Source organism: Pyxidicoccus caerfyrddinensis, assembly GCF_010894405.1.
In the GTDB taxonomy this organism is placed as follows: domain Bacteria; phylum Myxococcota; class Myxococcia; order Myxococcales; family Myxococcaceae; genus Myxococcus; species Myxococcus caerfyrddinensis.
In genome coordinates this window covers 1-57671 of sequence record NZ_JAAIYA010000043.1, presented here as the reverse complement: position 1 = coordinate 57671, position 57671 = coordinate 1, and the positions used below count along the sequence as shown (strand labels likewise).

The 57671-nt window shown below is 71.8% G+C and carries 42 protein-coding genes and 1 tRNA gene (1 of these 43 running past the window's edge); 24 read left to right on the top strand and 19 right to left on the bottom strand.

The genetic code is table 11. The annotated features are described in order from the left end of the window. Together G4D86_RS49660 and G4D86_RS49655 are read right to left on the bottom strand one after the other, a co-directional pair. On the bottom strand, window positions 1-1594 hold the 5' portion of the coding sequence (locus G4D86_RS49660; protein ID WP_164002722.1) for a M4 family metallopeptidase. 638 nt of this gene lie to the left of the window's left edge; only the first 1594 of its 2232 coding nucleotides appear in the window; it begins with the start codon at window positions 1592-1594; the stop codon falls past the left edge of the window. Window positions 1595-2016: 422 nt separating this feature from the next. Continuing rightward, window positions 2017-2177: transfer RNA gene (locus G4D86_RS49655), tRNA-Met, on the bottom strand. A gap of 206 nt (window positions 2178-2383) precedes the next feature. Here G4D86_RS49655 and G4D86_RS49650 point away from each other — a divergent pair. From G4D86_RS49650 to G4D86_RS49640, 3 genes are all read left to right on the top strand, one after another. Beyond that, window positions 2384-3355, top strand: coding sequence for an NADPH:quinone oxidoreductase family protein (locus G4D86_RS49650; RefSeq protein ID WP_164002721.1), 972 nt, complete (start codon window positions 2384-2386; stop codon window positions 3353-3355). Window positions 3356-3472: 117 nt separating this feature from the next. After that, window positions 3473-3796, top strand: a complete 324-nt coding sequence (locus G4D86_RS49645; protein ID WP_164002720.1) for a hypothetical protein — start codon at window positions 3473-3475, stop codon at window positions 3794-3796. A gap of 57 nt (window positions 3797-3853) precedes the next feature. Further along, entirely contained in the window at window positions 3854-5032 is a 1179-nt protein-coding gene (locus tag G4D86_RS49640) for a DNA glycosylase AlkZ-like family protein (RefSeq protein ID WP_205520403.1), read from the top strand. A gap of 10 nt (window positions 5033-5042) precedes the next feature. Here the strand turns inward: G4D86_RS49640 and G4D86_RS49635 are convergent, their stop codons facing one another. Together G4D86_RS49635 and G4D86_RS49630 are read right to left on the bottom strand one after the other, a co-directional pair. After that, a complete protein-coding gene (locus G4D86_RS49635; RefSeq protein ID WP_164002719.1) occupies window positions 5043-5453 on the bottom strand; it encodes a hypothetical protein in 411 nt (136 codons plus the stop codon). Between the two features lie 58 nt (window positions 5454-5511). Beyond that, entirely contained in the window at window positions 5512-6747 is a 1236-nt protein-coding gene (locus G4D86_RS49630) for a hypothetical protein (RefSeq protein WP_164002718.1), read from the bottom strand. Between the two features lie 300 nt (window positions 6748-7047). On the opposite strand from G4D86_RS49630, the gene G4D86_RS49625 reads away from it, so the two are divergent. From G4D86_RS49625 to G4D86_RS49610, 4 genes are all read left to right on the top strand, one after another. Continuing rightward, the gene (locus G4D86_RS49625; RefSeq protein WP_164002717.1) at window positions 7048-8160 is read left to right on the top strand and encodes an XdhC family protein; all 1113 of its coding nucleotides are present in this window, start codon (window positions 7048-7050) and stop codon (window positions 8158-8160) included. Beyond that, on the top strand, window positions 8157-8744 hold the full coding sequence (locus tag G4D86_RS49620; RefSeq protein ID WP_164002716.1) for a nucleotidyltransferase family protein: 588 nt from the start codon (window positions 8157-8159) through the stop codon (window positions 8742-8744). Before G4D86_RS49625 ends, G4D86_RS49620 begins: the two co-directional genes overlap by 4 nt. A 232-nt stretch (window positions 8745-8976) precedes the next feature. Next, the gene (locus G4D86_RS49615; protein WP_164002715.1) at window positions 8977-9864 is read left to right on the top strand and encodes a BON domain-containing protein; all 888 of its coding nucleotides are present in this window, start codon (window positions 8977-8979) and stop codon (window positions 9862-9864) included. A 123-nt stretch (window positions 9865-9987) separates the two neighbouring features. Continuing rightward, the gene (locus G4D86_RS49610; protein ID WP_164002714.1) at window positions 9988-10752 is read left to right on the top strand and encodes an RNase H family protein; all 765 of its coding nucleotides are present in this window, start codon (window positions 9988-9990) and stop codon (window positions 10750-10752) included. An 11-nt stretch (window positions 10753-10763) separates the two neighbouring features. On the opposite strand, the gene G4D86_RS49605 is transcribed toward G4D86_RS49610, so the two are convergent. Both G4D86_RS49605 and G4D86_RS49600 read right to left on the bottom strand, forming a co-directional pair. Next, window positions 10764-11645: a phosphate ABC transporter substrate-binding protein gene (locus tag G4D86_RS49605; protein WP_164002713.1), complete on the bottom strand. Its 882-nt coding sequence runs from the start codon at window positions 11643-11645 to the stop codon at window positions 10764-10766. A 129-nt stretch (window positions 11646-11774) separates the two neighbouring features. Then, on the bottom strand, window positions 11775-12419 hold the full coding sequence (locus G4D86_RS49600; RefSeq protein ID WP_164002712.1) for an HAD family hydrolase: 645 nt from the start codon (window positions 12417-12419) through the stop codon (window positions 11775-11777). Window positions 12420-12559: 140 nt separating this feature from the next. Here G4D86_RS49600 and G4D86_RS49595 point away from each other — a divergent pair, with 140 nt between their 5' ends. The 5 genes from G4D86_RS49595 to G4D86_RS49575 all read left to right on the top strand — a co-directional run bounded on the left by G4D86_RS49595 (window position 12560) and on the right by G4D86_RS49575 (window position 19589). After that, a complete protein-coding gene (locus G4D86_RS49595; RefSeq protein ID WP_164002711.1) occupies window positions 12560-13468 on the top strand; it encodes an AraC family transcriptional regulator in 909 nt (302 codons plus the stop codon). Between the two features lie 31 nt (window positions 13469-13499). After that, window positions 13500-14246 (top strand): hypothetical protein, encoded by a 747-nt coding sequence (locus G4D86_RS49590; protein WP_205520402.1) that lies wholly within the window; start codon window positions 13500-13502, stop codon window positions 14244-14246. Window positions 14247-14337: 91 nt separating this feature from the next. Further along, entirely contained in the window at window positions 14338-18741 is a 4404-nt protein-coding gene (locus tag G4D86_RS49585; RefSeq protein ID WP_164002710.1) for a hypothetical protein, read from the top strand. Window positions 18742-18865: 124 nt separating this feature from the next. Continuing rightward, window positions 18866-19141, top strand: a complete 276-nt coding sequence (locus G4D86_RS49580; protein ID WP_164002709.1) for a DUF6289 family protein — start codon at window positions 18866-18868, stop codon at window positions 19139-19141. A 172-nt stretch (window positions 19142-19313) separates the two neighbouring features. Beyond that, entirely contained in the window at window positions 19314-19589 is a 276-nt protein-coding gene (locus G4D86_RS49575) for a hypothetical protein (RefSeq protein WP_164002708.1), read from the top strand. Window positions 19590-19661: 72 nt separating this feature from the next. On the opposite strand, the gene G4D86_RS49570 is transcribed toward G4D86_RS49575, so the two are convergent. Then, entirely contained in the window at window positions 19662-19898 is a 237-nt protein-coding gene (locus G4D86_RS49570; protein WP_164002707.1) for a UxaA family hydrolase, read from the bottom strand. A 177-nt stretch (window positions 19899-20075) separates the two neighbouring features. Between G4D86_RS49570 and G4D86_RS49565 the strand changes: the two genes are divergently transcribed. After that, window positions 20076-21476 (top strand): serine hydrolase domain-containing protein, encoded by a 1401-nt coding sequence (locus G4D86_RS49565; protein ID WP_164002706.1) that lies wholly within the window; start codon window positions 20076-20078, stop codon window positions 21474-21476. On the opposite strand, the gene G4D86_RS49560 is transcribed toward G4D86_RS49565, so the two are convergent. From G4D86_RS49560 to G4D86_RS49550, 3 genes are all read right to left on the bottom strand, one after another. Next, window positions 21477-22922: a DUF6896 domain-containing protein gene (locus G4D86_RS49560; RefSeq protein WP_164002705.1), complete on the bottom strand. Its 1446-nt coding sequence runs from the start codon at window positions 22920-22922 to the stop codon at window positions 21477-21479. 20 nt (window positions 22923-22942) lie between these two features. Further along, complete coding sequence (locus tag G4D86_RS49555) at window positions 22943-23926, bottom strand: MBL fold metallo-hydrolase (protein WP_164002704.1); 984 nt, start codon at window positions 23924-23926, stop codon at window positions 22943-22945. 92 nt (window positions 23927-24018) lie between these two features. Then, window positions 24019-27177 carry an ATP-binding protein gene (locus tag G4D86_RS49550; RefSeq protein ID WP_164002703.1) on the bottom strand — a complete coding sequence of 1053 codons (3159 nt, stop codon included), beginning with the start codon at window positions 27175-27177 and terminating at the stop codon, window positions 24019-24021. Between the two features lie 490 nt (window positions 27178-27667). Here G4D86_RS49550 and G4D86_RS49545 point away from each other — a divergent pair, with 490 nt between their 5' ends. After that, window positions 27668-28579 (top strand): hypothetical protein, encoded by a 912-nt coding sequence (locus G4D86_RS49545; RefSeq protein WP_240360930.1) that lies wholly within the window; start codon window positions 27668-27670, stop codon window positions 28577-28579. Between the two features lie 48 nt (window positions 28580-28627). On the opposite strand, the gene G4D86_RS49540 is transcribed toward G4D86_RS49545, so the two are convergent. Next, entirely contained in the window at window positions 28628-29644 is a 1017-nt protein-coding gene (locus tag G4D86_RS49540; protein ID WP_164002701.1) for a hypothetical protein, read from the bottom strand. A gap of 384 nt (window positions 29645-30028) precedes the next feature. Here G4D86_RS49540 and G4D86_RS49535 point away from each other — a divergent pair, with 384 nt between their 5' ends. After that, window positions 30029-31288 carry a hypothetical protein gene (locus G4D86_RS49535; RefSeq protein WP_164002700.1) on the top strand — a complete coding sequence of 420 codons (1260 nt, stop codon included), beginning with the start codon at window positions 30029-30031 and terminating at the stop codon, window positions 31286-31288. A gap of 140 nt (window positions 31289-31428) precedes the next feature. Then, a complete protein-coding gene (locus G4D86_RS49530; RefSeq protein ID WP_240360929.1) occupies window positions 31429-32973 on the top strand; it encodes a sensor histidine kinase in 1545 nt (514 codons plus the stop codon). Between the two features lie 34 nt (window positions 32974-33007). Here the strand turns inward: G4D86_RS49530 and G4D86_RS49525 are convergent, their stop codons facing one another. Then, a complete protein-coding gene (locus G4D86_RS49525) occupies window positions 33008-35662 on the bottom strand; it encodes a winged helix-turn-helix domain-containing protein (RefSeq protein ID WP_205520401.1) in 2655 nt (884 codons plus the stop codon). 249 nt (window positions 35663-35911) lie between these two features. On the opposite strand from G4D86_RS49525, the gene G4D86_RS49520 reads away from it, so the two are divergent. Next, window positions 35912-36361 carry a hypothetical protein gene (locus G4D86_RS49520; RefSeq protein WP_240360928.1) on the top strand — a complete coding sequence of 150 codons (450 nt, stop codon included), beginning with the start codon at window positions 35912-35914 and terminating at the stop codon, window positions 36359-36361. Window positions 36362-36385: 24 nt separating this feature from the next. Here G4D86_RS49520 and G4D86_RS49515 read toward each other — a convergent pair whose 3' ends face one another. Next, window positions 36386-36871, bottom strand: a complete 486-nt coding sequence (locus G4D86_RS49515; RefSeq protein ID WP_164002697.1) for an OsmC family protein — start codon at window positions 36869-36871, stop codon at window positions 36386-36388. Window positions 36872-36944: 73 nt separating this feature from the next. Beyond that, on the bottom strand, window positions 36945-37793 hold the full coding sequence (locus tag G4D86_RS49510) for a DUF1206 domain-containing protein (RefSeq protein WP_164002696.1): 849 nt from the start codon (window positions 37791-37793) through the stop codon (window positions 36945-36947). Between the two features lie 242 nt (window positions 37794-38035). Here G4D86_RS49510 and G4D86_RS49505 point away from each other — a divergent pair, with 242 nt between their 5' ends. Beyond that, the gene (locus tag G4D86_RS49505) at window positions 38036-40894 is read left to right on the top strand and encodes a polysaccharide deacetylase family protein (protein ID WP_164002695.1); all 2859 of its coding nucleotides are present in this window, start codon (window positions 38036-38038) and stop codon (window positions 40892-40894) included. Window positions 40895-40901: 7 nt separating this feature from the next. Here the strand turns inward: G4D86_RS49505 and G4D86_RS49500 are convergent, their stop codons facing one another. Together G4D86_RS49500 and G4D86_RS49495 are read right to left on the bottom strand one after the other, a co-directional pair. Next, the gene (locus tag G4D86_RS49500; protein WP_164002694.1) at window positions 40902-41723 is read right to left on the bottom strand and encodes a TIGR02452 family protein; all 822 of its coding nucleotides are present in this window, start codon (window positions 41721-41723) and stop codon (window positions 40902-40904) included. A gap of 88 nt (window positions 41724-41811) precedes the next feature. Then, on the bottom strand, window positions 41812-42690 hold the full coding sequence (locus tag G4D86_RS49495; protein ID WP_205520400.1) for a hypothetical protein: 879 nt from the start codon (window positions 42688-42690) through the stop codon (window positions 41812-41814). Window positions 42691-43126: 436 nt separating this feature from the next. Here G4D86_RS49495 and G4D86_RS49490 point away from each other — a divergent pair, with 436 nt between their 5' ends. The 5 genes from G4D86_RS49490 (at window position 43127) to G4D86_RS49470 (ending at window position 51140) form a co-directional block, all read left to right on the top strand. Further along, window positions 43127-44656, top strand: a complete 1530-nt coding sequence (locus G4D86_RS49490; RefSeq protein ID WP_164002692.1) for an ADYC domain-containing protein — start codon at window positions 43127-43129, stop codon at window positions 44654-44656. Between the two features lie 65 nt (window positions 44657-44721). After that, on the top strand, window positions 44722-48618 hold the full coding sequence (locus G4D86_RS49485) for a bifunctional serine/threonine-protein kinase/formylglycine-generating enzyme family protein (RefSeq protein WP_164002691.1): 3897 nt from the start codon (window positions 44722-44724) through the stop codon (window positions 48616-48618). 89 nt (window positions 48619-48707) lie between these two features. After that, window positions 48708-50084, top strand: a complete 1377-nt coding sequence (locus G4D86_RS49480) for a sigma 54-interacting transcriptional regulator (protein WP_164002690.1) — start codon at window positions 48708-48710, stop codon at window positions 50082-50084. Between the two features lie 88 nt (window positions 50085-50172). Further along, window positions 50173-50784: a glutathione transferase GstA gene (gstA, locus tag G4D86_RS49475; protein ID WP_164002689.1), complete on the top strand. Its 612-nt coding sequence runs from the start codon at window positions 50173-50175 to the stop codon at window positions 50782-50784. Continuing rightward, window positions 50781-51140, top strand: coding sequence for a VOC family protein (locus G4D86_RS49470; RefSeq protein ID WP_164002688.1), 360 nt, complete (start codon window positions 50781-50783; stop codon window positions 51138-51140). Before gstA ends, G4D86_RS49470 begins: the two co-directional genes overlap by 4 nt. On the opposite strand, the gene G4D86_RS49465 is transcribed toward G4D86_RS49470, so the two are convergent. From G4D86_RS49465 to G4D86_RS49455, 3 genes are read right to left on the bottom strand one after another with little or no spacing between them, the layout of a single operon-like run. Beyond that, on the bottom strand, window positions 51124-51783 hold the full coding sequence (locus G4D86_RS49465; RefSeq protein WP_164002687.1) for a TetR/AcrR family transcriptional regulator: 660 nt from the start codon (window positions 51781-51783) through the stop codon (window positions 51124-51126). The genes G4D86_RS49470 and G4D86_RS49465 overlap by 17 nt on opposite strands. A 37-nt stretch (window positions 51784-51820) precedes the next feature. Continuing rightward, window positions 51821-54943, bottom strand: coding sequence for an efflux RND transporter permease subunit (locus G4D86_RS49460; RefSeq protein ID WP_164002686.1), 3123 nt, complete (start codon window positions 54941-54943; stop codon window positions 51821-51823). 34 nt (window positions 54944-54977) lie between these two features. After that, window positions 54978-56114, bottom strand: coding sequence for an efflux RND transporter periplasmic adaptor subunit (locus G4D86_RS49455; protein WP_164002685.1), 1137 nt, complete (start codon window positions 56112-56114; stop codon window positions 54978-54980). Between the two features lie 288 nt (window positions 56115-56402). On the opposite strand from G4D86_RS49455, the gene G4D86_RS49450 reads away from it, so the two are divergent. Next, the gene (locus tag G4D86_RS49450) at window positions 56403-57494 is read left to right on the top strand and encodes a UvrB/UvrC motif-containing protein (protein ID WP_164002684.1); all 1092 of its coding nucleotides are present in this window, start codon (window positions 56403-56405) and stop codon (window positions 57492-57494) included. Window positions 57495-57671 lie beyond the last annotated feature (177 nt).

The window sequence follows — 57671 nt, the reverse complement described above, 5'->3', positions numbered from 1 at the left end:
GCGGGTCCGTCGGCGGAGGAGGAATCGGCACGCCGACGCCGACGGCCTTCCACGCGTTGCTCACCGAGGCGATGGTCGCCGCGTCGTAGCCCAGCTGCGCCGCCGCCTGCTCCGTGGCCGTCTTCGCGGCCTCGAAGTTGGACGAGGGCAGGAGCAGGTCCCTGTTGGCCCTGTAGAAGATCTGGCCGGCCTTCTCGATGCCGATGCCCGCGACGACCTGGGTGGTCTTGCCGCGCGGGTGCGTGCCACCCTGCGACAGCAGGTAGAACGCCAGGTTGGAGATACCGGAGCTGTAGTGCACGTCCACGCCCGAGCCGTAGTTCGGGTAGTAGTCCAGCGAGTCCCCGTCCAGCACGGGGTCGTTCATGTAGCGGAGCGCGTCGTTCGGGATGCTCGGCGTCCAGACGTCGTCGCCCACCAGCCAGTGGCGGGGAGACACAGGACCGGAGCCGTCGCCGTACCACTCGCAGACCGCGCCGAAGATGTCCGACATGGACTCGTTCAGACCACCGGACTCACCCGAGTAGATGAGGTCCGACTCGTTCTCCGTCACGGCGTGCGTCAGCTCGTGCGCCGTCACGTCCAGCGAGTTGGCCAGGTTCGAGGCGTTCACGCCGTCGCCATCGCCGTACACCATCTGGGTACCGTCCCAGAAGGCGTTCACGTAGTTGTTGCTGTAGTGCACCGAGCTGATGAGCATGCCACCCGCGTTGTTGAGCGAGTCGCGGCCGAACAGCGTCTGGTAGCAGTTGTAGACGGTGCCCAGGTGGTCGTAGTTGGTGTTGACCACCGCGTCGGCCACGGGAGCCCCACCCTCGACGCGGGCCACGGGGCCCGGCAGCGAGGTGCCGTGGTTGAGGTTGTGCAGGCGGCGGTTGAGCGCCTCCTTGATCTGCGGGATGCGCAGCTGCACGTCGCCGCTCTTCGCGTCGACCAGCAGGATGTCGCGCACAGGCGTGCCGTCCGCCTTCTCGCCCGTCTGCACGAGCTTGTACATCAGGCGCAGCTCGTCGCCGTCACGGAAGTACACCAGCTCCGTCTCGGGGCTGGTGACGGCGCCCGCGACCGTCTCGCGGTCCGACGCGGCCGAGGACAGCGCCGCCTCGGCGGGGATGGTGGGCTTGGCGTCCGCCTTCAGGTCGCTGCGAACGTTGGTGTTCGCCGCGATGACCTGCCCGGCACGCACGTGCAGGCGGAACTCACCGCCGAACACGGGGAGGTCGTTGTGACGCACGGCGTACCGGAAGTGGCTGTCGCCCTGCGGATCCGTGTAGCCCTTCGTGAAGACCAGGTTGGCCGGGGCCAGGTGGAACGCCGGGGCCAGGGCCTCGACCACCGGAGCCAGCGCATCGCGCTGCAGGGACGCCGCGCCCTCGGCCGGGATTTCCGGCGCCGGGGCCAGGTTGCCCGTGATGAACGTGGCGATTCCCGCCCCGTCCTTCGACACTACGTTCTGCCCATTCTCCAGCGCCGCCGTGTGGGCAGCTTCCGCGGGCTTGTTGGCCTCGGGAGCAGGGGTGGACTCGTTGCAACCGACAACGACGGAAAACGCCGCGATTCCAAGTACTCCGCGTACTCGCTTGCTCTGCACCATGTAATCCTCCTAAGCGGAAAGATTAGGAAGCATGGTCGCACGGAGGTGACGGGGATTTCAAGGTTGCGCGATTATTTCACGCTGTCACCTATTCTCAGAATTCAAGCTTTGTCATGGAAGCCTAAAAGTTCCATGGGCTTAGAAGTACCCGTCCGAGTCAGTTGAGACTACGGCAGAACGTGACAGGTCACATCCAGATCCGCGCCTTTTTCGAAGAAAGCCCGTGGCCGGGCGGACGTTGGCAGGGTCCGCGCGCGAAGCCGGCCCGGGGAAACGCGTCCAGGCCGCGTCGACGGGGTGCCGTGGGGCACCCGCATCGCGCGGCCGGGCCGGGAGCTGACGGGAAGGAAGCTGACGTCCGAGTGGAGTAGCCGTGAGTTTCAGGCTCGCGCTCTAACCGCTGAGCTATCCCCCGGAAGCAGTCGGGAGAGCCGGATTCGAACCGGCGACTTCAAGCACCCAGTGCGTGTAGGGCCACTCCGGCCGGACGTCGAAACGTGTGAGGTATTGAAGCGCCCGAGGAGTGAAGCCATCGGGTGAAGCTCGAGTATGAATCGAGTGCCTTTACCATTTGGCTATTCCGCCGTTGGTGGCGGAAGTTGGATTCGAACCAACAGTGAGTGCGTGTAGGGCCTCACCAGCCGGGCGCTTCAAAAGAGGTGGCTCGGTGTCGGGCGATGCCGCCGTCGACCTTGCCTGCGAGGAGAAAGACGCGTCGAACGCGCGAGCCCTGACGAGGGGCATTTTTTCCGCGCTACGTTAGGGCCCCACCCTGGAGGTAGACAGACAATGCGCGCACTGCAACTGCAGCGGCTGGACGGACCGGATGGACTCCAGCTCGTGGACATCCCAGAGCCCGAGTCCGATGACCTGGTACTCATCGACGTGGCGGCGGCGGGCGTGAGCTTCCCGGACCTGCTGCTCACGCGCGGGCAGTACCAGATGAAGCCGGCGCTGCCCTTCGTGCCGGGCGTGGAGGTGGCGGGCGTGGTGCGCAGCGCGCCGGCCCGCTCGGCGGTGAAGCCGGGGCAGCGGGTGATGGCGTTCAGCTTCGGGTTGGGCGGCTTCGCGGAGGTCGCGGCGATACAACCGGAGATGGTGTTCCCCATCCCCGCGCGCTGGAGCTTCGAGGCGGCGGCGGGCGTGGTGATGAACTACCACACGGCCCACTTCGCGCTGCACCGGCGCGGCCGGGTGAAGTCGGGCGACGCGGTGCTGATCCACGGCGCGGCGGGCGGCGTGGGGACGGCGGCGGTGCAGGTGGCCCGGGGCGCGGGCGCGCGCGTCTTCGCCGTCGTGAGCGACGAGCGCAAGGCCGAGGTGGCGAGGAAGGCCGGCGCGCACGAGGTGCTGCTGTCCACCGGGGACTGGGTGGCCCAGGTGCGCGAGAAGACGGGCGGCATGGGGGCCAACGTGGTGCTGGACCCCGTGGGCGGCGACATCTTCGACAAGAGCCTCAAGTGCCTGGCCCCCGAGGGACGGCTGCTGGTGGTGGGCTTCGCGGGCGGCCGCATCCCCGAGGTGCAGGTGAACCGGCTGCTGTTGCGCAACATCGACGTGGTGGGCGTGGCCTGGGGCGGCTTCCTCCTGCATGAGCCGTCGCTGACGCCCACCATCGCCAAGGATTTGGAGGCGATGGCGGACCAGGGCGTGCTGGAGCCGGTGGTGGGCAGCGTCTTCCCGCTGGAGCAGGGGGCGCAGGCGCTGCGCGAATTGGAGACCCGGAAGGCGACGGGCAAGGTCGTGCTGCGCATGCGGTGAGCCGCGCGCGGTCCGGTGCCCGGGTGTACGCCGGGCATGCGGCCAGGCGCGAGCGGCCGCTCCCCCGCTGCCATCCTCCAGGGCGGGCCGCACCTTGGGGCTGGAGGTGACAGCACCATGGCGGACAACCCCATCGACAAGCAGCACCAGCGGGAGCGGGAGCAGGAGCGGGAGCGGCTGCGCGAGGAGGAGCGGAAGGACCTGGACGTGGAGTCCCGCCGGGGCCCCCGCCCGCTGGAGGGCTATGCCGGAGGGCACACCACGTGGACGGGCTCGCAGGACGACGAGGCCGCCGCCCGCGTGCATGCCCGCGACGCGGACGAGTCCTGGGAGGCCAGCGAGCGCCAGGCCCGGCTGGAGCCGGAGCCCGAGTCCCGCAGCCCCGACGAGGACGAGGAGGCCCGCAGGCGCGGCGAGGAGCCGGTCTCCCAGCGGGAGTAGCCACGCGTCGCTCGGAAGGCGAGGCGCGGGAGCGGGGGGCTGTTAACGTCCCGCTCCGTGCCTCCGTCTTCCCTGCCTCCCGCCGCGACGCTGCACCCGGATGAAGCGCGGCGCTACCTCGTGGGCCAGCTCGGACTGGCCCGGACGGCGCTGCCCCCGGGCGCGCGCGGTGTACGCGCCCTGCTGAAGGCGCTGCGCTGCATCCAGCTGGACCCGCTCGACGTCATCGGCACCAACGCGGACCTCGTGGCGCTGGCGCGCGTGGACGGCCTCGTCCGCGGCGACGTGTACCGCCACCTGATGCCGGGCCATGCCTTCGAGCACTTCGCCAAGGAGCGCTGCCTGCTGCCCGTCAGCGCCTTCCCCTACTACCGCGAGCGCGCCGCCCAGGCGCCCTGGTGGCGATTGGAGGAGCGGCTCAAGCGCGTGCCGGAGGCGGTGCTCCACGCGGTGCTGAAGGAGGTGGAGGAATTGGGCCCGGCCTCCGCGAAGACGCTGACGGACCACGGGCCCGTGGTGCCGCTGGACTGGAGTGGCTGGAAGGGCACCGGCCGCGCCACCGCCATGGCCCTGGAGGTGCTTTGGACGCGCTGCCAGGTGGTGGTGTGCGGGCGCGCTCCGGGCGGCAAGGTGTACGACGTGCCCCGCCGCGCCCTGCCCCGCCTCGCGGACGCGCCGGTGGACGAGACCTTCGGGCGCTGGGCCCTCGTGGAGCGCGTGGAGGCCGCGGGCCTGCTCAGCCGCGTCACCGGACCGCACTGGTCCACGCTGACCGACGTGCGCACCTCGCCCCTGCCGGACACGCTGGTGAAGGAGGGCGTGCTGGAGGAGGTGGCGGTGCCGGGCTCGCCCCGGCGTTACCTGGCGCCCAGCGGCTTTCGCGCGCGCGACTTCCCGGAGCCGGATGACCGGATGCGCATCCTCGGGCCGTTGGACCCGGTGCTGTGGGACCGCGGGCTGGTGCGCCTGGCGTTCGGCTTCGACTACGTGTGGGAGGTGTACAAGCCCGCCGCGCAGCGGCAGTGGGGCTGGTACGTGTGCCCGCTGCTGCACAAGGGAGCGCTGGTGGGCCGGCTGGAGGCGCGCGTGCGCGAGGACACGCTGCACGTGGACAACCTCTGGCGCGAGAAGGGCGTGAAGCTGGACGACGCGGCGCTCGATGCCGCGCTCGCGCGCCATGCGGTGGCGTGCGGCGTGGAGCGCGTCCGCCGTCCCCGGGCCCGCGTCGCCGCGTGAGGGGCGCGGCTCAGCCCTGCTCGGGCAATGCGGGCAGCTCGCGCTCCAGCGTCTGGGCGGCATGCGCGTCCCGCGCCACGCCGAAGCGCTGGCGCGAGCAGGTCAGCAACTGCCCCGCGTAGACGGTGTCCTCCAGCGCCTGCTGGAACTGGCCCCGCTCCGCGAAGGCCCGCGCCCGCTCGTCCACCAGTCGGGCGAGGATGCGCGCCTGCTCCGCGTGCGCGAACAGGCGGACCACGGAGCGCGCGTCGAAGCACACCAGCGTGTCGAACTCCATGCCGAGCGACAGCGTGCACGCCTCGCGGATGCCCTGGAGACACTCTTCCCAGGAAGCCTCCGCTCTCGCACGAGCGATGTCCGGAGCCAGGCGGCCGAGCTCACGCACGGCATTCAGCGTGAAGACGTAGCGCAAAACGGGCATGCGGATGGGAACTACACCTCAGGTCTGGAGATTCATCCAGCCCCAGGCGCTCCGCGCGTCACGCTTCCGGAGGCGCAACCCACCAGCCGGGCGGGTCGATTCGCCACAGCTTCTGGTCGGGCCCCAGGGAGAAGCGATTCGCGGGCGCCTGGAGCACCCGCACCGGGTCGACCGTCGCCGGGTGCCAGGAGGTGGCTTCCTCACGGGTGAAGGCGGCCTCGTAGACGAACTCGGACGCGAGAGCGCCACTGCCCCCCTGGCGCCGCTGCGTGAAGCCCGCCACCGCGACGTAGCGCATGGTGGGCGCGGCCATGAAGGTGGTCCGGGCCAGCAGCAGTCCCAGCCCGGCGACCAGCCGGAGGTAGTCCTCGTGGCGCTCCACCTTCGTCCTGCGCCCGGTCTCCTCGACCGTCCCGTCCCACCGCATGCGCTGCTTCACCTCGGGGACGACGTCGTCGATTTCGGGAAGGTCCACCGCGAGGAAGGCGCACGCTGCGCCGTCGAGGTGGACCTCGCACCGGGACGCGAAGGGCAGCTCCAGGGCCTCCAGCTCGCGCTGCACGGACTCCAGGACGGCCTCGTGCTCGCCGGCCAGGACCCTCCGGGTCCACGCCACCCGCTCGCGCTCCCGCTCCGGCCACGTCGCGTGCGCCGTGTGGGCGGCGAGGGCCTCGCGCCAGTAATCCGGCCACTGCTCCGCGAACCGCCGCGCCGCGAGGCGGCGGGTCTCCCGGCTCCAGGGCACCGTACACAGCGCGGTGAAGCCGGCATACGCGAGCAGCGCGCCTGGCACCGACCCATCCCCGAGAGGGCCCTGGAGTGACGTTCCGACGCCGCCGAACACACAGGGGAACATCAGGAAGGCGAAGAGGATGCGCTTCCACAGCCCCCAGCGCCGCTCCCGCCCGAGCTGCGCGTCCACGGCCTTCCGGAAGGCCACCTCGTCATCGACCTCGTGCGTCGCCCGGGGAGCGGGCCCCTCGAAGGCCCACTCGACGGCCAGCACGGAGGCGTCCTCCGGGAGGTCCGGCATCTGGCGCCAGCACGTGAGGACATTCCTGCCCGTCCCCCGCGCCTCCCGCGCTTCGGCCTCGGCCTGCCGCAGGCGCTGCTCGCGCAGGACCTCCGCATGCTCGGGGCGCCACTCCTCCGGCCCGGGCACCGGCAGCTGGGTGGAGCGCACGCGGTTGAACGCGGCCCACTGCTGCCGGATGCGAGGTGGGTGATGCGACGGCCCTTCGTGCTGCTTCGCGCCGGACGTCAGCTCGACGGTTCGGCGGGACTCGACTCCCATCCTCGGCCCTCCGAGGCCCCCTGGTGATGGGACCTGTCGCACGAAGCATCCTCTCGGACCTTCGCGGAGGAAAGCAGATTGCGGCACACTCGCACGCGAGGAGGCGCTCCACGTCGCACGCCCACAATCCAGGTGCGGGTTCGCGCAGGGCCTGGGACGCAGGCCCGCCGGCTGACGCGCACACCCGCCGGGACGCATCGTCGGCATGACGACAACTCGTCGTGCGGGCGGCGTCTCCAGGAGGTGCGGTGATAATCTCGGGGCCCGTAACCGCTCCATGCGCACCGACGCCTTCCCGACATGAAAGACCTCGACGCCATCCTCCGGGCCCGGCAGCGCGCCCAAGGTCCGCTGGTGCTGGCCACCGTCGTCGCCGTGTCCGGCTCGTCGTACCGCAAGCCCGGTGCTCGCATGCTGATGGGCGAGGACGGGTGGCTGGCCGGGGGCGTGAGCGGCGGCTGCCTGGAGGCCGACATCGTCCGCAAGGCCTTCTTCTGGACGAGCACCGGCCCGCGCCTGCTGCGCTACGACTCCACCGGCGACAACGCCGAGGAGGAGGGCAGCCTGTCCTTCGCGCTCGGGTGCAACGGCGTGGTGGACGTGCTGCTGGAGCGCTTCGAGCCCGGCCCCGGGGAGGCGCTCACCTTCGCCGCCGAGGCCCGGCTGGCGGAACGCCGCGCGGTGGTGGCCACCGTGTACCGGGGCCCCGCCAGCGCCGTGGGCTCGCGACTGCTGGTGCGCGCGGACGGCACGGAGGCGGGAGACCTGTCCGGAGCGCTGCGCGAGGCCGTGCGCGAGGCGGCTCGCGAGGCCCTCGAGGCGGGACGGACCTGGAGCGGCCCGTGCGGTGGCGCGGACGTGCTCGTGGAGGTGGTGGACCCGCCGCATCCGCTGGTGCTCTTCGGCAGCGGCTTCGACGTGGCGCCCGTGGTGACGCAGGCCGCGAGCCTGGGCTGGCAGGTCACCGTCGTCGCGGACCGGCCCTCGGAGACGCTGCGGCGCCGCTTCCCCCTGGCGCACGCGGTGGTGTCCGCGAAGGCTCGTGACGCGGTCGACGCGCTGACGCTGCCGCCGCGCACGCTCGCGGTGCTGATGACGCACAGCCTGCCGCAGGACCGCGAGCTGCTGCCGCGATTGCTGTCCCGGGAGCTGCGCTACCTGGGTGTGCTGGGGCCTCGCTCGCGCACGGAGCGGTTGCTCGCGGAACTGTCCTCCCCGCCCACGCCCGCGCAGTTGGAGAAGCTGCACGCGCCCGTGGGACTGGACCTGGGCGCGGAGGGCGCTGAGGAGATTGCCCTGTCCATCGTCTCGGAGCTGCAGGCGGTGGTGGCGGACCGCGACGGCGGCAAGCTGCGCGAGCGACAGGCGCCCATCCATTCAGCGGCGACGCCTCCGGCTCGGAAGCTCGCGTGACGGTGGGCGTGGTGGTGCTCGCGGCCGGTGGCTCGTCGCGGCTGGGGCGTCCGAAGCAGCTCGTGCTTCACGAGGGAAAGACGCTGGTGCGCCGGGCCGCGGAAGCAGCCCTCGCGGCGGAGTGTGGCCCCGTGGTGGTGGTACTCGGCGCGCACCATGAGGCCGTGGCCGTCGAGCTGCTCGGGCTGCCGGTACACGTCGTCGAGCATGCGGAGTGGGCGGCGGGTCCCGGCGGCTCGCTCGTCGCGGGAGTGCACGCGCTCACCCGCCGGCACGAGGCTTCGTCCATGGACGCCGTGCTCGTCATGCTGTGCGACCAGCTCCGTGTGGACGCCGCACACCTGAAGGCGCTGGTGGAGACGTGGCGGAGGACTGGCACGGCCGTGGTGGCGTCCACGTACGACGGCACACGAGGCGTTCCGGCATTGTTCTCCCGCGCCGTGTTCCCGGAACTGGAAGCGCTCGGCCCCGAGCAGGGCGCGCGTGGGGTGATTGCCCGCGAGCCCTCACGCGTGGCGGAGGTTCTCCTCCCCGGCGGGGACGAGGACGTGGACACCGTGGCGGACCTCGCACGGTTGAAGTGAGCCGCGCTTTATTCTCCGCCTCCACGCGCCTCGCGGGCCGGTGACTGCACAGCAGGCGGACTGCCGACGCATCTCCGGTCACCCGTTGCCGCACGGCGTTGACGTCCCAGTCTTGCCGAGGACCCGCGAGCCTCCGTGCGCCGCGGGCCCCACGTGACACCGACAAAGACACCAGACCGCACGCGTCACCGTCACGTGACACGCATCCGCACGCTCGAAGGAGATGCACGCCATGGCGTACAGGGACTACGAGAACCGTCGCTTCCTCGGAGACGACCGGGACCGCTGGGGAGCCCGGGAGCGGGACATGGACGATGGCTACCGGGGCAGCGACCCGGGGCCAAGGCAGGAGCGTGGCCCGTGGCAGGGCGGGCAGGGATACGTGGGCGGCGGCTTCGGCCGCGGCTACGAGGATTACGGCCGGGGCATGCGCGAGGACACCGGCCGCTACGCCCGCGACTACAACACCCGTGACTACAACCGGGACCCGGACCGCGACTACAGCCGGGATTACAACAGCGGTTACAACTACAACCCGGGCGTCAACTTCCAGGGGAATCAGGGCGGCTACAGCCGCACGCCTGGCCTCACCGGGAACGACTGGAACGCTCGCCCGGGCTACGGGCAGTACAGCGTGCCGGGCACCTTCGGGGGCGGATGGTCCGAGCGGGACCTCGGCTACGACCGGGGCCAGGACCGCGGCTTCGGCACCTACATGGCGCGAGACAGGACCGACGGGCTCAACCTCCGCCGGGACACCGACGAGCGCGGCCCCTTCGAGCGGCTCGGCGACAGGTTCCGCGAGGGCGTGCGCAAGCTGGGCAAGGGGCCCAAGGCGTACACGCGCTCGGATGACCGCGTCCGCGAGGACATCTACGACCGGCTCATGCACGGGTGGGTGAACGCCGAGGACGTGGAGGTGCAGGTGAAGGCCGGCGAAGTCACGCTGACGGGCTTCGTCGATGAGCGCCGCGACAAGCGCATCATCGAGGACATCGTCGAGGAGGTGCTCGGCGTGAAGGACGTCCACAACCAGCTCAAGGTCAGCCGTCCCGAGCAGCTCGGCGCCACGAGCACCGGGACGCCCGGCACCCCGCCCACCCGGGTCGCCCGCTCATAGCGCGCGAGTCCACGGCGGCTCCCCGCACCCGGCGCGCGGGAGCCGCCTTCCCGGTGCTCCGGTGACGACCTCCGGTGTTCGTCTCCCTGGCGGCCCCGGGCCACCGCCGCATAGGGTGGCGGCATGGAGAGTCGCGCCACGCTGGTGTTCACCGACGGTGCATGTTCCGGCAACCCCGGCCCTGGCGGCTGGGGCGTCATCATCGTCACGCCCGACGGCCAGGTGACGGAGCTGGGAGGCCACGAGGCGGAGACCACCAACAACCGGATGGAGCTGACCGCCGCAGGCAAGGCACTGCGCCACCTGGAGCGCACCCCGGGGCCGCTGCACATCCTCACGGACTCCACCTACGTCATCCAGGGCATCACCAAGTGGGCCTTCGGCTGGAGCAAGCGCGGGTGGAAGACCGCCGACGGCGGTGACGTGGCCAATGCCGCCTACTGGAAGCGGCTCATGGCCCTGCTCGCCGAGCGCAAGAAGACCTTCTCCGGCGAGGACGCCGCCGTGGAGTGGAAGTACGTCCGCGGCCACGTGGGCGTGCCCGGCAACGAACGCGTGGACGAGATTGCCGTCGCCTACTCCAAACGCAAGACGCCCGTGCTCTACTCGGGCCCGCTGCAGGGGTACGGCATCGCGGTGAGCGACATCCCCGACGACACGTCCGTCCCCGAGAAGAAGCCCGGCGAGCGCAATGGCTCCAGCAAGGCGTACTCCTACCTGAGCGAGGTGGGCCGCGCCGTGAAGCGCCACGCCACCTGGGCCGCGTGCGAGCGCCGCGTGAAGGGCGTGCCGGGCGCCCGCTTCAAGAAGACGCGCAGCGCGCAGGACGAGGCGCAGGTGCTGGAGGAGTGGGGCGTGCAGCCCCAGGACGTCCAGGCGGAGGACTGAGCCGGCCTTCGCTACTTCTTCAGCGGGAAGTAGCCCACCTTCGTGACGATGGCCTGCCCCTCGGGCGAGAGCGTGAAGTCGATGAAGGTCTTCGCCCGGCCCGAGGGCTCGCCGCGCGTGTAGAAGAAGAGGTCGCGGCTGAGCGGGTATCTGCCGCTCTGGATGTTCGCTTCCGTCGGCGCCACCTCGTCGTTGCCGACCTTCACCGCCAGCTCCCGGATGCCCTTGCCGTAGGCCGCGCCGCCGAAGCCAATGCCGTACTTCTCCTTGGATATCGCATTCACCACGGCGGCGGTGCCCGGCAGCGTCAGCGCCTCGGAGGTGAAGTCCTGCCCCTTCAGCACCTCGTCCTTCACGAAGACATACGTGCCCGACGAGTTCTCTCGCGAGTACACGGCGATGCGCGCGTCCGGGCCGCCCACCTCCTTCCAGTTCTTCAAATCCCCCAGGTAGATGGCCTGGAGCTGGTCGATGCTGAGCGCCCGCACCGGGTTGGACTCGTGCACGTAGAAGGTGACGCCGTCCCTCGCCACCGCCGTGCCCTTCGCCTCCACACCGTGGCGCGCCTTCACCTGCTGGGCCTCGGCCGGCTTGATGGGGCGGCTGGACATCGCAACCTCGGTGGTGCCGTTGAGCAGCGCCGCGAGGCCCGTGCCGGAGCCACCTCCCGTCACCTGGACGCGAAGGTCCGGGCGCGCCTTCATGAACGCCTCGGCCCACTGCTGGCCGAGAATGACCATGGTGTCGCTGCCCTTGACGGTGAGCGCATTGCCCTCCGCCGCCGGTGCGCCCGCGTCCTGCTTCGCGGCCCCTTCGCCCCTGTCTCCCCCCTTGCAGCCGGTGACGAGCGCGAGCAGCACGCAGGTGAGGAGGGAAACGAGGACGTTCTTCATGGAGGCTCCGGGTGGATGGGTGGCACGTGTCGAAGCAGCTGAGCGCGGCGACCATCCCACGCCTCCGCCGGAGCGGGGCTGCCTCCAGGCGCTGGGCTTCACCTTCCGTTCTGTCCGCGACGCCGCGCTTCAGGCCAGCGGCGGCAGGTGCGCCAGGAGCCGCTCCAGGTCGGGCTGCAGCTCGTCGGGGGTGGCGCTGGCCAGCTCGTCCAGCGAGTGGGTGCCCCAGGTGACGCCGTAGGTGCGCAGGCCCGCGGCCTGTCCCGCGCGCAGGTCCAGCGTGGTGTCCCCCACCATCCACAGCCCTCCGGTGCCCAGCGCCGCGAGGGCCCGGTGGAGCACGTCCGGCGCCGGCTTGTGCGGGAAGCCGTCCGTGCCCTGCACGTGGTGCAGCAGCCCGCCCAACCCCAGCGCGTCCACGAAGCGGCGCGCCATGTCGCTGCGCTTGGTGGTGGCCACCGCCAGCAGGTAGCCCCGCTCGCGCAGGGTGCGCAGCACCTGCTCCACGCCGGGGAAGGTGCGGGAGCGGTTGAGGAAGTTGCGCGGGTAGTGCTCGCGGTAGGCCGCGCACAGCGCGGGCACGTGCTCGGGGGCGAACTGCGTGTACATCATGTCCAGCGGCTGGCCGATGAGGGCACGCACCTCCGCGTAGGCGGGTGCGGGCAGCCCCAGGTGCAGGAAGCCGTGGAGGAAGCTGTCGATGATGTCCGGCAGCGAGTCCACCAGCGTGCCGTCGAGGTCGAAGAGGATTCCGCGGGAGTCAGCAGGGCTCACGCGCCGTTCCATACGCCGTCCGCGCCTCCCATGCACGGGGTTGTAGGCCCGCCCCCAATACGTCCTCCCGCGCCGAGCGTTCTTTTGCCCGGCAGGGACGCGACGCCCCGTGCGGCCGTCCCCGAACGAGAGGAGCAGCGATGCGGCGAGACACCCAGCGGACGGCTCGGGAGACAGGCGAGGGCGACGGCTACTGGGTGGCGCCAGAGATGCCCGGACTGGAGCTGCACCAGGCGGCGTATACCCGGTGGACCTTCCCGAAGCACTCCCACGACGTCTTCTCCCTCGTCGCCTATGACGCGGGCGCCCATGCGCTGCACCTGCAAGGGCAGCACGTCGTGGCCTCGGCGGGCAGCCTGCTCGCCATCGCCCCCGGGGAGATGCACGAAGGCCGTGCCGCGGACTCGAGCATCGGCTGGGCGTACCGCATCCTCTACGTCCCCGCCGCGCTGCTCACCCGCGCGGCCGAGGAGTCCGGGGCTCCCGCGGGAGCCCTGCCCGGCTTCGCCTCCCCCATGCTCCAGGACCCGGACCTGCTGGAGTCCTTCACCCGCACCTTCGACGCCTTGAAAGACGGCGCGACGGCGACGTTGGAGCGCGAGGAGCGGCTGCTCGGGCTGCTGGTGGTGCTGCTGCGGCGCCACGCGGGGCTGACGCGGCGGGGCCAACGCGCTCCGGCGTGTCCTCCGGGCGTGCGGCGGGCGCGCGAGCTGCTGGACGCGGACCCCACGCGCAACGTGACGCTGGAGGAGCTGGCGCGCGTCGCCGGGCTCAGCCCCTGGCACCTGGTGCGCGCCTTCCACCGCCAGCTCGGGCAGACGCCGCAGGTGTACCAGCGAGCCCTGCGCCTGCGCCGCGCGCAGGAATTGTTGGCCGGTCCGCTGCCCATGGCCGAGGTGGCGCTGGCGTGCGGCTTCACGGACCAGAGCCACCTCATCAAGCACTTCGGCCGCACGCTGGGCGTGACGCCGGGGGCCTACCGGGCCGCGGCGCTCGCGGGGCGCGGACAGCACAAGCGCGTACAATACGGGGTGGCCGCGCCTCTCTAACTTGGAGCCCTCACGTCAGGAGGGTCCACACATGAAGGGCGACATCATCGCAGTGGCAGTGCTCACCGGCTGGCTCGCGGGCTGCGCGGGAGAGGAGCCCACGCCCGTCACCGAGACACCGCCGGACACGGCCCAGGTGGAGGACGCGCTGGGGGCGCGAGGCGCCGTGGTGCTCCCTCCCCATGCGCGCGTGCACGGCCGCACGGTGACGGAGTGGTCGAAGGAGTGGTACCGCTGGCACTTCCGCGTCCCCGCGGACCGCAGTCCCATGCTGCTGCTGGAGCAGGACTGCGACGTGGACCAGGATGGCCCCATCTTCTTCGTGCCCGTCTATGACCTGGACACCACGTTCCAGCGCACCTGCCGCGTCCCGAAGAACCGGCCCGTGCTCGTGCCGCTGTGGGTCATCATCAACGACTACCCCTGCCCCGACCCGTCCTTCGAGCCCGCCCCGGGCCAGACGCTGGAGGACTTCCTCCGCCAGGGCGCCATCGACTTCAACAACGGCACGCAGGACCTCGTCGTCACCATCGACGGACGGCGCATCGACGTCCGCCGCCACCGCCACACCAGCGGCCTCTTCACCTTCGACGGCGACCCGAGCCTCATCGGGAAGATTCCCGACCCGTGCCTCACCGGCGGCGAGCAGCGCGGCGTGACGGATGGCTGGTGGCTGATGCTCCAGCTCTCACCGGGCGAACACGTGGTGAATGTCCGGGCCCTCGCCCCCTTCGGCGCGCCCATCGACTACACGTACACGCTGCGCGTGGGGAGGTAGCCGCGCACCACGGCCGGAGTCATTTTCGAGCCATGGGGGGAAGAAAACCCGCGCTCCCCGTTCTGCTCGCTAGCAAAAGGAGCAATCGAAAATGACGTCCTTCCGAAGCCTTCGCCCGCACAGGGCCTGGGCACTGGTGTGCGCGCTGGTCCTGAGCGCATGTGGTGAGTCAGGTCTCCCCGAAGAGGAGACCCCCTCCGGCCTGGAGACGGCCACCGCGGCCCAGCCGCTGGCCTTCTCCTCGCCCATGGACTTCAGCGAGCTGCGGGGCCTGCCCCCGCCGCCCGCGACCATGGACACCACCGTGGCGGAGTTGCTGCGGGTGCTCCCCTCTCCGCGCTTCGATGACCTGCGCGGGGTGCTCTCCAGCCGCCACAAGACCACCGACAAGGTGCGGCTGTTGACGTCGTACGCGCGCAACTACCCCGTCTTCCTCCGGGGCAACCAGGCCCTGCTGCCTCAGGCGGACGGCGTCTTCGCCACGCAGTCCCCCGTCGTCACCGCGCAGACGCTGGCCGGCAACGCGTGCAGCACCACCCACGCTTGCGCCGAGCTCTTCGTCCCCTCGACGGAGGACCTCGCGCTCCAGCCCTATGCGGCCATCGTCATCGTGGCCCCGCGCGTGGAATTGGCGGGCCCGGTGGACACCGGTGGCACGACGCTCGTCATCGCCGCCGGTGATTACGTCGCCAACGGCTTTCCGCTGAGCACCTCCCCGGGCTCCCGCAATGCCATGGCGCGTCCGCCGGACTACCCCCTGCCCCCCGGGCGCGACGGGCGCAACGCGGGCAGCTTCGTCCTCTACACCAACGTCCTCAACGGCGTGCGCGTCAACGCCACCGGCGAGAAGGGCGATGACGGCTGGAATGGCCTGGATGGGCAGGCCGACACCATCACCGCCACCATCACCGGCAATTACGGCCCCAATCCCAGCGTGAGCTGCACGACGTCCACCATCACCCGCCAGGCCCAGAACGGCAGCAACGGCGGCAAGGGAGGAAAGGGCGGCGAGGTCCTCGTGCGCTACACCTCGCTCACCGGGCCCGGCCTCATCAACGAGCCCTATAAGTCCGCGCCGGTGACGCCCGAGCAGTGCTTCATGGACGACGCGCTGCACTGCCAGAGCCTGCGCTGCCGGTGGAACCCGGCCATCGCCCTGTGCGACATGGTGACGGAGGCCGACAACGCGCAGTGCTCCGACGGCATCGACAATGACCACAACGGCTTCAAGGACTGCCAGGACTACGGCTGCTCCAAGAATCCCCACGTGACGGTGTGCGCCGAGGCCACCTGGTCCCCGCTGGCGAAGGAGTCCTCCGCCGAGGCGTGCAGCGACGGCAAGGACAACGACGGCGACGGGAAGACGGACTGCGCCGACCCGCAGTGCGGCATGCGCGGCTTCTGCCAGCAGGGCCGCCCCTCCAACAGCGAGTTCGCCGAGGACGCCTGCGGCGATGGCAGGGACAACGACGGCGACGGCTACACGGACACGCAGGACTACAGCTGCGTGAACTACACCCAGGAGTCAGGCGACGAGGAGTGCTCCGACCTGCTCGACAACGACGGGGACGGGCTGGGCGACTGCGCGGACCCGGGCTGCATGCCCCTGGCCGCCTGCGGGCGCGGCCCCGTGCTGGCGCTCACCAGCGGCTTCGAGGAGCTCAGCGACGCGGCGTGCTCGGACGGCGTCGACAATGACCTGGACGGCGACGCGGACTGCGCGGACCGCGAGTGCCGCATCAACCCCAAAATCACCACCGCCTGCGGCAGCGAGCGCACGGTGGTGAACTGCTCGGACGGCATCGACAACGACGGGGACGGCAAGGTGGACTGCAGCGACTCCGGCTGCTCGGGCAACCCCTACGTGAAGACGTGCGAGCCGGAGACCTACCCCTTCCTCCAGGAGGCCACCGCGGCCACGTGCAGCGACGGCCTGGACAACGATGGGGACGGCTTCAAGGACTGTTACGACTACCAGTGCAGCAACAGCCCGCTCGCCGGCACCGTCTGCGGCAACACCGAGAACACCGTCGCGCAATGCACGGACGGCGTGGACAACGACGGGGACTACCGCATCGACTGCGGTGACACCAACTGCTCCAGCAACCCGTTCTATGGCGACCTGCTGTGCAGGCAGAAGCTGGCGACGTGGCACGACATCTCCATGTCCGAGCCCTACAACGGGCGCTACACGGACACGCGCGCCGAGTTCCTGAACGCGGCGGCGATTGGAGGCAAGAAGGGCCCCGCCGGCAACCGGGCCTCCACGCCGGTGATAGTGGTGGTGCAGGAGGCCCCGCCTGGCTCCTGCGAGTTCTACGACGACTACCTCTGCGTGCCGCGCAACGAGACACGCACGTGCTTCGTGGGCACCAAGGCCACCGCGGGCACCGCCGGGGCCGCGGGCACCGTCGGCACGGTGCGCGCCCTGCGGGCGACGCGGCGGGACGTGGACATGCTGCGCGCGCTCCTGGCGCCCCAGTCCTGGCGCGTGGCCCAGGCGCAGGGCAACGCCCACTTCAAGCGCGGAGAGCTGAAGGAGGCGGCCTTCGCCTACTCGCAGAACATCGCGGAGATGGGCGGCATCCTCGCGCAGGCGGGGATGGTCTGCGACGTGGCGCCCACCGGCCGGCCCTTCGCGGACGTGTACCTGTACGGCGCGCTCTGCCCGCTGATGGCGCACGACGTGACCAAGCTCAGCTTCCTCCAGGGCCAGCGCAACTTCCACGGCCTGACGAAGGACACCCCGCTCAACCCGCACGTGCGCTACGAGCAGCTCCGCTCGGAGTTCAACACGCTCTACGGCGTGCTGGACAGCTCGGTGGGCAACTGGCTGACGCTCTCCACCACCGTGCAGCTCTCCGCGTGGATGGGCGCGCACCAGACGGAGCTGACCAACGAGGTGACGGCGCTGGGCCAGGAGCGCGACGTGGCGGACCAGCGCATCGCCGTGGCCACGGCGCAGCTCAACGCGCTGGAGCAGTCCATGAACAACCGCAAGGCCGCCATCGCCTCGCTGACGGAGGCCATCCAGACGACGGACACCCGCATCCAGGAGCACTACAACGCCGCGGGCAAGGACTTCGGTGACTTCCTCCTGGACATGGTGGGCACCGTGGCCGCGGCCTACGGCGGCGAGTTCCTCACCGCCATCGGCGGCAAGGCGGCGGACGCGCTGTGGGGCGAGGTGAAGAAGAGCTTCCAGTCGGAGACGAGCGCCTCGTCGGTGCCCGGCTCGGGTCCGCCCAGCAATGACAGCAACTCGTTCCTTTCCGGAGTGTGGGACGCCCTGAAGACGGCCGCCACCGACGCGGCCAAGAGCAAGCCCTTCAAGGACAAGCTCAAGAGCGGCGGCACGGAGCTGTGGGACGTCGTCAGCGGCAACCAGAAGAAGCCGGCGCGCAGCGTGCTGGCGGACGAGGTGAAGAAGGAAATCCTCAGCCAGTCGCAGGTGGAAATCACCCTGGACCTGCTCGACCTGCAGGCCCAGCTCACCAAGGCGCGGGCGGAGTACGAGCTGGCGCAGATGGAGCGCGACACGGTGCTGCTGCGCCAGCGCAACGCGGTGGCGGCGCGCGACGCGCTCAACTCCATCCTCGCCTTCGGCGCGGGCACGGAGCTGCGCCAGTTCGACCAGCTCCTCGTCGGGCAGCAGGTGTACAGCACGGCCGTGCGCACGCTGGACCAGCTCACCTCGCGCTACTGGGAGCTCATCCGCGTGGCGGAGTACCAGTACCTGCCCTTCGACCCGTCCAACGGCGACAGCGCGATTCCGGTGGCCTTCCGGTCGCAGTACGACTTCAACCTGCTCACCTACCCGGAGATGATGACGCGGCTGGTGGACCTGGACGGGCTCAAGACGCACTACGTGCTGAGCAACACCAAGTACTACCAGCGCCTGCCGGGCAGCCGCTTCCACGCGCTGACCGCGGACGAGCTCGGCCGGATGAAGTCGCTGGGAGACCTCCTCTCCGGCACGACGACGTACGTGGGGGCCCGCTTCCAGATTACGGCGGCCGAGCTGGCGGCCACGCCGGAGCTGTCGCTGCGCAACGGCCACCGCGTGCGCAACGTGCGCATCAACGTGGTCAACGCCAGCGGCACCAAGACGTCGGTGCCGGGCGTGCTGGTGCGCGACACGCTGGATGCGTTCAAGCTCGGCAACTACCGCGCGGAGTTCGAGCTGGTGGAGAAGGACCGGTACGCCTCCGGCACCACGCGGCAGGTGCTGCACTACATCCCCTTCACCGCCTGCGTGTCCCGCCCGCCCGTGTGCAACCTGGACGACCCGTCCTGCTCCACCGCCTTCCAGGGCGCGCCCTTCTCGGACGAGTGCAGCGTGGCACCGGACGGCTCCAGCCCCGCCAGCAACTCCTTCTATGACCGGAGCCTGATGGGCGAGTGGACGCTGCTGGTGGACTCGGCCAGCTTCGCCTCGCTGGGCGTGGTGCAAGCGGTGGAGGTGGTCTTCATGGCCACCGGCACCGTCATCTGACGCACTGGGACAAGGGACGGGCACCGCCTCACCGGGTGTCCGTCTCCTTCCGCCACCCCATGTCATCGGAATGAGTTATTCTTGTTTTGTAGCAAAAACAGAAAACCCAGTCCAAGGGGTACGCATGCAGGCGAAGAACGTCATGGGAAGCGCGCTGCTGGTTGCCGGAATGCTGCTGGCCGGGTGTGGCGGCGCTACAGCCGAGCCGGTCGAGCAGGACAACCTCGGCACGAGCGAGGACGCGCTGCCGAACTGCACGGGGCAGAACTACGAGTTCACGTATTACAAAGACGCGACCAAGACGACCGTCGTCGGCGAGCGCGGCTGTGATTGTACCTACTATGCACGGTGGGGCGTCACGACGGCCTACTTCGACTCCTGGTCCGGCACCTGCTTCTGAGGTGACCTCACCGAGCTGAAACGCGGCCCGCCCCGGACACGTTCCGGAGTGGGCCGTGGTGTTTCAGGGGAAGCCACTCGCCGTCTTTCTTCCTCGCGCGCCTGGCCATGCCGTTTTGCTGCGTTACCCTCGAAAAGCAGTGAGACCCCGAAGCTCGGTTCGAGAGGCACGCATGCAAGCAAGGAACGTCATCGGAAGCGCGCTGCTGGCCGCCGGAATGCTGATGGCCGGGGGCGGAGGGGCCACTGCCGAAGCGGCGGAGTCCCGCTCCATCACCACGAGCGAGGACGCACAGCCGGACCGCTCGGGGCAGGACTTCGAGTACACGTATTACAGCGAGCCGGCCAAATGGAACGTCATCGGCGGTCAGGGCCGCTCGTCTGGCGCCTGGTTCCGGTGGGGCTCCACGTCGTCCTACTACGACTACACCTCCGACACCGGCTTCTGAGACTGGCTCGGTGAGCCGCGCGCGGCCCGCCCCGGACACGTTCCGGAGCGGGCCGCTGTCGCTCCGACGAGGCTACTTGTCGGTGGCGTCTTCGATCTTGTCGCCGGCGGACTCGGCGGCGTCCTCGGTCTTGTCCGCGGCCTTCTCGGCGGCGTCCTCAGTCTTGTCAGCCGCCTTCTCCGCCGTGTCCTCCGTCTTGTCCGCGGCCTGCTCCATGTCGTCCTTGGCGCTCTCACGGGTGTTGCGGTGGCAGCCCACACCCAGCACCAGCGCACCCAACGCCACGGCCAGCAGCGTCTTCACCTGCATGTATTCCTCCTCGTGCAAGGCCCCAGGGCCCAAAGGCCCCGGAGCCGGAAAGTGCGCGGGAAGATAGTCACGCCCTTCCAGGTGCCAAGGGACGCCCGCCGCTTCGCGCGGGGTCGGGAATGCCGGCCGGGCCTCCGGTGTCGACGTGCCCGCCAACCTCGCGAGGAGCCGGACACGGTGAGACAGGTCTTCCGGACAGGTGCGCTCGTCCTGTTGCTGGCCACCCTGCGCGCCGCCGCCGCCGCGAAGGAGCCGGAGCGCGGGCCCCTGACGCCGGAGCAGGAAGCGGCCATCACCCGCGCCGTCGAGGACGAGCTGCGCGAGTCCGGCACACCGGGCGCGGCCGTCGCCGTGGTGCGGGGCGGAGAGACCGTCTATCTGCGGGCCTTCGGCGTGCGCAGCAGCGAGGAGCGCACGCCCGTCACCCCGGACACGCTGTTCCGCCTGGGGTCCACCACCAAGATGCTCACCGCCCTGGCGGCGCTCGACGCGGCGGCACAGGGGCAGCTCGGCCTGGACGTCCCGGTGCGGACGTACGTGAAGGACGTGCACCCGGCGCTGGGAAAGGTGACGCTGCGCCAACTCCTTTCGCACACGGCGGGCATGCGCGAGGCGTCCCCCTCCGTGCAGTCGAAGGACGACGAGGGGCTGGGGCGAATGGTGCGCGGCTGGAAGGGCGACTCCCTCTTCGCGCCTCCCGGCGACGTCTTCTCGTACAGCGGCCCCGGGTACTGGCTGGCGGGCCTGGTGCTGGAGCGCGTCCACGGCAAGCCCTACGCGGACACGATGCGCGAAGTGCTGTTCCAGCCGCTCGGCATGGCGCGCAGCACGCTGCGCCCGCTGGAGGCCCTCACCTCCGACTCCTCCCAGGGCCACGAGGGCGACGGGGGCGAGCTGAAGGTCGTCCGTCCCATGGCGGAGAACACCGCGATGTACCCGGCGGGCTCGGCGTTCTCCTCCGCCCGCGAGCTGGCGCGCTTCGCCACCGTGCTCGTGCGCGGTGGACTGGACGGAGAGCGCCGCGTGCTGCCCGAAGCGGCCGTGCGAGACTTCTTCACCGCGCACGTGCCGCTGCCCGGCGCCGGGCCGGAGGAGGCGCGCTATGGCTTCGGGCTGGTGCGGCTGCGGCTCGGTGAGACGGAGGTGTTCGAGCACGGCGGCGTGCGCCGCGGGTATGGCTCACACTTCCGCTTCCTCCCGGAGCGCCAGGGCGCGGTGCTGCTCGTCACCAACAAGAACGGCGTCACGCTGCACAAGACGCTCGACGTCATCTCGCGCACCGTCTTCGGCCTGCCGGACCCGCCCGCGCCGCTGCCGGAGGACCCGCCGCTGACCGCCGCGGAGGCGGAGCGCTATACGGGCACGTATGCGCACGCGGACCTCGTGCGCTTCGGGGTGTCGTGGAATGGGAAGCAGCTCGTCCTCACGACGGACGGCGCGAAGCCGCTCCAGCGCACGCGGCAGGACGGCTTCCGCACCGAGGACGGGCAGGAGTTCGTGTTCGTCTTCAAGCCGGGACAGCCGAAGGCGCGCTACCTCCACACGGACCTGCTGACCGCCGCGCGCACCGGCCGGTAGTCAGGGGAGCGTCTCGGGGACGCGGGCCCCCGCTCGCGCCACCCACTTGCGCGCCTTCTCCACCTCCGCGTCGAACCAGCCGGAGGCGTTCGCCTCTTCCACCTCCGCCCAGGTGAAGCCCGGCCCTTCCGACGGGGGCAGCGGGTGCTCCCTCCGCCAGCGCTCGGCCACGACGTGCGCCAGGTCCGACTGACTCCGTGAGAGCGCCACCGCAATCATCAGCGAGCCCGGCTCCCGGTCCGACTCGTGGAGGGCCGCCGCCAGCTCATGGTGACACCAGGGGCGGTCCAGCACGAAGAGCACGGCCGTGACGCGATTCCGCGCGGCGGGCACGGAGGAGCGCAGCGCGAGACGGACCAACTCCCGCGCGTGCTCGTGCACATACTCCAGCGCGAGCAGGGCGAAGTCTCCGATGTACGGGTTGCCCCGGTAGCCCTTCACCGGGTCCACCCGCGCGAAGGCGAGCATCGCCGCGAGCACGCGCTCCCGCTCCAGGTTCCGCGCGAGCAGGTACTTCGCGGCGGCGTGCATGGGATAGGGGTGGTGCTCACTGGGGGACAGCCGCTGCAATGCGAGGCGCAGCACGGCCTCGCTCCCAGCGGCACCGGGCATCGCGTCCAGGCGGTTCACCGCATCACCCGTCGCGGAGGACACCGGGCCTTCGATGATGCGCGTGCAGGCACGGACCTGCTCCTCGTCCGTGGCCAGCCCCCGCAGGGCCGCGAGGGCCTCCTCCGCCGTCCCGGGCGTCCCGGCGTGCGCGAGGAGCCAGTCGCGCCGGGACTTCCGCAGGGCCTCGGCCTTCTCCCGGAACACCTCGCCGCCTGGGCGCGACTCCAGCGCCTCGAAGTCGCGCAGGTGCACGAGACACCGCGTCGTGGCCTCGTCGCTCGACACGTCCAACGACGCGGCGGTCTCCGCGAGCGCTTCCAGGCCGGGCGGGAGCCGGAGGGCCTGGCCCTGCTCGGGCATTCCGAAGAGCCCTCCCGCGTGCAGGTCATCGATGGCGTCCACCATGAGCGCCGCGCCGGGCAGGAGCGCGCGGAGGCGGGACTCCGGCAGCGCGGGCTCGGTGAGCGACAGGATTCGCCGGGCGAAGAAGTACGCGTCGATGGAAGCGCCCTCCTCGTCGTGGAAGTCCATGTCGATGACCTCGCCAGGGCCCTCGAAGCAGCAGCCGATGCCATGGAAGCTGAACCGCCAGCCCGCGTACCCCGGCACGTCCCCTTCGTCCTCCTCGAGCCCGCGTCCGGTGATGCGCTCCTCCACCATCCGCAGCAACCAGCGCTGCCGGCTGACCTGCCGCAGCAGGCAGAGCAGGAGCCAGCCATGGGCCACGGGCAGGAGGTCCTCCCCCAGGAGCGCTGCCTCCGTGGGCGCGGGCAGCTCCGCCACCACGGCGCGCACCGCCGCCTCGAGCTCCCGCGCGGCCTTCCGGTCCAGCATCGCCGTCTCCTGTTTTCCGGCTACCGCGCCTTCACGCAGCTCCACGGCGCACCGAAGAACTTCTCCCAGGCGTCGCGGTCATGCGCGGGAAGGAATTGCAGCTCGGGGGCCATTTCGTGGAGCTGGGAGAGCCGGGCCACCTGCTCCCGCGCGGACGGCGCATCCGTGTCCGTGAAGAACTGGAGCACCGTGCTCTTGGGCAGGCGTCGCTCCACGGACTCGACGAGGTTGACGGTGTCGCCCACGTGGACCAGCCGCCGCTCGGGCGAGAGGTTCACGAAGGTGGCGATGCTGCCGGGCGTGTGGCCGGGAATCCGCGCCACCACCACCGCGCCGTCTCCGAAGACGTCGAAGCGCTCGTCGAAGTTCTCATAGGGCTTCGGCTCGAAGGCCATGGCCGTCATGCGCCCCTCCACCGCCTGGGCGTGCTCGGGGAAGACCTCCTTGCGCGTGCGCCAGCTCTGGATGAGCGACAGCTCCTCCGCGGGCAGCAGTACCGGCACATTGCGCAGCTCCACCATGCCGCCCAGGTGGTCCAGGTGCGCGTGCGAGGGGATGAACCACTTCAGGCCCTCCGGCGAGGCGCCCACCTTCTGGAGCGCCGCGGTCAGCGTGGACCAGTCCCGCGCCCCCTTGAGGGCCGACTCGTTGAAGAAGCGAGCGAGCGGCGGCCGGTGCTTCACCTCCTCGTGCACGTTCGGGCTGTAGCCCGCGTCGATGAGCACGTCCCCTCGCGGATGCCGCACCAGCAGCGCGGAGGCCGTGTTCTTCCATGTGCCCGTGCGCGTGAGGCCCGCGGTGCCGAGCTGGCCCCACACGTCGCTCCGCGACAGCTCCAGCCAGCAGACCTCCACCGGAGGCAGTGACTTCAAGTCCGGCACCGCGCGCGTGTGCGGCGGCGCGGGAGGCAGCTCCGCCGTGAACAGCTTCACCCCGCCCACGAGCAGACCCGCCACGCACAGCGTCCCGAGCAGGCGGCCCCAACGCACCCTGAATCTCGCCATGCGCCGTGCTTAACACGCCCGGGCGGGCGCGGCCGGTCCGCACGCCCACGCCCGGCTGTCCGGACTCCGTGAGAGGAGCCCGGCGGCAGCGCTCAGGCCGAGGCGGGCGGGCCCGGCTCCCGCCCCGTGCGGGACGTGCGCAGCGCGTCCTCCAGGAAGCGCAGCGCGCCGCGCAGGTCGGACGAGGCCGCCTCCGCGGGAGCGCAGCGCGCCCGCTCGATGCGGCGGCGCACCGCCTCACGGGCCAGCCGCACCCGCTCCGGGTCCTCCGGCGTGGCCCTCGCATCGGCCACGTCCACCGCGCCCCGCAGCAGTGAGGTCAGCTCCCGCAGCACCGGGTCCTCATGGAGCTCGGGGGCGCCATCCAGCACCACGAAGCTCGCCTCCGCGGCCGCCGCGTCGCCCAGGAAGGCCTCCACCGCGGCCCGGTGGATGGCGAAGCGCAGCGCCTGCCCTCGAGACACCCGGCCCAGGCCGGACACCGCCTCCGACAGCCGCGCCCACGCATCCTCGAACGAGCCCAGCGCCGCCTCCGCGCGCCCCAGCTCGCCCAGCGCCGTGCCCTCCAGGAGCCGCTGGCCCAGCTGCCGGCCCATGCGCCCCGCCGCCAGCAGGTGCTCGCGCGCGTCCAGCGCCCGGCCGTCCTCCAGCAGGAAGCAGCCCAGGTTGAGGCGCGCCACGGCGACGCCCGCCCGGTCTCCCACGCTGGCCGCGCGAGTCATTGCCTCCTCCAGCAGCGCCAGCGCCTCGCGCGTGCGCCCCACCTCGCCGATGGCCACCGCGCAGTTGGTGAGGAAGCCCACCTCGAACGTCACGTCCCCCACTTCGCGGAACAGGTTCTGCGCGGCGCGCAGGTGGGGAATGGCCGCCTCCGCACCACAGCGCGCCTGCTCCACGAGCCCCAGGTTGCCCACCGCGTACGCCTCCAGCCAGCGGTCCTCTCCCGACGGCAGGCGCAGCGCCTCGCGCACCAGCGCCCACGCGCGTGGCACCTCTCCCTCGTGGCGCGCGACGATGGACAGGTCCACCAGCACGCGCTTCTCCCCCGCCACCGCCCCCAGCGCCCGCAGCGCGGTGCGGGCCGCCTCCAGGTCGTTCCGCGCCAGCTCCAGGCTCCCCGACTCCAGCAGCACCCGGCCGCGCGCCGCCAGCGCCTCGGCCCCCAGCAGCGGCGAGGCCGGGACGGCGCAGGCCTTCGCGAGCGCCTGGTCCAGCCGCGCCAGCAGCAGGCTCACCGGCCCGCGCGTGACGACTTCCGGCTCCAGCGCCACCAGCGCCTCCAGCGCGCGCTCCACCGAGCCCGCCGTGGCGGGCTGCACGCGCAGCGCGTTGTCACAGGCGGCCAATAGATTTTCCCGCTCCTGCGCCAGCTGCCGCAGCGCCGCCGCGCCACCGGGGCTGCGCACCCGCGCGCGCAGCCCCCGCGCCAGCGCGAGGTACCAGTCCGCGTGCCGCTCCGCGAGCGCCTCCGCCCCGCCCACCTCGGGCAGCTTCGCCGCCGCGTACTGGCGGATGCTCTCGTACTGCCCCAGGCGCGGCTCCCCACCCGGGTCCTCCGGCTCCAGCACCCGCAGCAGCGACTTGGCGCGAAGCGACTCGAGCACCTCCCAGGCCGGCGCGTCCTCCGGGAGCCCCAGCACCGCCTCCGCCGCCTCCAGGGTGAAGCCGCCGCTGAACACCGAGCAGCGCGCCAGGGCCGTCTGCTCGGCGGGCTCCAGCAGGTTCCAGGACCAGTCGATGGCGCCGCGCAGCGTGGCCTGCCGCGCGCTGGCGTCCCGCCGTCCCCCGCGCAAGAGCTCGAAGCGGCGCGACAGCCGCTCGCGCAGCTGGCTCACGCTCAACAGCCCCATGCGCGCCGCCGCCAGCTCCAGCGCCAGGGCGATTCCGTCCAGTTGGCGCACGATGTCCGCGACGCGGGGCGCCTCCTCCGCCGTCAGCTCGAAGTCGGCCCGCGCCTCGCGCGCCCGCTGCACGAACAGGCGCACCGCGTCCGAGCGCGAAATCTCCTCCAGCCGCGACGCCCCCACGTCCGGCACCGCCAGCGGCGTCAAATCCAGCAGGCGCTCGCCGGGCAGGCGCAGCGACTCGCGCGAGGTGGTGACGAAGCGCGCGCGCGGGGCCAGCGCCATCCAGCGCCCCAGCGTGGCCGGCACGTGCCGCACCGCCTGCTCCAGGTTGTCGAGGATGACCAGCACGTCCCCGCAGTCGTCCAGCACGCGGCCCAGCCGCTCCACCGGCCCGGTGGGGTCACCGTCCCGCCGCAGCGCCACGCCCAGCGCCTGGCCCACGGCGTGGCAGAGCGCGTCCTCCGACTGCGCCTCCGCCAGCTCGCACAGCCAGACGCCGCCCTCCCACGCGCCCGACTCCAGCTCCAGCGCGCCGAAGTGCGAGGCCAGCCGCGTCTTGCCCATGCCGCCCGGGCCCAGCACGGTGACGAGCCGCACGCCCTCCGCGAGCCAGCGCCGCAGCGTCGCCAGCTCCGCGCTCCGGCCCACCAGCCCCTCGCGCGCCACGGGCACGTTGCCCTGCCTGTCGCGCGGCGCCCGGGGCGCGCCGAAGCGCCGGTCCGACAGCGACGCCGGCAGCACCTCCACCAGCGCCACCGCGTCGTCGATGCCCTTCAGGCGGAACGCCCCCAGCGGGCGCACCGCGGGCCGGCCCAGCGACTCCACCGCCGGCGCCACCTGCGCCCACGCGCCGCCGCTCACCAGCACCTGCCCGCCATGGCCCGCCGACGTCACCCGCGCCGCCACGTTCACCATGCGGCCCAGGTAGTCCATGCGCCCCGTCTGCTCGTTCATGCGGCACTCGGGCTCGCCCACGTGGACGCCCATGCGCACGCGCAGCCCGCGGTGCAGCGTCCCGCGCGGGCCCTGCTCCTCCGCCGCCTCTGGATGCGCGAGCAGGTCCGCCGGCCAGGGCGCGCGCAAGAGCGCCTCCTGCGCCTCCAGGCACCAGCGCAGCGCCTCCAGCACCGAGGGGAACGCCACCATGAAGGAGTCGCCCTGCGTCTTCACCTCGTAGCCGCCGGTGCCCGCGAGCAGCATGCGCAGCACCTGGTCATGCACCTCCAGCGCGGCGCGCATGCTCGCATCACACCGCTCCCACAGCCGCGTGGAGCCCTGCACGTCGGTGAAGACCAGCGCCACCGTGCCCTCGGGAGGCGTGGCCGGGGTGGATGGCTCGCGTCCGGGCAGGGCTCGCAGCGGGCCCGTCGGTGGAAGAGTCAGCCTTCGCAAGACATCTCCCATCGCCCTCTCCCGCTGCGCCAGTCGGGGACCCCCGGGACGGCCGTGTCCGTCACCTGGAGATGGATCTCATCACGCGTCCCCCACGCCGCCCATCCGTGACGTCCGCATGCGCGCGGCGCCAACGAAGCCAGCATCCTGCAACGGACGGATGCATGAAGCAGCGTCCACCACGTCACGCGCCAACTGCCCCGCGATGCCAGGAGCCGATGTCCACGGCCGCGCACCGCGAGTCGCGTGGCACCCGTGCGCGCGGCACTTCTCCTGCGCGAGGAATCCGCACACTCCGGTCGCCGTGCCCACGCCCCGAATGTGGACGAGCACGTAGACCCACAGGGCCCCCCAGCTTCCGCGCGCTCAATACAGGTGCAACTTTCCCGCACAGGAGGCCACCAACACCGCGCACGTGCTCCCGGGGTGGCCTTCACGGAGCGGCTCCGCGTGAGCCGTCCGGTGATTCCTGGAGACCGAGGAGCCGATGCAAGCAAGACGGTTGAAGCGGAAGTGTCGCGCACTCATCCCGGTGCTGCTGCTCGTCGCGGGCTGCGGCCCCGTGGAGGAGGAAGCGCCACTGTCGCTCGGGCGGCGCGAGCAGGCGCAGGAAGACCTCAACGGGCTGTCCTTCAATGGCCTGTCGTTCAACGGGCTGTCCTTCAATGGCCTGTCCTTCAACGGCCTTTCGTTCGACGGCCTGACCACGGGCTCGTTCAACACGTGGTTCCAGTCGAACCCGGCCACGGCCAACCAGGTGATGCGCTACGTGGTCCGCTGCGCCGTCCCCGGAGGGCAGACGCGCGCGTACACGGACCCCTCCACGGGACAGTCGTATACGTGGTCCGGCGCGCTGGGGCTGGCGCCCGGCTGGGCCACGGGACAGACGGCCACGCTGTACGAGCAACAGGCGGTGTCCGCGTGCCTGGCCGCGCACGCCAACCGGCTCGGTGAGGAGGTGTCCATCTCCGTCCTGGGCCGGGACGGGCCGGGCGCGGCCATCCCGTATTCGACGGCGGAGCTCACGTCGCACGCGCGGCGGGAGGCCTGCTTCTTCGGCAACCTCTTCGCCGGACAGGGCATCTTCGTGGGCGCCGAGCGCGAGCCGCTGGGCCCCACCGAGAGCACCTCGCGCGCGTGCGGCCCCCTGCTCAACGGAGGCAGCGAGGCCGCTGCCTCCTGCGGGCCCCTGGTCTACGCGGGCGCCTGCGCGACGTACTGCACGCTGCACTCCAGCGGGCTCTACTTCGAGTCGTGCACGTACAACGGCGTCACCTACCACCGGCCCCTCACCACGCGGCTGCGAGTCGAGGATGTCCATACGTGCGGCGACGCCGTGTGCCAGGCCACGGAGCGGTGTGGCACCTCCACCCGCTATGACAACTGTGGCCTGGACTGTGGTTCCTGCCCCTGAGTCGGGGGCGGTGGAGGGCAGCGTCCGCGGCGCTGCCCCCGCGAGGGCTCAGCCGCAGGTGCCGCAGTCGTCCTTGCAGGTGAGGTAGTCGTTCCTCTCCCCGCAGGACTCGGTGGGCTGGCAGATGCCGTCACCGCACTTGTAGAGGCTGCGCCTGTCCAGCCGCGTGGTGAGGGCCGGGTACTTCACCCCGTTCCAGGTGCAGGACGTGTAGAAGGACTTCGACTCGTCCAGCTCGCAGTGCAGCGCGCACCGGCCGACGTAGACGAGCGGCGTGCACCGGCGGCGGTTGAGCTCGAGGTCCTCGGCGGAGTCGTCGCCGGAGGTGTCCGTGGACGTGTCGCCCGCGTCGAGCGCTTCCGCCACCGCGTCCTCCTTGTCCCCCCGGCTGGCCGCCACCGAGCAGGCCCGCGACGAGCTCTCGCGCGACCTGAGCCGGTCCTTGTCGCGGCCCACGTGGACGCCCTCGCCGGTGAAGAGGTTGCCGAAGAAGCAGGACTCCTTCCATTTGTACTGCTTCGCCTCCTCTTCCGAGACGGGAATGGCCGTCCCGTCCGCCCGCAGTCCCAGCACGGAGATGGGCACGTGCTGGTTGTACTTGTTGGCATGCGCGGCCAGGCACGCGGACACCACCTGTTGCTCCCGCAGCGTGGCCGCCGCACCCGCCGCCCACGCGGGCGCCAGCCCCAGCCCTCCGGGCCAGCTGTACGTCTGGCCGTCCGCCGCGTAGCTGCGCACCTGGCCCTCCGGCACGGCGCAGCGGACCAGGTAGCGCATCACCGTGCTGGCGAGCGCCGGGTCCTGGCGAAACCAGGACGTGAAGGCGCTGCTCGACAGCCCGTTGAACGACAAGCCGTTGAACGACAGGCCATTGAACGACAGGCCATTGAACGACAGCCCGTTCACGGAGAGGCCATTGTCGCTCCGAAGCGCCTGGGCCGTGCTCCCGGTGAGCTCAGGCGGTGCGGACGCCACGGTCGCCTCCGTCGGGCCGCAGCCGGTGATGAGCACCAGCACCGTCAGACACCCTCCTGCTCGCCACTTCTGCATTCCAATGCGAGTCATTCGCTTCCTCGTACGAGTCTTCGTGGACACCGGACGAGGCGCTCTGCCCCATCCGAAGGGGCGGGCCGGAGCAGGCAGGAACGCGATGACCCCCTCGTTGCGGGATACCCAGCTTTCCCCCGTTCGAGCACCGGACCAGCACCGGAGGCCAGGGCTTCCATTCCAGCAGCGACATGCCGGGCGTTGCGCCACGAACACGAGGGCGCCTGGCACGGCTCGACCGTCCTGGCACCTGGCTCCGGCGCGATGGACGCGAGCGTCCGGAAAGGTGTGCCCGCGAGGGTCCTCCGCCGGACAGATGCGCGGGGGCGCACCGCCGAATGACTTGGAAGATTCCGGACAGTGACTAGTTCCTTGAGACCCCGCCGCAGCCCCCGGTCTTCCATGCACACATCCCTGATTCGTCGTTCGCTCCGCGCGTCCTCCGCGCTGCTCTTCACCGCCGTGCTGCTGACCCTGCCGTCCCGGGCACGCGCCGCGACACCGCTGGAGGACAACCGCCGCATCACCGACGGCTACATCCAGCTCGCCTATGAGATGGGAGGCGTGCTGGACCCGACGCTCCAACCCGGTGGCACCAGCAGCGTCCGTCCCAACTGGTACGTCTTCGCGCCACACGCCTCGCGCACCGGCGGTGAGGGCATGCTCGGCGCGGCCATTGCCCGGCGCATCCTCGACGCCGCGCGCGGGCAGCCCTCGCTGTCCGTGCCGGGGGCGCTCCAGCGGGTGGGCCTCACCGGTGACCTCGAGCTCTCCGTGGAGCGGCTCGGCCTGCAGCTGGTGCTGTACGGCGTGCCCATCGACGCGGCCGCCTCGCTCGCGTCGCTCGCCACGGCGATGAACTGGGACGCGCTGGCGGACCCGCGCACGCTCATCACCACCGCGTCGCGCTTCGCCGCCCTCTACTCGAGCGCGCCCGCCCTCCTGCCGCTGGACAAGGCGGAGCGGGTGGTGGTGACGCTGGAGCGCACGCTGCACGAGGGCAACCTGGCCATCTTCGGCGACATCGGCGGCTCCGGGCGGCTCTACCTCGACTGGCGCCAGGGTGCGGGCGCGGTGACGCCGGAGCGCGTGCTGACGGAGTTCACCCTGCCAGGCGCGGTGCCGGCCGAGTCGCGGCAGGCGTATGACTTCGCGGTGGCCCACGCGTACGACACGCCGCGCCCGTATGAGTTCGACCTCCTCTTCCCGGGCATGCACTGGAAGAGCCTGCTGGTGGCCGCCTTCGCGGTGTACGAGGAGGCCCGCCTCGCGCCCACGCCGGCCGGGCGCGACGCGCTCATCGCCATGGGCAACAACTACATCGCCTGGCGCGAGCAGCACGACATGGCGCAGCCCGTCTTCACGCCCTCCCCGCCCCACGCGGACGAGGTGTCCCGGGCCGCGCTGCTCCAGGCGCTCACCCCGCTGCTCACCACCGACTTCGGCACGGTGGAGTGGAACTACGCCGACTACGCGTACAGCCTGCCGGACCGCGACGGCAATCCACTCACCTCGCCGCCCACGGAGTACAGCTGGGCCGTCTTCTGGGACCGCTGGACGGGCATCCTCTACGCCTTCGACGCGGCCTACCTCCAGCCGGAGGGGCTGTGGATGATGCCGGGCCCCCTGGAGGACCCCACCGCGCCGTCCTCGGGGGGCTAGCCCGAATGGGACACTCGCGGCACCGGGACACCCACGAGCAGGCGACACGGGGGGTACCGGACGCCCCCCCGGCCTCCGGACAGGCGAAGTCCGCCGACGTCTTGACGCCCCCGGTGACGCGGGAGACGTTCAAGGTATCCATGGGTCCCGTGCCGCCTCTCTCCGTGAAGTCACAGGAGCGCCGCTCCAACGAGCGCGCCTCCCTGCCCGCGGCTGCCGCCGACGAGGCGGGCCTGTCCCCCGAGGCACGCCTGTGCATGCTTCAGGAGATGATGGAGGAGGCGTTCATCTCCCTGGACGCCCATGGCTGCATCCGCGAGCTGAACGCACGCGCCGCCGCGCTCATGGGCCAGCCCGCCGACCAGCTGCGGGGGCAGGAGCCGTGGGGCGCCTGGCCCGAGCTGGCGGGCACCGTGCTGCACGAGCGGCTGATGACGGCCCTCACCACCCGCGAGGGCGGGCGCTTCCTCGCGGAGCTGCCCTCGCGCATGTGGCTGGAGGTGACGGTCCGCGCCGTGGGCGACGAGACGTGGGTGCTGGCCGCCGACATCACCCGCCGCCAGCAGGCGGAGACCGAGGTGGCGCGCACCGAGGAGCGCTTCCGCCAGATGGGCGAGCGCTTCCAGGTGGCGCTGGAGTCGGCGCAGATGGCCGTCTGGGAGACGAACCTCGCCACCGGCCATGTGTTCCGCTCCGAGGGGCATGACCGGCTCTACGGCTACCCGGAGCCCCTGCCGGAGTGGACCCACGAGCGCTTCCTCGCCTCCATCCACCCGGAGGACCGGCCCGAGGTGGAGTCCCAGGTCGCCGCCCTCTTCTCCAGCAGCATGGACGCCTATGCCTCCACCTTCCGCACCCGGTGGCCGGACGGCTCGTGGCACTGGCTCATCAGCCGCGCGAAGGCGCTGCGCGACGCGGCGGGGCATGTAGTGGTGGTGCGCGGCGCCATCCTCGACGTCACCGCGCTGAAGGAGGCGGAGACGGCGCTGCAGGAGGCGGTGCGCACGCGCGACGACTTCCTGTCCCTGGCCAGCCACGAGCTGCGCACGCCGCTGACCTCGCTGCGCCTGCAGCTGCAGATGCTGCGGCGCATGGCGGAGACGGTGCCGGGGGAGCCGCTCGCCGCGCCGAAGGTGGTGGCGAAGCTGGACACCACCGAGCGCCAGCTCCGCAGGCTGGGCGCGCTGGTGGACAACCTGCTGGACGTCAGCCGCATCCAGACGGGCAAGCTGGATTTCCAGTTCACGGAAGGGGACCTGGCGGCGGTGGTGTCGGACCTCGTGGCGCGCTTCGCGGACGAGGCGCGGCAGGCGGGCGTGACACTGAGCGCGCAGGTGGACGGGCCGGCGCGGGGTCGCTTCGACCGGCTGCGCATGGAGCAGGTGGTGAGCAACCTGCTGGCCAATGCGCTGCGCTACGGCGCGGGCAGTCCCGTGCGCCTGACGCTGGCACACGAGGAAGGCCCCGTCCGGCTGGTGGTGAGGGACAACGGGCCGGGCGTGGCGGAGAAGGACCGCGAGCGCATCTTCGAGCGCTTCGCGCAGAACCCCAACGCCGTGCACAAGGGCGGCCTCGGGCTGGGGCTCTACATCGTCCGGCAGATTGTCGAGGCGCACCACGGACACGTCCGCGTGGAGGAGGCGCCCGGTGGCGGCGCGGCCTTCGTGGTGGAGCTGCCGCTGTAAGCGCGCCCCGCGGCGCGCGAGGCTTCAGGCGACCTCAGGGCTCGTCACTGATGAAGGCGAATCCCTCCGACGCATCCAGGCGGTAGCCGGGGTCCTCGAACACCACCCGCGCGCCGGTGCCCTCGAGCAGCTCCCGCACGTAGCTCACGTGAACGCGCAGGGAGTTGTCGTGCAGGCGCGGGTCATAGTCCGCGTCCCACATGGCGCGCACGCACGCCTCCTTCGGCAGCGTGCGCCCCGGCTGCCGGGCCAGCGCGTACAAGAGCCGGCGCGGCAGCACCCGCTTCGCCAGGGAGACGGTGCGCCCTGAGGCGCGCAGCTCGTGCTGGCGCGCGTCCACCACCACCGCGTCCGCGACGCCGGACGGCGCATCACCCTGCGTGAGCGCGCTCCGTGGCGCCAGCGCGCGCGCCAGCTCCGGAATCAGCTCCGGGTCCACCTCGCCCGCCGAGGCCTCGCGCGCCGCGGCCTCGAGCGCGGCCTGCGCATCCATGGCCCGCTCCGCCCGCTGATGGAGCAGGGCCCGCGCCAGGTGGCCCAGCGCGCGCTCCAGCGCGAAGTCCTCGCCACGCGCCAGCGGGTCCAGCGACGCGAGCAGCCCGGTGACACGCACGCTGTCGCCCTGCATGGCGGCATGGAGGGCCGCGAGGGCGCGCTGGCGGGCGGCCACTCCCGGGCGCACCTCGCGCGGCTCCACGGCGGAGGGGTGTGCCACCTGCCGGGTGACGTCCGCGGCGCGCGCCACCTCCGCGGCCCGGGCCAGCCCGTTCGCGCCCCGGGAGAGGGCGTCGGACTCCACCAGGTCCAGCAGCGCCAGCCCCTCCGCGCGCCGGCCCAACTCCAGCAGCATGCGCCCGGCGCCGAGGCGCGAGAGGTGGCGGATGAAGAGGTAGCCCGCGTGCTCGGCGCGGGCCTCCGTCTCTCGCAGCGCGGCGAGCGCGGCACGGCGCTCGCCCCGGTCCGCCCGGCACCACGCGGCGATGCAGTCCAGCTCCAGCGCCAGCCGGGGCGCGCCCAGCCGGCCCAGCCGCTCGCGCGCCTTCGCCAGCGCGGCCTCCGCCTCCGTAATCCGGCCCAGCCGGCTGAGGATGCCCGCGGACAGGGCCGTCACCATCGGCCCGCGCGAGTCGAGCGGCGCGCCCTCCAGCAGCGACACGCACTGCGCCAGCGGCTCCGCCAGCTCGCTGTCGCGGCCTTCAATCCAGAGCATCAGCACGCGCGCGTAGGCGCACCAGCCCAGCACGCGCCGGTCCTCCGACGCGGCCGCGGCGGTGTCCAGCATCTCCAGCGACTCGTCCAGCCGGCCCTGGAAGAAGCGCAGCGCCGCCCAGGCGAGGAGCTGCTGGAGGAACACCTCCGGCTGGCGCGGCATGGGCATGGACCCGAGCGTCCGCTCACAGGTGTCCACCTCCAGCGAGAAGAGCGCCACGCGGACCAGCACCGTGCCCACGTCCTCGCGCAGCGCGTCCCCCTCCTCCGAGGGCGCTCCCTCCAGGGAGGCGCGCAGCTCCAGCAGCTCGGCCAGGGCGTGGCGCAAGTCGAGCAGCCGCACCAGCGCGCGCGCCCGGGCCAGCCGCACGTCGGCGGTGCGCAGCTCCGGGGGCAGCGAGTCCAGCAGCGACAGCAATTCGGCGGCGGCGCCGAGGCGCACCAGGGCTTCCGCCTGCTCGACGATGAAGGCGGCGCGCGCCTCGCGCCGGCCCAGGGCCTGGAGGTGGCGGCACACCGCGCGCACGCGCACCACGGCGGGCAGCGGCTCGCGCTCGAGCAGCGCCAGCAGCGACTCGTGCGCGGAGCGCGCCTCGTCCGGGGTGAGCAGCGAGGTGAGCGCCTCGCGCACCAGGTCGTGCAGGCCGTGCCGCCCCTGCGCGTCCGTCTCCACCAGCAGCCTCGCGCCCAGCCGCCGCAGCGCTTCGCCGGGCGCGTCTGGCTCGCCGCCGGGCAGCACGTCCTGGAGCGCGCTCGCCGGAAGCGGCACCTCGCTGAGCGCCAGCACCGCGGCCAGCCGCCGCTCGTCCCCGGGCAGCGCCGCCAGCGCCGCGCGCACCGGCTCCTCGTCCCCCGCATCGCCGGCATGGGCGCGGCGCAGCAGGAAGGGCACGCCCCGCGAGCGGGCCCACGCGGCGTCGAAGCCCTCGCGCGTGCCGTACAGCGAGTCGAGCTGCTCCCACAGGGCGCGGGCCCCGGACTCGGGCAGGCCGTCCAGGCGCAGCTCGAAGCGGTCCGGGCTGGCGGCGCGCCGGGGCACGGACTCGCGCGAGGTGACCAGCAGCGCCCCCTGCCGCAGGCGCCCGCCCACCTCCTCCAGTAGCGCGGCGCGCTCCGCCGGCTTCAGCCCGTGCAAGTCGTCCAGCACGCACAGCGCGCGGCGCGCCTCCAGCGCCAGGGCCAGTTCCTCCAGGCGCGACGCATCCGACAGCGCCTGGGCCACGGGCGCGTCGCTCAGCAGGCGGCGCACGTCGTCCACCACGGTGTCCAGCGTGTCGCCGGGACGCACGCGCCGGTGCACGACAGGGCCTCGGTAGCGCGCCGCCACCGCCGCCGCCACCGCGGACTTGCCCACGCCGGGCAGGCCGTAGACGACACCGGTCCGCACGCGTCGCAGCATGCCTCCGAGGCGTTGCACCTCCTCGGCGCGGCCCACGAAGACAGCGGGTGGCCCGAGCCCCTGACGAGACGACGTGTGCATTGGCGAACCATTGTAGGGCCGGAATGACCCGCGCTGGCAGTGACTGCGCTGGCGGCCTGAAAGGCCGCTCGTCAGGCGCCTTTGTCCGCTCCCGTATACATGCGGGGCCGGGCCCCCGGACGTACCTGTAACGGAGGCCCGTTTCAGCAACGGGGTGCGAGGCTCGCACACTCCGGTTTCGGACACGTGACGCCTTCTCAGAAGGAATTGGCGCCGGGAGTGAAACCGACCGCGGCTGAATCGCGCATCATGCCTGTCATCATCCGGTGCCCGGGGCTCGTTGCTGGAGTCGCCACGGTGTCATCGGGCCCGCCGTCCGGAGGCGTTCCGATGTGGATTGAGACCATCATCATGCCGCGCGAGGAGTCCGAGTCCTACATCCCCGCGCCGCAAAGGGACCGACGGAACGTCCTCAAGGTGGCGGCCAGCGAAGGACGGGCCCTTCGGGACGCCGTGATGGGTTTCCTGGACACGCATCAGCTCTCGGACGCGGTGAAGTGGATGAGCGAGCCGGGCTTTCTGCCCATCATCACCATCCACTGTACGGACCTCGCGCTATCGAAGCTGCGCGAGGCCGCCGACTTCGCGGTGGGCTGTGCCGCCCCCATTGACGCCTACCCGGCGCTGGTCCGCCCGCAGCCCCAGATGGCTCCCGAGGCGATGCTGCCGGCCGTTGCCGCTTTCGAACCCCGACTCTGACCCACAACACCGCTCGGCGCCGCGCTACGTGCGCGGTGTCTCGATGAGCGTGGTGGGCTCGTGCGCGACGGGGAAGTTCACCGAGTTGGCGATGAAGCACTTCGCATGCGCTTCGTGGTGGAGCGCGTGGGCCTTCTCCCGGTCGGAGCCCGCCGCAATGGTGACTCGCGGGCGCAGCACCACGCGGGTGAAGCGGCCACCGCCATCCGCGTCCTCGGACATGAGGCCCTCGGCCGCGTCCACGTAGTCCGTCACCACCACGCCGGCGGTGGCGCACAGGTGCAGGTACCAGAGCTTGTGACAGGCCGAGAGCGAGGCCACGAGCAGCTCCTCCGGATTCCACCGCTTCGGGTCTCCACGGAAGGTCGGGTCGGACGAGCCCGGAATCACCGGCTTGCCCTCCACGCTCAGCTCATGGGCGCGCTCGTAGCCGCGGTAGCTCGCGGTCCCCGCGCCCGTGTTGCCCGTCCACTTCAACGCCACCGTGTAGCGATGCTCGTGTCCCGACATGCGCCTCCCAGGAGGTCCGGCGCGCGTTGGATATGCGCCGGCCCCCGGGGAGGCAAGCCTTCCCGTCACCGCCTCACGGCGTCGCGATGCGGCGGTAGCGCGCCTCCAGGAGCTGGTAACCGGCGTACGCCACCAACCCGAGTGCCACCACGCCCAGCAGCCACGGGCCGAACGGCTGCGACGCCAGCGTGCCCAGCGCCTCGGCGAGGCCGCCCGCCTCGCCCGGGTCCGCGTCCACGGCGGCCTGGATGAAGAAGATGCCCACCAGCAGGAACACCACCGCGCGGGCCAGCACGCCGGCCTTGCTGATGCGCTCCACCCACGTGCGCTGGCGCGCGGCCAGGCCCGTCAGGCTCAGCTTGTCCAGCATCTTCCCCTTCACCGCCTGAATGAACTGGTACACGGCGAAGCCAATCACCACCACGCCCACCGCGCCCACAAGCACCTGGCCGAAGGGCTTCGACATCAGCTCCGCCGTCATGCTCTTCGTGCCACCGCCCTTGCTGGCATGGCCGCGCAGCAGGTTGAAGGCGAACAGGGCGAGGCTGAGGTGAATCACGCCGCTGATTCCCGGCACGACGCGCGCGATGAGCCCCTTGCCGGAGCGGCCCTTGCCCTCCACGTCCAGCACCGCCTGCACGAAGCGCCAGACGGCGAAGGCCAGCAGGCCCAGTCCCAGGAGGACGAGCAGCACCGAGCCGAAGGGCTGACGCGCCACCTCCAGCACCGCGCCGCGCGGGTCCGTCGCGCGGCCGCCCTCGCCCAGGGCCAGCATCAGCGCCAGCACGCCAATCACCGCGTAGACGGCGGCGCGAGCGGCGTAGCCCACCCGGGCCGCCAGCACCACGCCGCTCCTGCCGGCCTGCCGCCCCGCGTGCGCCATGCGTTGCAGGTCGGGTCCTCGCAGTGCTCCCGTCGCCATGTCTCCCCCTTGTCGAGTCGAGTCGAGTCGAGCCCCGTCCCGGCAGCCCCCTGGGAGACGATGCGCACGGGCGGGCCTTCCCCCAACGGGCGCTCGGCTGGCTGCACGCCTTCCCATCCGCGTGCAGGCTCGGAGACAGCAGCGGGTAGTACCTCTCCCTACTCAAGAGGGACGACGGGGCTCGCGCGGGTTGGCGTCCCCGTGCCGCGCCGGGCATGCTCCGGGCGGATTCCGCCCCACACATGAGCATCCGTCTCCCGTCCTCCGCCTCCCTGCGCAGCGCCGCGTGCCGGAAGCCCTGGCACCGCGCCCTGCCCTGGCTCACCGCGCTCCTCCTCGTCGCCTGCAAGGGCACGGTGTCCGCGCCTCCGGCCGCCGCCCCGCAGCCCGCGCCCGCCGCGCCCGCGGCCGCCACTCCGGCGCCCCAGGCTCCGGACGCGAGCACCGCCGCCGCGCCCGTGAAGGACGACGCGGCCACGCGCGAGGAATTGGCCGGCATCCTCACCCGCTACCGGCAGAACATCGTCCTCGCCGCGGACGAGGCCGCCCTGGACGAGGACACCCGCGAGCGCGCGTCCATCGTCGGGCGCATGCTCTTCGATGAGAACCGGCACGCGCTGGAGTCCCTCGGCCAGCGGCTCCACGGCGCGCTCACCTCCGGCGCCGAGCCCGCGCCCGTCACCGCGTTCCTGGACTGGCTGGAGAAGGACGCCGAGCTGCACGACGCGGACAAGCTCGCCTTCAAGGACACGCTGGCGGAGGTGCGCGACACGCTCGCCGCCCTGCCCTCCGCGCCCGCGTGGAAGGCGCCGCTGCTCGCCCGCGTCGAGGAGGACCAGCGCGCGCTCCAGGCCATCCAGGCCCTCTACGAGAAGGAGCTGCAGGCCGTCTTCGGCCGCTTCGACACGCGCGGCATGGCCGTGCGCCGCGAGGCCTGGGAGGCCTACGTCACCTTCCTCAAGGGCCGCTTCACCCGCGAGTCCATCCTCAAGTCCTTCGACGAGACGCTGGGCTCGCTGGACGGGAGCATGCGCGGCAAGGGCCCGCGCAAGGAGGACCCGGCCATCATCACCGGCAACTCGCTGCCGCCGAAGACGCTGGTGCTCACCTTCGACGACGGCCCGCACCCGAAGTTCACCCCCAACATCCTCGCCACGCTGGAGAAGTACGGCGTCAAATCCATCTTCTTCGAGGTGGGGCAGAACGTCGCCGTGCGCGGCAAGGGCGCGGGCGACGCGGGCACGCTCAGCCGCACCGAGGCCTCCGCGTACTCCGAGCGCATCCTCCAGGCGGGGCACCTGCTCGCCAACCACTCGCTGACGCACGCCTTCCTGCCCAAGCTCAGCGACGCGCGGCTGGAGACGGAAATCGACGAGTCGAAGCGCATCATCGAGGAGGTGACGAACACCCCCATCGCCCTCTTCCGCCCGCCCTACGGTGCGCGCAACGAGAAGGTGGCCGCGGCGCTCGCGGCCCGGAAGCTCCGGGCGTATCTGTGGAACGTGGACGCGCTCGACTGGAGCGACCCCATCCCCACCTCCATCGCCAACCGCGTGGTGCAGCAGGTGGAGGCCAACGGCCGAGGCGTCATCCTGCTGCACGACGTGCACAGCCAGACGACGGAGGCGCTCCCGCTCATCCTGGAGACGCTCCAGACGCGCGGCTACCGCTTCGTCCTCTGGGACGGCACGCAGATGGTGGGGGACTCGGCGGACGGCGGCGTGCCGCCTGCGGCCGTGGCCGCCCCCGCGCCCGCCGCGCTGTACCGCGAGAGCTGGGCGGTGGTCATCGGCATCAACGCGTACCTGAAGTGGCCGAAGCTCTCCTACGCGGTGAACGACGCGGAGGGCGTGCGGGATTTGCTGGTGCGCAAGTACCGCTTCAAGCCGGAGAACGTCACCGTGCTGCTCGACGCGGAGGCCACGCGCGAGCGCATCCTCTCCGTGCTCGGGGACACGCTGGCGGACCCGAAGAAGGTGCAGCGCGAGGACCGCGTCTTCGTCTTCTTCGCGGGCCACGGCATCACCCGCCGCCTGCCCAACGGGAAGAGCCTCGGCTACATCGTCCCGGTGGACGCGGACACGTCCAACTACCAGAGCACGGCCATCTCGATGACCAACTTCCAGGACATCAGCGAGGCCATGCCCGCCAAGCACGCCTTCTTCGTCATGGACGCCTGCTACAGCGGCCTGGCGCTGACGCGCGGCGGGGCCCCGACGGGCGGCGACGTGCGCAAGTACCTCCAGGAGGTGACGCGCCGGAGCGTGCGCCAGGTGCTCACCGCGGGCGGCGCCGACGAGCAGGTGGCGGACCAGGGCCCCAACGGCCACTCCATCTTCACGTGGACGCTGCTCCAGGGCCTGGAGGGGCAGGCGGACCTCAACACCGACGGCTACGTCACCGCGTCGGAACTGGCCGCGTACGTGGGCCCCACGGTGTCCTCCCTGTCGAAGCAGACGCCCGCCTTCGGCAGCATGCCCGGCAGCGAGGGCGGCGAGTTCGTCCTCGAGCTGTCCCACGAGGGTGAGTTCCTCAGCGAGAGCTCCGAGCAGCTCGACACGGAGGCCATCCAACTCAACGCGGAGCTGGAGCGCGTGCGCTCCGAAATCGCCGCGAAGACGGCGCGCAACCAGGCCCTGGCGCGCGAGCTGGAGGCGGCGAAGAGCCAGCTCTCGCAACTGCAGGACGCCGGCACCGCGCCCGCCGTGGCGGCCACGCCGGTGCCGGCCTCCACGCCCCAGGAAGAGGCCCGCCGCCGCGGTGACCGCGGCATGACGCTCTACCGCGAGAAGCGCTACGAGGAGGCCCTGGCCGAGTTCCAGGCCGCCGCGCGCCTGGACCCCACGGACGCACAGGCCACCAACAACGTGGGCTTCGTCCACTTCCGCCGGGGCGAGTACGCCGAGGCGGTGAAGTGGCTGGAGAAGACGCTGGTGCTGGACCCGCAGCGCGCCGTGGCCTTCCTCAACCTGGGCGACGCGTACGACAAGCTGGGCCGCAAGCCGGACGCGGCGAAGGCGTATGGGCGATACCTCGCGCTCCTGCCCCATGGCCCCGCCTCGGACACCGTGAAGGAGAAGCTGGCGCGGCTGGGCCGCTGAGCGCCGCTCAGCCGAACCGCTCCTGGAAGGCGCGCAGGTTGGGGCCGTCCCCACCCCGCTCCCACACCGCGAACACCACCCGCTCGAAGACACCGGGGAAGGAAGCGAGCGCCCCGGAGAACGCGTCCGCCGCGTCGTGCGGGTCATTGCGGAAGGCGCCGCAGCCCCACGCCCCCAGCACGAGGGTGCGGTGGCCGTGCTGTGCCGCCACCTGGAGCACCTTGATGGCCCGCGCGTGCAGCACCTTGCGCAGGCTGTGGACCAGGTCCGGAGCGTTGCGCCGGGCCGAGCCTGCATTGGGCGCGGGCGCGGTGATGAGGGACACGCAGAAGGGCCGCTCCAGCAGCGTGAGCCCCTCGTCCCGGAAGAAGGGCACGTCCGGCGAGTAGATGATGTGGTCCGTGTAGAGCGGCGAGTGGTCCGCGCGGTTGGCGTCGTAGTACTCGCGCTGCGTGAGGAGGCACGCGTAGAGCGCCGAGCAGCGCGCCAGGTCCTCCTCCTGCGCCTTCGCTCCGCCCAGGAAGCCGCCGCCCGGGTTCTTCGCCGACGCGAAGTTGAGCGCGACGACGCCCGGTACGCCCTCCCCTTCCACCAGCCTGCGACAGGCCTCGCCCGTCTTCTCCGACGTCACCTCGATGCGGGGCCGGCCCGTGCCCACGGGGGACTCGGGCAACACCAGCCGTCCGAAGTCACCCGGCCGGTAGAGCTCCGTCCCGCCCTTTGCGTGCTCCACCGCGGCCCGGAGCGAGACGGGCTGCCCGGACGGCGCCACGTATTCGCCCCGCTCCACGATGTCCACCGTCTCCTGCGCGATTCCCTTCAGCGACATGACCTGCTCCCCGGCAATCTTCGTGTCTATATTACACGAAGATTACCAGGGGGACCTGACAGGCCGCCGGGTCCTCGCGGAGGCGGTGTTACTGGCAGCCGATGCGCGCCGTGCTGCTGACGGCGACGTTGTCGATCCACGCCTCGGAGGCGGACTTGCCCTGCGGGTGGACGAAGCCGTAGCCCACGATGAACCGGTCGAAGTTCCGCATGCCGATCTTGGGGAACTCGTGGGCCAGGGCACCGTCCCTGTAGACCTTGGTGCTGCCGTGGATGCTCGACGCGCTGTCGCGGCGGACCTCCCACTCCAGGCACACCCACTTGCCCGCGGCCATGCCCAGGCCGACCGGGGGGCCCTGGCGGTTCCAGCCCTGGCCATCGCGGAAGGACCAGTCGTCCAGCGCGAAGCCGGTATCCGAAATCACCTGGAGCTCGATGCCGCCGAAGTCGTCATTCAGGTTCGTCAGCACGAAGAACGTCCCCATCTGCCCGAAGATGGCGGGCAGGGACTGCAGGTACACGTGCGCGCGCACGAAGAGCTGCGTGCTGAAGGCGGGGATGCGCTTCTCCCAGCGCACGATGGCATCCCAGTCCTGGCCCACCGGCGCCTTGCTCTCATCCACTCCGTCCGCGGTGAGGATGTGCAGCCTGCCGCCCACCACATCGGCGGTGGCGCGGTCCGAGCTGGAGCTCCACCCGTTGGTGCCCTTGTCGAAGGCCTCGCAGATGAGCGAGCCCGTCGGACACGTGGCGGTGGGGCTGACGCCCGGGTCCGCGCCCGCGTCGGGGAAGGTATAGGTGCCCGAGTCCGCCCCGGTGCCCGAGTCCGCCCCGGTGCCCGCGTCCGCGGAGACGCCCGAGTCGGGGTTGTTGTCGTCGTCGTCGTTGTCGTCGTCGTTCGAGCACGCCGGCAGCGCGCCCAGCGCGAGCAGCGCGAGGGGCAGCACCACAAACCGATTGAAGCGCATAGGGTCCTTCCGAATCGGGCGCAGAGGCCCGGGGGTGATTCCGAGTGCCCGCGGGGCCGGGCTGTCTCTGGGATGAAGGAGTCGGGCGGGCTCCCCGGGCCGGCGCCGACCGTCCCGAAGAACTATCACCCGGGCCGGCTCCAGGTCACCCCGGCCGGAGGGCCCCTGTAGTCGCCGGGCATAGCTCCCCACACGCGAGAGCAGGCAGGCGCGGTGTGACAGGGTAGGGCTCAGGGGTGGGACGGGGCCGCCGTCGCGGGTGGGACGCGAGGCGGCCGGGGCCGTGACGGCGTGTCACACCCCTCTGCCATGACAGGCCTGGCCCGGGTGACGCGCGTCCTCCCACCCCGCTGGCCCCGGACCTGCAAAATGGTCCGCATCTATTCCTTCCGACGCCGGTGTCCCTTCCGTGCGGCGTCATCCCAAGAGGAGCGTCATGAACGCGGGTCTGTCCTTGAGATTTTCGTTGCGAAGCCAGGCCCTGGTGGTGGCCCTGGCCGCGTGCGCGTGTGGAGAGCCCACTTCGGAGCTGTCGCTGCCCGGTGAAACCTCGGGGCTGCCCGAGCAGGTGCTGGAAGGCATCCCGGAGGCAGGAGGCGGAACTGTCACGGCCCAGGGCTACGAGCGGCAGGGCAACCTGCGCTCCGGCTTCCTGCGAAGCAGCTACGAGCCCGGCCCGGACGGGAGCATCAGCGGGCCGGTCATCAAGGGCTTCTCGCTGCGCAGCATCGCGGGCGGCACGGGCTCGGTCGTGGACACGGGCGTCGTCGTCGAGGGCACGCTCCAGGTCCAGCGCAGCGTGCTGTCGGGCACCACGCCGAGCCTCGGCGCCTGCGCCACGCCGACCTACGGGGAGACGCGCGGCTGTGGCTGGAAGTCCGGCGGCCAGTGGCGGTGCGCTCCGGGGGCGAGCATCTCACTCGCCACGGGGGCCTGTGGCGTGTCGGGCGCGGAGGACACGATGCTGCGCGTGTGCCGGGGCTCGGCGCCGTGCGAGTACGCGTCGACGGCGAAGCTGGCCTCGAACGATGACGCCTGTGGCACCCGTGCCGCGCACGTGACGTTCACCTGTCCGTCCACGGGCATCTTCTCCGTGCTCATCGCTCCGTACTGGAGCCACCAGCCGCTGAAGTCCACGGTGGAGGCGGAGGACACCACCACGGCCGCGCCGTACTTCAACGTCGTGCAGACGGGACTGGCGCTGGCGGGAGCGCCGGTGGAAGCCATCAGGACGGATGGGAGCGTCATCTCCATGCGCATCGCGGCCGTGTACGACGAGCTCGGCCAGGACTACGTCCACCCAGGCCTCTACGGCACCGGCACCACCTACCGCTACTTCGTGCAGGAGCCGCGGGCCGACGGCCAGTGGGAGCCGCTGTGCGGTGCCGACGTGGACGCGCAGGATGGCGGCGAGGGGCTGCCGGTGGCCATTCCCGTCACGGGCTGGTGGGACGAGCGCGCCAGCCGCAACGAGGACGCGCGCCTGTTCACGTTCTCGTGTGGCCGGGGCGTCATCACCAAGTGCTACCGCTGGGGCTACCGCCCGTGGGACGAACCCTCGGCCCAGGGCACCGGCTTGTCGGCGGCGATGCTCCACCAGACGTGCACCCGCATGGCGCGCGCGGACTACTGCGGCAATGGCCAGTCGTGGACGCAGCCCAACACGCCCATCAATCTCTGGGACACGGCCGGCATCCAGACCCATGACGTCCCCCAGCAGGGCCACTTCTTCGAGGCGGGCTGGATGCCGTGGGGCGCCACGTGCCTGCACGTGAAGCGCTGGTCGAATGCGCCGGACGACGTCTTCTACGAGGGCTGCCCCAACCTCTTCGACCACCTCCAGACGCCCACCGGTGTCGAGCGGGTGCCCCGCTACTGCGAGAACCCGGAGGAAGCACTGAAGAAGGACGACCGGACGCCCCTCTTCAACGAGTCCGCCCAGAACCTCTTCCCACCCAAGGAGTGAGGGGCGCTGACCGGCGGAGACTGGCGGCGGACGCGGAAACGGGGTCCACTTCGGGGCACGCCTCGATGATGGACCCCGCCGACTCCAGCCCGCAGCCGCCGGACGACACCTGGCTCCCACCGGAGACCTTCGACGAGTACCGGCTGGTGCGCCCGCTGGGAGAGGGCGCCATGGGCCGGGTGTGGCTGGCCGAGGACACGCTGCTCGGCCGGCCGGTGGCGGTGAAGTTCATCGCCGCCGCGCGGCCGTCACCCGAGGCCCGTGAGCGCTTCATCACGGAGGCGCGGGCGGTGGCGCGGCTCCAGCATCCCAACGTCGTCTCGCTGTTCCGCGCGGGCACGGTGGAGGGCCGGCCGTACCTGGTCTCGGAGTACCTGCGCGGCGAGCCGCTGCACACGCTGCCGCGCCCCCTGCCCTCCGAGCGCGTCCTGGAGCTGGCCATCGACCTGGCGCGAGGACTGGCGGCGGCGCACCGGCGCGGAGTGCTGCACCGCGACCTCAAGCCGGCGAACGCGCTGCTGACGGAGGATGGCACCGTCAAGCTGCTCGACTTCGGGCTCGCCAAGCTGCTCGATGGTGGGGGTGTTGCCAGGCCCGTGATGGGCACGGTGCGCGAGCCCAGCGGCCTGTCCGGGCGCGACGTTGCGCTCGCGGAGCCCGCCGCCGAAGTCGCTGATGCGGTGCCCGTACGTCCCGTTCCCCTGCCCTCCGTGGGTACGGAGACGCTGCCCTCCGAGGCTCGGCCCCGGGTGGCCACGGGCCCGGACTCCACAGCCAGCGTCGCCGACGGTGCACGCACGCGGCAGGGAGCCATCCTCGGCACGCCCCTCTACATGGCCCCGGAGTCCTGGCGCGGAGAGCCCGCCACGCCACGCACGGACGTGTACGGCCTGGGCGTCATCCTCTACGAGCTGGCCTCGGGAGCAGTCCCCTTCGCCGACGCCGCCCTGGCGGAGCTGCCCGTGCGACTCCAGCGCGAGGACGCTCCACCGCTCGCCGCGCACGCCCCGGGCGTGGACCCACGACTGGCCGAGGTGGTGGACCGCTGCCTGCGCCGCGACGCGTCCCGCCGCTATCCGAACGGAGATGCGCTGCGCGAAGCCCTGGAGGCCCTGGCCTGGCGTCCGGGCCCCGAAGTCCTGCCCGCGGGCAATCCGTACCGGGGGCTCCTGCCCTTCGAAGCGGAGCACCGTGGCCTCTTCTTCGGCCGGGGCCCGGAGGTGCGCGCCGTGCTGGACCGGCTGCGCTCGGAGTCCTTCGTCCTCGTGGCCGCCGCGTCCGGCGTGGGCAAGTCATCGCTGTGCCGCGCGGGAGTGCTTCCCGCGCTCGCCGCCGGAGCCCTGGGCACCATGCCCACGATGGTGACACTGTCGCCGGGCCGCACGCCCCTGGCCGCGCTCGTCGCCGCGCTCGCGCCGGTGCTGGGCCTGCCAGAGGCAGAGCTGGAGACCGGACTACGCGAAGCACCGGACGGAGTCGCTCGCACACTGCGCGCCCGCACCCGCAGTTCGGGCGTGCTCGTGTGCGTGGACCCGATGGAGGAGCTCTTCACCCTCGCGCCCATGGAGGAGGCACATGCCATGGCGCGAGCGCTCGCCGCGCTCTGCCTGGATGCGCCGGGCGTGCGACTGCTGGCCACCGTGCGCAGCGACTTCCTCGGACAGGCCCTCACGCTTCCCGGGCTGGGCGAGGCGGCCGGACGCGCCATCTTCCCGCTGCCGCCGCTGTCCGCCGTAGGCGTGAGAGAAGCCATCGAAGGTCCGGCGCGCGCGCACGCCCACGCGTTCGAGTCCGAAGCACTGGTGGAAGCGCTCACCACTCCAGCGCTGCACGGCGAAGGGACGCTGCCGCTGCTCCAGTTCACGCTCGCGCAACTGTGGGAGCGGAGGGACACGGGCCGGCGCCTCCTCACGGCCTCCGCGCTCGATGACATGGGCGGAGTGGAAGGCGCGCTGGCGCGGCATGCAGACGCGGTGCTGGCCTCGCTCACTCCCGCGCAGCGCGTGGCGGCGCGTCGGGTGTTGCTCTCCCTCATCACCCCGGACGGCACCCGAGCACCGCGCACCGCCGACGCGCTCGGGGCCAGCGAGCCCGCGACACGCGCCGCACTGGAGGCCCTGGTGCGAGGCCGTCTCGTCACCGCGCTCGATGCGGAGGCCGGCGGCGCGTACACGCTGGCCCACGAGGCGTTGCTGCGAGGCTGGGACACGCTGCGCGCCTGGCGCGAGGGCGACGCGGAGGTCCGGCTCGCGGTGGCCCGGCTGGAGCGCGCCGCCACCGAGTGGGTGCGACTGGGCCAGCCCACCGAGGCCCTCTGGGGCGCGAAGGCCCTGGCGGAAGCAGAGGACCTGCCACGCGAGCGACTCGGCACGAGGGAAGCGACCTTCCTCGAAGCCTCGCTCGCCGCGCGACGACAGCGTCTGCGCACCCGTTGGGCCCTGGGCGCCGGTGCCGTCACGCTGCTGCTGGTGGCCCTGCTGCCATGGGGCAAGGCGCGCTACGATCAGGCACACTCGCTCGCGGTGCTGCACGGCGTGGCGGAGAAGACCGTGGCCGAGTCCGCGGCCCGGCGCACCGAGGCCCTCGCCGCGCGTCAGGCGGCCTTTGCCCGCTTCGACGCTTTCGACGAACAGGGAGGCGAGACGCTCTGGGCCACGGCCCTGACGAAGGTGGCCGACGCGGATGCGGCCGGAGCGCAGGCCCAGCGAGCCCTGGAGCGAGTGCGCGAAGTAGCCCCCGAAGACGCGGCCGCGCGAGAGCAGCTCGCAGCGCTGACGGTGGAGCGCCTGCGCTTCGTCCTCGCCACGCACCGCCCGTCGGAAGCAGCGCCGCTGCGAGCCCTGCTCGCGGAAGTCGACCCGGAGGGCCATCACCGCGCCCGACAGGAAGCCCCTGCGCGCGTGGACATCACCTCCACGCCCACGGGAGCCCGCGTGCGCGTGGTGCGCTATGTGGACGTCGGCGGCCGGAAGGAAGCGCGAGACGAAGGCGAGCTCGGACGCACTCCGCTGAAGGACGCGAAGCTCGCCCCGGGCTCCGTGGTGCTGGTGCTGGAGGCGGAAGGCCACGCGCCGGTGCGACTGCCCCTGCTGCTGGAAGCCGAAAGCGCGGAGCAGGTGACGCTGACACTGCCGCTCACGAAGACAGTGCCGGAAGGCTTCGTCTACATCCCGCCCGGGAAGTTCCTGTCCGGACACGCCGGGGACGAGGGACTGCGCCGCTACTTCCTGCACGCCTGGCCGCTGCGCCCGGTGCGGACGGACGCGTACCTCATCGCCCGTCACGAGACGACCTTCGGCGAGTGGACCGCCTTCCTCGACACGCTGCCCGCGGAGGAAGCCACCCGCCGCGCGCCCAGGCTCCAGCAGCTCCTCAACGGCGTGGCACTGGAGCGCGGCCCGCGCGGACACTGGCGGCTCACCCTGTCCCCCTCCACCGCGCGCTACGTGGCGAGCGAGGGCGAGCCGGTGCGCTACTCCGCCCGCACCACGCGCGCGGAGCAGGACTGGCGCCGCTTCCCCGTGTCCGGTGTCTCGCTGGAGGACGTGCGCGCCTACGCCGCCTGGCTGGACGCCACCGGCCGGGTGCCGGGCGCGCGGCCCTGCACCGACTTCGAGTGGGAGCGCGCCGCGCGAGGCGCCGACGCGCGCATCTACCCGCACGGGGACGTGCTCGCCCCGGACGACATCAACCACGACGTCACCTACGGCCGGCAGCCGGGAGGCTTCGGCCCGGACATGGTGGGCAGCCACCCCGCGTCGGACAGTCCCTTCGGCGTGCAGGACCTGTCCGGCAACGTGTGGGAGTGGACCGTCTCGGATGGCCCCGCGCCGGAGCCGGTGAACCGGGGCGGCTGCTGGTACTTCGGCACCCTGTCCGCGATGGTGCCCAACCGCGAGTTCAGCGAGGCCAGCCACCGCGACCCGCTACTCGGCGTGCGCCTGTGCGCGCCCGCGCGGTGAGCCGGCGGACGGTCGCCCGAAGCCATCGTCTGGCGTGTCGCGCCGCCGTGATAAACCCGGAGGCTCACTGGCAGCAGCCAGGAGCCGCGATGAGCAACGGCAGTGACCAGAGGACGTTGACCGGAGGGGCGGAGGAAGTGGCCGGCACCACGCGGGTGCGGCGCCTCCTCGTGGTGCACGGCGAGTCACGCGGCGCGCTCCAGGTGCTGGACGCGGAGGGCCCGCACGTCATCGGCCGCGCCGGCTGCCAGGTGTTCGGCCCCCTGGGACTGACCGACGGCGAGGTGAGCCGGGTGCACGCGCGCGTCCTCTGGGACGCAGACGCACGCGGCTTCGCGCTGGAGGACGCCGGCAGCCACAACGGCACCTTCCTCGACGGATGGCGGGTGCAGGGACGCCTGCCGCTCCAGCCCGGCGCCGTGGTGCGCGTGGGCGCATCACTGCTCCTCTACGAGGACGTGCTGCTGCCGGCCTACGCCCCGCTGGAGCCGGAGTCGCAGGGACTGCCCGGGCCCAGCCTGGGCCTCGGCCGCGTGCGCGCGGAAGTCGCGCTGGTGGCCCCGCAGCCCATGCCCGTGCTGGTGCTGGGCGAGACGGGCTCGGGCAAGGAGCTCGTCGCCGAGGAGCTGCACCGCCGCAGCGGCCGCGCGGGCTCCTTCATCCCCCTCAACTGCGCGGCCATCTCCCCGCAGCTCGCGGAGAGCGAGCTGTTCGGCCACACGGCCGGCGCCTTCACCGGCGCGCAGAAGCGCTCCGAGGGCCTGTTCCTCGCGGCCGACGGCGGCACCCTCTTCCTGGACGAAGTCGGCGAGCTGCCCCTGGACCTCCAGCCCAAGCTGCTGCGCGCCCTGGCCCGCGGCGAGGTGCGCCCCGTGGGCGCCACCGCCTCCCTCCACGCCAACGTGCGCGTCATCGCCGCCACCCACAGGGACCTCGGCCGCATGGTGGCCGAGGGCCGCTTCCGCGATGACCTCTACGCGCGCCTGTCCGGCTGGACGGTGCGCGTGCCGCCGCTGCGCGAGCGCAAGGAGGACGTGCTGGCGCTCGGCCGCCGCTTCCTCACGCGCGCCCCCCAGCCGCCCGTCCTCACCGCCGACGCGGCCGAGGCCCTGCTGCTCCACGACTGGCCCCACAACGTGCGCGAACTGGAGCAGGTGCTGACCGCCGCCGCGGTGCGCGCGGGCCCTGGCCCCCTGCGTCGCGAGCACCTTCCACCGCCCTTGATGGAGCGCCTGAGGGACAGGGTCTTCCCTACCCCGACCACTGCGGCCCCCGCCGCCCCCATGCCGCTGGAGGTGATGGTGCCGCGCGACAGGCCCCCCGGCCGGGACGAGCTGCACACGGTGCTCACCCGCCTGGAGGGCAACATGGCGCAGGTGGCGGACTTCTTCGGCAAGGACCGCCGTCAGGTCTACCGCTGGGCCGAGCGGCTGGGCATCGACCCGGACTCGTACCGCAAGAGCTAGGCGCGGACACTCGCCGATTCGATGGCGCGGTGGATGGAAAGCGTGCAGAAATCCGCGCCATCCAACGTCTGGCGCGAGGTTTCCACACATGAAGCTCTTCTACTCCCCGGGTGTCTGTTCCATGTCTCCGCACATCGTCCTGCGTGAGGCCGGTCTCTCCTTCGACATGGAGAAGGTCGACATCCGCGCCAAGAAGACCGAGCACGGCGAGGACTACTTCGGCGTCAACCCCAAGGGCTATGTCCCGGCCCTCCAGCTCGACGACGGCAGCCTCCTCACGGAAGGGCCCGCCATCGTCCAGTACATCGCGGACAAGGTGCCGGAGAAGAAGCTGGCCCCGGCCAACGGCACCATCGAGCGCTACCGCCTCCAGGAGATGCTCAACTTCATCTCCACCGAGCTCCACAAGAGCTTCAGCCCCCTCTTCAACCCCGCGTTCCCCGACGAGGGGAAGAAGATCTACAAGGAGCGGCTCGCGACGCGCTTCAAGCTGGTCGACGACATCCTGTCGAAGAAGGGCCCCTACCTCTTCGGCGAGTTCTTCACCGTGGCGGACGCGTACCTCTTCACCGTGACGAACTGGACGAGCCACGTGAAGGTGGACCTGGAGGCCTTCCCCTCGCTCAAGGCCTACATGGCGCACGTGGCGGGCCGTCCCGCGGTGCAGGCCGCGATGAAGGCCGAAGGCCTCACGAAGTGAACCCGTCGTTCGTCAAGCTGCTCGTCTCGGACGCCGCGCGCTCGCTGGCGTTCTACGAGGCTCTCGGCTTCGAGCGCGTGGGCGCCGAGCCGCCCTTCGTCCACCTCCAGTGGGCGGGGACGGTGGACCTCTACCTCGTCACCCCTCCTCCCATGCTGAAGCTGGAGGGGCGACGGGGCCTGGGCGTGCTGGTGGGCTTCCGCGCCCAGGGCGCCAGCGGTCTCGACGAATTGCTCCTGCGCGCCCAGGCGCAAGGTGCCTCCGTGGAGGGCCCGGTGGTGCAGCCGTGGCACACGCGCGAGGTCGTCGTCACCGACCCGGACGGCTACCGGCTGAACTTCATCGAGCCCGCGTAGTCCCGTTTCCTGGGGGGCGCGCGAAGCCCCCCAGGAGCAGGTCCACCATCAGGTCGGCGGACTTGCCCAGCGGCTTGAGGGTGAGCCACTCGTCCTTCTCCATCACCAGGTGGAGCGACACCAGGCCGTGCAGGCCGCCCCACAGCGTCTGGCTGATGAGGTCCACGTCCTGGTACTCGGGCCGGAAGCAGCCGGCGTCGCGCGCCTCCTGCACCTGCTTCTGGAGGAAGGCGTACGCGTCCTGCTCCGGGTTGCCCTGCTGGATGCTGCGGTCTTCCGCGTCCTCCATTTCCGGCGGGTGGCGCTGCATGAAGAGGAGCCGGTAGGTGGTGGGGTGCTCCTGGGCGAAGGCGATATAGGCCCGGGACAGCTTGCGCAGCCGCTCCAGCGGATCCTGCACGCGGGCCACCTTGTTGAGCACCTCGGCGAAGCGCAGGAAGTCATGCGCGCACAACTCGCGGATGAGCGCGGCCTTGTCCTTGAAGTGCACGTAGATGGCGGTGGGGCTGTACTCAATCTTCTCGGCGACGCGCCGCATCGTCACCGCCTCGTAGCCCTCATGGACGAAGAGCTCGCGCGCGGCATCGAGGATGCGCTGCCGCGTCGCCTGCTTCTCCCGCTCTCGCCGCTCCTTGATGCCCATGGTGCCCTTCCGTGACGTCGCGTCTGTCACCCCCGCGTCATGCCACACCTCCGGCCGCGGCGGGTGCGCCGGGAAGCGCCGGGCCCGTCCCCTCGCCGGCAGTGGACACGCCCTCCGGCTCCACCTCGGGAGCCAGCAGCTTGTACACCACCGGCGTCACCACCCGGGTGAGCAGCGTGGAGGAGATGAGCCCGCCGATGATGACCCACGCCAGCGGCGAGTAGAGGCTGCTGTTCTCCAGCGCCAGCGGCAGCAGCCCGCCCAGGGCCGTCAGGGTGGTGAGCAGGATGGGGAGGAAGCGCGTCTCGCCCGCCTGCTCGATGGCTGCGTCCAGGCCCACGCCTCGTGCGCGCAGCTGGTTGGTGAAGTCCACCAGCAGGATGCTGTTCTTCACTTCGATTCCCACCAGCGCGATGAAGCCGATGGAGGCGGTGAAGGACAGCGTGTTGCCGGTGAGGAACAGCGCGACGATGCCGCCCACCAGCCCCAGCGGAATCACCGACGCGACGATGAGGGTGCTCTTGAAGGTGCGGAACTCCAGCACCAGCACCGCGAGCACACCGAACGCCGCGATGATGGCCGCCGCGGACACGCCGCTGAAGCTCTCCTTCCGGCTCTCCAGCTCTCCGGCCACCTCCCAGCGGTAGCCCGAGGGCAGCTTCAGCTCCTGGTCCAACCGCGCCATCACCGCGCGCGTGACGTTGTCGGTGTTGTAGCCGGTGGCCACGCTGGCGGTGACGGTGACGGTGCGCTCGCCCTCGCGGTGCGTAATCCGGCTGGGGCTGGCCTCCAGCCGCACGCGGGCCAGCTGCCCCAGCGGCACCAGGTTGCCGGTGACGCCCGCGACGTGCAGGCGCTCCAGCGCGCCCAACTCCGGCCACGCGCCGGGCTCCAGCGGCAGCCGGACGAGGATGGGATGGTCCTCGCCGTCGGCGTCGCGGAACGTCCCCGCATTCAACCCCGCCAGCCCGAAGCGCACCGTGCGAGCCACCTCCGCCGCCGACACGCCCACGAGGCCCGCCTTCTCGCGGTCCACCTCCACCTCCAGGTCCGTGCGCCGCGTCTGCACGGGGTTCTTCACGTAGAGGGTGCCCGGCGTCGTCTCCAGCACCTTCTGAACATCCACCGCCAGCGAGCGCAGCGGCTCCAACTCCGGGCCGACCAGCCGCACGGCCACCGGCGCTTCGACGGGAGGCCCCTGCTCGAACTCGCGCACCTCGATGCGGACCCCGGGGTACGCGTCCAGCTCCGCGCGCAGCGCGTCCAACAGCGCGGGCGTCGTGTCCGGGTCGTACGCGTGGAGCTGCGCGAAGACCTCGCCGATGTTGGGCCGCTCCGCGCCCGGCTGCACGTTGTAGTAGACGGACGGGTGGCCGCGCCCGGTGTTGGCGGACACGCTGGACACCTCGGGCCTCTTGCGCAGGGCGTCCTCCACGAAGCGCACCGCGCGGTCCGTCTCCGCGAGGCTGGTGCCATCCGGCGCCTCCACCAGCACGTGGAACATGGGGGTGCCCGCCTTGGGGAAGAGGCTGAAGCCCACCACCGGCACCAGCGCGAGGCTGCCCGCGAAGAGCGCCACCGCCACCACCAGCGTCAGCACCGGCCGGGCCAGCGCGCGGTGCAGCACCGGGCGGTAGCTGCGCTCGATGAAGTGGTGGAAGGCGCGCAGCACGCGGTTGCCCTCCGGGTGCGCATCCTCCTTGAGGAAGAGGCTGGCCAGCAGCGGAATCACGGTGAGCGACACCAGCAGCGACGCGAGGATGGTGAACACCACCGCCATGGGCAGGCTGCGAATGAACTGCCCGGACGTGCCCGGCAGGAACACCAGCGGCACGAAGGCCAGCACCAGCGTGGCGGTGCAGCCCAGCACCGCGAGGCCAATCTGCGACGTGCCCTCAATCGCGGCGCGCGCGCGGCTCATGCCCTGGCGCAGGAAGCGGGCGATGTTCTCCACCACCACGATGCTGTCGTCCACCAGCAGGCCCAGCGCAATCACGAAGCCGACAATGGAGAGCTGGTTGAGCGTGAAGCCGGCGAAGTGCAGCGCCGTCAGGCCGAGCGCCAGGGACAGCGGGATGGACACCATGACGATGAGGCTGGCGCGGAAGCCCAGCGGCAGCAGCGTCAACAACACCAGCGCCAGCGCCAGCGCGAAGTCGGTGGCGAAGCCGCCCAATCGCCGGCCCACCTGGACCGACTGGTCGAACCCCGTCTCCAACCGCAGACCGGGCGGCAGCTCCTTCGCCCACTCCTGCGCGGCGGCCAGCGTCGCGTCGCGCACCGCGAAGACGTTCTGCCCCTCCTTCTGGGTGACGCTGACGAAGGCGGCGCGCTCGCCGTTGAAGCGGCCCAGGTGCACCGCGTCCTGGTCTCGAAAGGAGACGTCGGCCACGTCGCCCAGGCGCACCACGCCCTGCGCGCCGCCGCCCACCACCGTGGCGCGCACCTGCTCCAACGAGCTGAACTCGCTGCTCGTCTGCACATTGAAGCGCCGGGTGCCCACGTCCACGCTGCCGGCCGGCACGTTGAGGTTGGCCCCACCCAGCGCCTGGAGCACCTGCGACAGCGGCACGCCCGCCCGCGTCAGTCGCTCCTGGTCGAGCGACACACGCACCTCCTGCTTCGGCACCGCGAACACCTCGGCCTTCTTCACGCCCGTCACGTTGGACAGGCGCTCGGCGAGCGCGTCCGCCTGGCGCTCCAGCTCGCGCGCCGGAGCGTTGGGGCCCACCAGGGCCAATTGCACGACGCTCACGTTGGCCGCGCTGTAGCGCTCCACCTCCAGCCGCACCAGGTCCGCGGGCAGCTTCGGCCGCGTGGCGTTCACCTGCCGCAGCACCTCGGAGTACTTATCGTCGGGGTCGGCGGAGGCGTCGAACTCGAGGTGGATGAGCGCCAGCCCGTCCTCCATCTGGCTGCGCACCTTCTTCACGTCCTCCAGCTCGTCGAAGGCGTCCTCCAGCGGGTCCACCACGAGCTGCTCGAGGTCCCTGGGGCTCGCGCCCGGGTAGACGGCGACGAGGGTGAAGGACGGCATGGGGAACACCGGGTCTTCCGCGCGCGGAATGGACAGCGCGCTGGAGACGCCGAGCGCCACCAGCATGGCGAACACGACGAGGGTGAACTGCGGGTTCTTCACGGCGGCGGTGGAGAGCTTCATGGGGCGTCTCGCGGTTGGGAAGGGAGGGAGCAGGTCAGCGGCGCGACGTGGGCCCCGTGGAGGGCGCTTCCACCACCGCCACCGCCTGCCCGTCACGAAGGAAGGCCACGCCGTCGGTGATGACGCGCGCGTCCCCACCCGGACCCTCGGAGAGCGCCGCGCGGCCGTCCGCGCCGGAGAGGAAGGCCACCCGCACGCGCTGCCTCCGCGCGGTACGGCCGTCCCCGTCGAGCGTGAAGACGCTGGCCACCTCGCCGTCTCCCTCCAGCAGCGCCTCCACCGGAACGAGCTGCACCGCCTGCCGCTCGGAGGGCGTCACCACCGCCTTGGCGGACAGGCCGGACAGCAGGCGCGGCGCCTCGCTGCCGGGGGATGGGCGCACGTCCAGCGCCAGCTCCACCTCCGCGGTGCCCACGCCCGGAGTGGCGGCACTGGCCACCTCGCTGACGCGCGCGTGGAAGGTGCGGCCCGGGTACGCGTCGAGCGTCACCTCGGCCGGGTCGCCCTCCTTCACGCGCACCACGTCGCGGTCCGCCAGCCCCACGCGCACCACCCAGCCGCCGTCGGTGCTGGCGAAGAGGAAGAGCGGCTGGCCCGGAGACACCACCTCCCCCGGCTCCACCATGCGCTTGAGGATGCGGCCGTCGGACGGCGCCAGCACCGTGGCCTGCCGCTGGTTGAAGGCCGCGGCGCGCCACGCGGCGTCCGCGACTTCGTAGCCGGTGGTGGCGTCCTGGAGCTGCGCCAGCGTGGCCACCTGTTGCGCGTGGAGTCCCTTCACACGCTCCAGGTCTCGCGCCGCCTTCTCGCGCGCCTCGCGGGCCTGGGCCACCAGCGGGCCAATCTCCGACAGGTCCAGCGCCGCGAGCACCTGGCCGCGCTTCACCTTCTGTCCCTCGTCGGCGGACACCGCCTGCACCACGCCGCCCACCTTGGTGGACAGCCGCACCTCCTGCTTGCCGGCCAGCGTCCCACTGGCGCGGACGGGGCGGGCCACCGCTTCCATGACGACGGGCGCGAGCCGCACCCGCACCGGCGCCTCGCCTGAGACAGCGGGAGTGGGGGCCGCGGAGGCCGACCCGGAGCAGCCCGTGGACAAGAGGCCGGAGAGGAGGACGGCGAAGCCGCCGAGCAGCGCGGCGGAGAGGGTCGGCGACGGGGCGCGAACCATGAAGGTGACTCCTTTGCTTCCATGCACCGGCGGGCGCGGGACGGACGAATCCCCAGGCGCGAAAGCGCGAGACCGCGGGCGGCAGGGGGTTAACGACGCCTCTACACTTAACGCCGTTAAGTTAGTGAGACAAGTGCCGTGACAAAACTTCACAAACCGTCGGACAGCCGGGCCGCCCGCCCTCCGGCCGTGCACCGACACGAACCCCGCCGTCTCCGCCAACGGTCCACGCGGGCGGTGTACCGTGGGGCGTTCGGCCCGCATCGTGGTGGGCCTGCCTTTCCGCGCATGGACTCCCGCGTCGCATCACTCCTCGCCCACGTCCGCGAGCACGCCGAGAACCGCCCCGGGGTCTACCGGATGCTGGGGCCCTCGGGTGAGCTGCTCTACGTGGGCAAGTCCGTCCGGGTGCGGACGCGGCTCCTGTCGTACTTCCGCGCGGACGACAGGGAGAAGGCGGCGGAGATCATCTCCCACGCGCACCGCATCGAGTGGGACTACACGGCCAGCGAGTTCGCCGCGCTCCTGCAGGAGTTCCGGCTCATCAAGTCCCAGCGCCCGCTCTACAACGTGGAGCACAAGCGCGACCGCGGCCACTGCTTCATCCACCTCACGCGCGAAGCCGTCCCCCGCCTGCGCGTGGTGGGCCGCGCCACCGGCGAGAGCGGCGACTACTTCGGCCCCTTCCACGGCCGCGCGTCCATCTCCGACGTGGTGCGCGCGGTGAGTGACTTGCTGGAGCTGCGCGACTGTCCCTCCGACACACCGATGCGGCTGGCGGACCAGTACCAGCTCTTCCCCGTGAAGCTGGAGCCGCTGTGCATGCGCGGCCAGCTCTCGCGCTGCCTCGCTCCGTGCGCGGGAGGCTGCACCCACGCGGAGTACCACGCGCGCGTCGCGCAGGCCCGGACCTTCCTGGAGGGCACCTCCGACACGCCGCTCACCCTGCTGCGCGAGCGCATGGCCCTGGCCGCCCGCCGCCTCCAGTTCGAGTACGCCGCTGAGCTGAGAGACCGCGCGGAGCGGCTGGAGCTGATGCGCGGCTGGATTGTCGAGCTGGGCCACACGCTCAAGCAGCTCTCCTTCGTCTACACGGTGCCCGGCCACGGCGGCGACGACCAGACCTACGTCGTGCGCCGGGGCAGCGTTCGAGCCGAGCAGGCCACGCCCGAGACGCCCGAGGAGCGCGACGCCCTGGAGGCGCGAGCCCGCGAAATCTTCGAGCGCCCGGAGCCGGAGACGCTCGGCCTGCGCGCACACGAGGCGCAGGAGGTGATGCTCATCGCACGCTGGTTCCGCCTCCACCCCGAGGAGCTGGAGCGCACCCTCCCCGCGAAGCAGCTGCTCGCGCCGCCGGACGTCTCCACGCCCACGCCCTGAGCACCCTCGCGGTTGCTACGCGCCTGAACGACTCCACGCGGAGTCAGGGCCAGGGCGATCGCATCTTCCTGACACCGGGGTGCCGTAGTTACGCGGGGTTAGCGGATGGGTTGGACAGGCTCGGAGGAGTGTGATCGACGGGGCCGATGGACAAGCCTCCGGCCCCGACGGCGAGCC

Excerpts from the sequence above, each read along its gene's own strand:
- G4D86_RS49495 (WP_205520400.1), bottom strand. The coding sequence starts at position 42,690 with ATGCGCTTCAATCGGTTTGTGGTGCTGCCCCTCGCGCTGCTCGCGCTG.
- G4D86_RS49580 (WP_164002709.1), top strand. The coding sequence starts at position 18,866 with ATGCAGGCGAAGAACGTCATGGGAAGCGCGCTGCTGGTTGCCGGAATG.
- G4D86_RS49555 (WP_164002704.1), bottom strand. The coding sequence starts at position 23,926 with ATGGCGAGATTCAGGGTGCGTTGGGGCCGCCTGCTCGGGACGCTGTGC.
- G4D86_RS49570 (WP_164002707.1), bottom strand. The coding sequence starts at position 19,898 with ATGCAGGTGAAGACGCTGCTGGCCGTGGCGTTGGGTGCGCTGGTGCTG.
- G4D86_RS49490 (WP_164002692.1), top strand. The coding sequence starts at position 43,127 with ATGAACGCGGGTCTGTCCTTGAGATTTTCGTTGCGAAGCCAGGCCCTG.
- G4D86_RS49455 (WP_164002685.1), bottom strand. The coding sequence starts at position 56,114 with ATGGTTCGCGCCCCGTCGCCGACCCTCTCCGCCGCGCTGCTCGGCGGC.
- G4D86_RS49595 (WP_164002711.1), top strand. The coding sequence starts at position 12,560 with ATGCGGCGAGACACCCAGCGGACGGCTCGGGAGACAGGCGAGGGCGAC.
- G4D86_RS49585 (WP_164002710.1), top strand. The coding sequence starts at position 14,338 with ATGACGTCCTTCCGAAGCCTTCGCCCGCACAGGGCCTGGGCACTGGTG.
- G4D86_RS49465 (WP_164002687.1), bottom strand. The coding sequence starts at position 51,783 with ATGGGCATCAAGGAGCGGCGAGAGCGGGAGAAGCAGGCGACGCGGCAG.
- G4D86_RS49615 (WP_164002715.1), top strand. The coding sequence starts at position 8,977 with ATGGCGTACAGGGACTACGAGAACCGTCGCTTCCTCGGAGACGACCGG.
- G4D86_RS49575 (WP_164002708.1), top strand. The coding sequence starts at position 19,314 with ATGCAAGCAAGGAACGTCATCGGAAGCGCGCTGCTGGCCGCCGGAATG.
- G4D86_RS49515 (WP_164002697.1), bottom strand. The coding sequence starts at position 36,871 with ATGTCGGGACACGAGCATCGCTACACGGTGGCGTTGAAGTGGACGGGC.
- G4D86_RS49530 (WP_240360929.1), top strand. The coding sequence starts at position 31,429 with ATGGGTCCCGTGCCGCCTCTCTCCGTGAAGTCACAGGAGCGCCGCTCC.
- G4D86_RS49540 (WP_164002701.1), bottom strand. The coding sequence starts at position 29,644 with ATGACTCGCATTGGAATGCAGAAGTGGCGAGCAGGAGGGTGTCTGACG.
- G4D86_RS49645 (WP_164002720.1), top strand. The coding sequence starts at position 3,473 with ATGGCGGACAACCCCATCGACAAGCAGCACCAGCGGGAGCGGGAGCAG.
- G4D86_RS49525 (WP_205520401.1), bottom strand. The coding sequence starts at position 35,662 with ATGCACACGTCGTCTCGTCAGGGGCTCGGGCCACCCGCTGTCTTCGTG.
- G4D86_RS49535 (WP_164002700.1), top strand. The coding sequence starts at position 30,029 with ATGCACACATCCCTGATTCGTCGTTCGCTCCGCGCGTCCTCCGCGCTG.
- G4D86_RS49560 (WP_164002705.1), bottom strand. The coding sequence starts at position 22,922 with ATGCTGGACCGGAAGGCCGCGCGGGAGCTCGAGGCGGCGGTGCGCGCC.
- G4D86_RS49630 (WP_164002718.1), bottom strand. The coding sequence starts at position 6,747 with ATGGGAGTCGAGTCCCGCCGAACCGTCGAGCTGACGTCCGGCGCGAAG.
- G4D86_RS49480 (WP_164002690.1), top strand. The coding sequence starts at position 48,708 with ATGAGCAACGGCAGTGACCAGAGGACGTTGACCGGAGGGGCGGAGGAA.
- G4D86_RS49610 (WP_164002714.1), top strand. The coding sequence starts at position 9,988 with ATGGAGAGTCGCGCCACGCTGGTGTTCACCGACGGTGCATGTTCCGGC.
- G4D86_RS49625 (WP_164002717.1), top strand. The coding sequence starts at position 7,048 with ATGAAAGACCTCGACGCCATCCTCCGGGCCCGGCAGCGCGCCCAAGGT.
- G4D86_RS49520 (WP_240360928.1), top strand. The coding sequence starts at position 35,912 with ATGCCTGTCATCATCCGGTGCCCGGGGCTCGTTGCTGGAGTCGCCACG.
- G4D86_RS49460 (WP_164002686.1), bottom strand. The coding sequence starts at position 54,943 with ATGAAGCTCTCCACCGCCGCCGTGAAGAACCCGCAGTTCACCCTCGTC.
- G4D86_RS49505 (WP_164002695.1), top strand. The coding sequence starts at position 38,036 with ATGAGCATCCGTCTCCCGTCCTCCGCCTCCCTGCGCAGCGCCGCGTGC.
- G4D86_RS49500 (WP_164002694.1), bottom strand. The coding sequence starts at position 41,723 with ATGTCGCTGAAGGGAATCGCGCAGGAGACGGTGGACATCGTGGAGCGG.
- G4D86_RS49635 (WP_164002719.1), bottom strand. The coding sequence starts at position 5,453 with ATGCCCGTTTTGCGCTACGTCTTCACGCTGAATGCCGTGCGTGAGCTC.
- G4D86_RS49650 (WP_164002721.1), top strand. The coding sequence starts at position 2,384 with ATGCGCGCACTGCAACTGCAGCGGCTGGACGGACCGGATGGACTCCAG.
- G4D86_RS49485 (WP_164002691.1), top strand. The coding sequence starts at position 44,722 with ATGATGGACCCCGCCGACTCCAGCCCGCAGCCGCCGGACGACACCTGG.
- G4D86_RS49550 (WP_164002703.1), bottom strand. The coding sequence starts at position 27,177 with ATGGGAGATGTCTTGCGAAGGCTGACTCTTCCACCGACGGGCCCGCTG.
- G4D86_RS49450 (WP_164002684.1), top strand. The coding sequence starts at position 56,403 with ATGGACTCCCGCGTCGCATCACTCCTCGCCCACGTCCGCGAGCACGCC.
- G4D86_RS49590 (WP_205520402.1), top strand. The coding sequence starts at position 13,500 with ATGAAGGGCGACATCATCGCAGTGGCAGTGCTCACCGGCTGGCTCGCG.
- G4D86_RS49510 (WP_164002696.1), bottom strand. The coding sequence starts at position 37,793 with ATGGCGACGGGAGCACTGCGAGGACCCGACCTGCAACGCATGGCGCAC.
- G4D86_RS49605 (WP_164002713.1), bottom strand. The coding sequence starts at position 11,645 with ATGAAGAACGTCCTCGTTTCCCTCCTCACCTGCGTGCTGCTCGCGCTC.
- gstA (WP_164002689.1), top strand. The coding sequence starts at position 50,173 with ATGAAGCTCTTCTACTCCCCGGGTGTCTGTTCCATGTCTCCGCACATC.